This is a genomic window from Heyndrickxia acidicola (genome assembly GCF_001636425.1).
Classification (GTDB): Bacteria; Bacillota; Bacilli; order Bacillales; family Bacillaceae_C; genus Bacillus_AE; species Bacillus_AE acidicola.
This window is the reverse complement of record NZ_KV440953.1, coordinates 3144463-3202133: the sequence shown is the minus strand read 5'-3', so window position 1 is coordinate 3202133 and position 57671 is coordinate 3144463. Positions and strand designations below refer to the sequence as shown.

Here is a 57671-nt window from a genome sequence, read left to right as displayed (position 1 = left end):
AAAAGGACCATTAGCGGGTTTGCTTACAGGTTTAGCTGCTGCAAAAACAGATTCATGTCTGGTTGTCGCATGTGACATGCCCTTTGTTTCAGCAAAAGTGGCTAATTGGCTTGTACACCTTCTTAAGGAAAGAAATTATGATGCGATTATTCCTGTTGATCAGGGCAAACAGCATTTTTTATTCGGGGCTTATTCCGGCAGAGCACAAATTGCAGCAAGAGAAAATTTGCAAGCTGGAAAAAAAGCAATGAAAAGCCTCTTTGATAAAATTAAGGTTCAATTGGTTTACAAGGATGATGCTCCGCCAGAGGTTCAGGAAGAGTGGGAAGCTTGTTTCTGGAATATGAATACGGTGGAAGACTATCACCGAGCAAAAGAAATTGCGAGACAACTATAATGAGTAAGAGGTGAAAGAATTGAGTTTTGAAATCACACGCCAGCCTATTAGTATAGAGTCCGTAGTTCAAAAAGTAATTCAACGAGAAGCTGGTGCGGTTACAACGTTTATTGGTACTGTGAGAGAATTAACCCACGGCAGGAAAACCCTTTATTTAGAGTATGAAGCATATGAGCCCATGGCGTTGAAAATGCTTGAAAGGATTGGAAAAGAAATAGAGGGGAAATGGCCAGGAACCGTAACGGCCATTTCACATAGAATTGGCCGTTTAGAGAGATCGGATATCGCTGTTGTGATTGCGGTCTCTACTCCCCATCGTGCCGAAGCCTATGAAGCAAACCGTTATGCCATCGAACGGATTAAGGAAATCGTTCCTATTTGGAAAAAAGAGCATTGGGAAGACGGAGAAGAGTGGGTAGGAAATCAAAAAGGGACTAAGGAATATCCGAAAGGAAGACCTGAGGAGCTGAACATACATGGTTAAAATTCTTTTATTTGCTGATTTGCGTGATAAATTCGGCAGAGGTGAGCTTGAAATGGAAGCGGAGGGGAAAACCGTTAAAGAATTGAAGGCTGAGCTGGAAACAATGAATAATCGTATTAGCCTGGACTCCGTTATGGTGGCAGTGAATGAAGAGTTTACAGGGGAAGACACGACGATCAAGAACGGTGACATCGTTGCTCTTATCCCTCCTGTCAGTGGAGGTTAAGATTAAGAGGAAGGGAGGCAGTGCAGATGGGCATTGAAAGGTATTCCCGGCAAACATTGTTTGCACCGATTGGAGAAGAGGGGCAAAAAAAGATTCGCAATAAGCATGCGCTCCTGATTGGGGTAGGTGCTCTAGGTACAAGCCTGGCAGAAATGCTGACGAGGGCAGGCATCGGCAGACTTACACTTATTGACCGTGACTATGTAGAAGAAAGCAACCTTCAAAGGCAGCAGCTATTTTCAGAGGAGGATGCCCTGCAGAAATGGCCAAAAGCCGAAGCAGCAAGGCAGCGTCTTTCTTCGATAAATAAAGACGTTGAAATCCAAGCCATTACAGGGGAGGCGGACTTCAGCCTGCTGGAAAAGCTGGCGCCTGGCACAGACCTGATTTTAGATGGGACGGATAACTTTGAGACTCGCTTTTTAATTAATGATATTGCCCACAAATTCAGCATTCCATGGATTTTTGGGGCATGTGTCGGAAGCTTTGGGGCAACCTATACAATCCTTCCTGGAAAAACACCATGCTTGCACTGCCTAATAAAGAAGCTTCCTATGAAGGGGCAAACCTGTGACACGGTGGGGATTATAGCTCCAACGGTTCATATGGTTACGGCCTACCAAGCTGCGGAATCCTTAAAGATATTGAGCGGTAGTATGGAGGATCTCCGAAACACATACGTTACATTTGACTTGTGGTCAAATCAAACGCTCTCTTTAAAAGCGGATTCCATGAAGGATCCTGCTTGTTTAACCTGCGGGGAGAATCCGGTATATCCTTTTTTATCCGATGAAAGTAAACTTAAAACAGCTGTGTTGTGCGGGCGGGACACCGTCCAGATTCGTCCTGCCAGCAAAATGGCTATCTCATTGGAAATGCTTGTTTTAGAGTGGAGAAGTGCAGGCTATGAGGTGAGCGGAAATCCCTATCTTATATCTGTAAAGAAAAACAACAGCAGAATGGTTTTATTTAAAGATGGACGTGCTTTAGTTCATGGAACAAAGGAAATTATGGAGGCAAAAAAACTTTATCATTCATTGATGGGGTAAGGAAGAATTTATAATATAAAAAGCTTCCGGCCCAGGCCGGAAGCTTTTTTAACATAGTTTAATTGTATTACATAATCGTTCTGTCATCATTCGTATGGTCAGCATCCTTTGCAGCCACTAAAACGACTTTTCCTTGATCGAGTGCTTGCTCATACTTCTCCGCTTCTATGTCCGTTAGGCCGAGTGAAGTCATTTTTGAACGGAGCTCATCGCCTCGTTTTTTAAAGACATTTCCGACCTGCGTAAATAAGCCTTGTTCCTTCATGCCTACTGTCCCTGTATCAGTGGCATCCGTTAAATCCTTAGAGCGATCTTCATCATGTGCAAAAAGATAAATATGGTCTTTCTCAAAGCCGTCATTCATTAAATTATTGATAAGTTCAGTTGCCTGCAAACCATTTTCAACTACATTTACTTTATACATGATAATTCCTCCTCTTTGGTTAAACGGGACTTTAAGATGAAACCCCGCGTTTGTACTTTTTATATAGCCCATCCATTCATACATTAAACATTGAAAAATATGCTAAGGAAATTTCAGTAATAACTGTGTTTAGTTTAGAAGATGTCATTCTTATAAGTTATTTACATACAAATATTACTTGAATCTTCGTTTATTCCAAGTTATCAACTTGGTATTGTTTTATTTCCTTTTCTAAGGGAAATAGTCACGCGGTTGGCGAAAAAAGTTTTTTATAGGTTAATCGGTATTCTATAAATGATTACATGAATATGAAAGGTGATGGTGTCAGTGAGCCAGAATATAAAACTGGAATTGAAAAATACAGATTGGTTAAATGTGCTGCAAGATGAATTTAAGAAGCCTTATTACAGAAACCTGATGGAATTTCTTCAAAATGAATATGAAACCAAAACCATATATCCTGAGATGCAGGACATTTTTAATGCTTTTCAATTTACTCCATATCATGACGTTAGGGTTGTTCTGCTTGGACAGGATCCTTATCATGGGCCAAATCAGGCGCATGGCCTAAGCTTTTCGGTTAAGCCTGGTGTTAAGTTTCCTCCTTCACTGAGAAATATTTTTAGAGAGCTTCATTCTGATTTAGGAGTTCCCGTGCCGAATAACGGCTGTCTCGAGAAGTGGGCTAGGCAGGGTGTGATGCTATTGAATACTGTGTTGACAGTAAGGGCAGGAGAGGCACATTCCCATAAAAATAGGGGATGGGAAACTTTTACTGACGAAGTGATAAAGCAAATAAATAAAAAAGATAGTCCTGTTATTTTTATGCTATGGGGAAGGCCTGCTCAGACAAAAATCAATTTAATTGATACGGCCAAACATTATGTGATTGAATCTCCTCATCCGAGCCCATTATCTGCAAGCCGTGGCTTCTTTGGGAGCAGACCTTTCTCACATATCAATAAGATATTAGAGAGTCATGGTTTACCTGTGATTGATTGGGAAATAGAGAGCTGATAATGCTTAAGATGCTATAATTACTTCGACATGTTTCACGTGAAACATGTCGATATCCTCAGAGAGTAAAAGGTTTTATTAGAGTTTATTAACAGATATTTCACCGAGTCTTTAATGATTAGGAATTGTCCATCTTAACTGTTGAATTCGCGATCCTACATGAAGATTTTCGCTGCAGTGGCACTAAAAAGAGAGGGAAACAAAGGGTTCAATATACAGTCATAATAAAAGTACATGGATAGTTGCCTATAAGACCGGAAAATTATAAGTATACCTATTGTACATAAGCAGCCACTTATGAATATCAGCCATGTCACTAAGAGGGTGACTTGTTACAGATTTGCCGGCATCTATGGTAAAATACCTTTATTATATAAGCCTGAGGAGTGGCCTTTATCATGAATATAGATATTCAAACACTGCTGTCTAAGATGGAACAGGAAGTTATAGGAGCAAAAGGAAGGGACATGCAAAAAATCCGCGAGCACGTCTACTCCATAAAAATATTATGCGAACTGATTCTTGATGAAAAATCTATGTATGAAGGTGTTTCAAAATTACAGACAGAAAGACAAAGCATGCCTCAAAATGTGATTCAGTCTCCTGTTGTATCGGTGCCTGCTCAACCATCCAGGTCATTGTCCACTGGTGATGGATCAAATGGAGATTCCATTTTTGATTTTTAATTAGTCTCTTTAAGAGATTTTGCGAAAAACGATAATATATGCGAAAACTGACGCAATTAAGGAAACCATAGAGCAGCTGCGTCTGTATGTAAAGTACATAAAATAGAGGAGGATTATGACATGAAAGTGTTTATATTATTGGGTGCAATTAATGCCTTTTTATCTGTTGCGCTTGGTGCATTTGGTGCACACGGGCTAGAAGGAAAGATGGAACCAAAGTACTTAGAAATATGGAAAACAGGCGTAACCTATCAAATGTTTCATGCATTAGGTCTTTTAGCGATTGGCTTACTGGCTGCAAGGATTACAACAAGTTCTATGGTGACATGGGCAGGATGGCTAATGTTTATTGGGATTGTTTTATTTTCAGGGAGCTTGTATATCCTTGCACTTACAAGAATTAGTGTGTTGGGAGCCATTACACCGCTCGGAGGCTTAGGCTTCTTGGCTGCATGGGTACTGGTTGCCGTAGCAGCCGTAAAATATCTTTAATCGCAGGATTCTCAGCCTTTCGAATGAAGGGCTATTTTTTATTGTACTCGAAGGCTTTGAAGCATAAAACTGGAGCTTAAAAAGCCACGTAAATCGAGTGCATGGGTAAAAATTAAATGCTATTGGTATTCGGAAAAAATGATTAAAGTTCATTATATAACTTGTGAACAGCTTACGAAAAGTGGCCATGAAGAGAGACAACAAAAGTAAGGGTCTATGTAAAACAACATTCTATGTGAAAACAGCCAAATCAAAAAATAAGATTAACAGGCTCCAAGAAAGAATACACCTTAAACCTGACGGCCGTGATGAATTTTGAAAGGTGCAAAAAAAAAACCGGCTTAAAGCCGATTAAATGAATGTGCTATTTAACGCGGAGGATAGGATCTTGGTGCACCAGGTCCTGCTCCATATGGATATTCATACTCTATTGGTTCTGAGAAGGTAATATAATCTACGTAAACCATTGGAATAAGATCGCGCTCGCCTGTTTGAGGGTTACTTAAAATGACATGGTCACGGCCAGCAGCTTCGATAATACCTTCAAATTTTTTAGCGTTCCATTCGCGGTTGTTTTCGAATGTGGCATAAAGTGTAATAAGCTTGCCTTTATTCAGCCTCAAAATATTTTCGATATAGGATTGCTCGAGCGGGAGCTGTCCTGGAAGAAGATCAGCAGGACCGCTTGGTTTAGCTCCTGGTACTGGCGGCTGTCCCCCTTGGTATGGCGGGTAATAGCCTCCTCCTCCATATTGTGTCGATCCTGGGAGCGGCCCCGTTCCTGATCCTGTTGCTCCTTGCTGCTGTCGATATGGATAGGCATATTGAGGTGGATTAAAGTTGTTGGCATTGGATGGGGGCGGATTGTAATTGTTTGAATTAGACAATTGTTTTCCCTCCTTAATATCAATAGAACTACTAATTTTAAATGGGATTTGGTGAGAATTATGTTATGGTATTTCAGCATTGTAACCATGAAGGTTAGTAAGTACATATTCATCTGGAACTAGAAAAATACCGGTAAATAATAAAAAATAGCAGCCTTTTAACTAGTCGATATCTTCTTGCTGTATGGAGTTCAGGCAGGAACTGGTAATCCTTCACCTCTCTTCATAACGCTATATATGATGGCATTGGTGAAATTAACTAGTAGAATCATCTCACTATTTCATATGTATGTACCAGATGTGAAATTATGCACTGTTTCCTGTTTAAGGGATTAAAAGAAAGTGAAAGGTATGTAAAACACGAGATAATAAAGAGGTTAGAAGAAGAATTAAAATATCCCCCAGGAAGATCCAGGGGGATTCATGCATTATACGTGAAGAAACTTTGCGATTTTATCTACTTCTAATATGTTTCCAACGAAGAAAGATCCAAAATCTCCGTAGCGTGCGCTTACTTCATCAAAACGCATTTCATAGACAAGCTTCTTAAATTGAAGGACATCATCCGAAAATAATGTTACGCCCCATTCATAGTCGTCAAAACCAACGGAGCCTGTAATGACCTGCTTTACTTTGCCGGCATAGCTTCGGCCGATCATCCCGTGGCTTTTCATAAATTCACGGCGCTCTTCCATTGAAAGCATGTACCAGTTATCATTTCCCTGGCGGCGCTTATCCATCGGATAAAAGCAGATATACTTTGATTTAGGAAGTTCAGGGTATAAACGGGCTTTTACGTAAGGATTTTCATATGGATCCTCTTTTGAGTCGGAGCCCATATAATTACTTAATTCTACAACGGATACGTAAGAATAAGCAGGAATTGTATAGTCGGCAAGCTTCAATTTGTTAAATTCAGTTTCAATTTCATTGAGTTCTTCCATTGTCGGACGAAGTGTCCATAGAATAAAGTCTGCTTTTTGACCAACAATGGTATAGAGGGAATGGCTGCCTTTTTTATTTTCCTGTGTCTTATTAAGCTTTTCCAAAAACTGCTGAAATTCATAGATAGCGGATTCGCGTTCATCACTGGAAAGGGCTTTCCAGGAAGGCCAGTCGATAGAACGAAGATCATGCAAAGAATACCAGCCGTCAAGGGTTTGTGCCGGTTCACTCATTGAGATCACTCCTTAGTGTAAATTATGTATGAATGGTTAATTAACTGATTGTTTATTGTAGCTGTAACACCCTTACTATAGCATAGTTTGTCCAATAACCCTATTTTCAAAAATCAAATGACATAAAAGAGTCAAGAATGAAAATAAAAAACCTGGCGCGACATTTTGTTTTTAAAAAGCAGACAAGTGGTAGTAGACTAAAAAAGAACAGTTATCATCACAGAAATTTAACAAAGCCTTTATGTGAAATAGCACTAAAGTTTACGAAAAGAGCCTAAATAATGGATGTCTGGAAAAGCAAGTTTTTTGGCATATGGTTAAAAAGAGTTTGGCAAGATGCTAATTATGATTAAAGGAGGAAAAGACATGAGTGATCTTTTTTCTGAGTTAAAACAAAGAATAAAAGGGAAAGAGTTGAAAATTGCATTTCCGGAAGGAAGAGACGAGAGGATATTACATGCGGCAGGACGCCTTGCAGAAGAAGGTTTATTGATACCCATTTTAATTGGGGACAGTCAGGCCATTGAGAAAAAAGCGAATGAATTAAACATATCCATTAAGGGAATTAAGATTTTGGATCCGCGAAGCTATGAAGAGATGAGTGAGGTGGTAGCGGCTTTTACAGAAAGAAGAAATGGGAAAGTAAGTAATGAGGAAGCAGAGAACATTCTCTTAGATGAGAACTATTTTGGGACAATGCTTGTATATATGGGTAAAGCAGATGGACTTGTAAGCGGCGCTGCACATTCTACTGCTGATACTGTCCGACCGGCCCTTCAAATTATTAAGACAAAGGAAGGGGTTAAAAAAACCTCAGGTGTATTTATTATGGTAAAAGACGAGGAGAAATACGTATTTGCAGATTGCGCAATTAATATTTCTCCGGACAGTCAGGATTTAGCAGAAATTGCGTTGGAAAGTACAAGAACGGCAAAGATGTTTAATATCGAACCAAAAATAGCGATGTTAAGTTTTTCAACAAAAGGGTCAGCTGTATCACCGGAAACACAAAGGGTTACGAAGGCTGTTCAAATTGCAAAGGAAAGAGAGCCGGGCCTTATGCTGGATGGAGAATTTCAATTTGATGCCGCTTTTGTTCCTGCTGTCGCTAAAAAGAAGGCGCCTGATTCTGTTATAAAAGGTGATGCAAATGTATTTATCTTCCCAAGCCTCGAGGCTGGAAATATTGGGTACAAAATTGCTCAGAGATTGGGAGGGTTTGAGGCAATAGGTCCGATTCTGCAAGGCTTAAATGCCCCGGTAAATGACCTTTCAAGAGGATGCACTGAGGAGGATGTATATAAGCTTGCACTTATCACAGCTGCGCAAGTCCTGTAAAATAACAAGGTAAGCAGTTACATCAGGCTATGAGTGCCTGGCGCGGCGAGACAAAAGCTGTTTTGAAAAAATCGTGGCGGCATGAATGGATAAAAGGAGCAGAATAATGGAGCAGGCTTTATCAATTTTAGAACAACCAGATTGGCGAATTATTGATCAGTCCAGTCTAGGTCCTTTGTTCCACGGCATGCAGTCCTTTGCTATGGATGATACGTTATGTACCTCGGTTGGAGCGGGATGTTCCGCGGCAACGGCGAGAGCATGGGTCCATCATCAAACTGTGGTGCTTGGGATACAGGATACAAAGCTTCCATTCCTAGAAGAGGGTCTGAAGTTATTAAAAGAAAAACAATTTAACTATATTGTCAGAAATTCGGGGGGACTTGCTGTTGTATTAGATGAGGGTGTGCTCAACCTTACTCTCGTGTTCCCGGATACAGAAAAGGGCATTGATATTAACAGGGGCTATGATGCCATGTACAGGCTTATTCAAAATATGTTTTCTGACTTTAATGCAGTGATTGAAGCAAGGGAAATACAAGGCTCTTATTGTCCGGGCAGCTATGATTTAAGCATTAATGGGAAAAAGTTCGCCGGTATTTCCCAAAGGCGCATCCGAAAAGGGGTAGCGGTACAAATTTATCTTTGTGTTTCGGGCTCGGGCAGGAAAAGGGCAGAATTGATTCAGCAATTCTATGAAAAGGCATTAAATAATGCACAAACTAAGTTTGTGTATCCAGAGGTAAATCCGGACGTGATGGCCTCCCTATCAGAGCTTTTGGATACACCACTGACCATTGGGGACGTAATGCTCCGGTTTTTAAAAGTGCTAAAATCCATAAGCGGCAGAATTTATTCTAACCCGCTGACAGAAGAGGAACTAGAATGGTATGAAATCCATTATCAGCGTATGGTAAACAGGAATGAAAGATTTATTTAGCCCTTTTTAAAAGAGTAATAGGGAGCGGATGAGTCCAGCTCTGCTGTTTGATGCAGCTGAGCTGGAATAGATCGCTTGTAAAAAACGAGCAGTTATCAACATAGACATTTAACAGAGTTAAAAAATAAGATAATTTAAAAAATTAATAATTGACAATGTATTTGATTGGTGTTAACCTATCAAGGTACATATTGGAAAAACAAATCCAATTTTATAAATAATAACTTAAATCATATTAAGCAAAGGAGGGTATTAAAATGTTCTATAACAGCTTCTTAAAAAAAGAAAAAATTGAATACATGCGTACCCTGCCTATTGCTATTGGAATGTAAGTAGCTTTATAATCATTGGAATAAAGCACAGGTGACGTATCGTTACCTGTGCTTTTATTTTTGGCAGCTGCCTAAGCGCAGACTGTCTTTTTTTTACATTCAAAAAAGGAGTGAAGGAATTATGATTGATGCAAACATTCTTCTAATTGAACTGCAGGAGGACTCGGGAGGCTAGGTGTAAGAAAAGGGGAAGGAGAGGTTTTTAAATGTTTGGTGTGCTGGTAAAGTTAAATTGGTTTTTTAAAGAAAATTGGAAACGGTATTCTGTTGCCGTTATCTTTTTAATTATAGTAGGCATTATTGAGGTGATTCCTCCTAAGCTGGTTGGAATGGCGATAGACGATATCCATTATGGTACATTGACCTGGAAAGGGATTGGCTATTACATCTCCCTCTTTTTGCTTATATTGGTTCTTTCCTATGGTATGACATACATTTGGATGTACCAATTGTTCGGCGGGGCAAATTTGTTGGAAAAGAAGCTACGTTCAAAATTAATGGGCCACTTTTTCAAAATGACCCCAGGCTTTTATGAAAGGAATCGGACAGGGGATTTAATGGCTAGGGCTACTAACGATTTAAAAGCAGTGTCCCAGACAGCAGGCTTTGGAATTTTAACGCTGACTGATTCAACTATTTATATGCTGACGATTCTATTTACAATGGGTTTTTTCATCAGTTGGAAGCTTACCATAGCTTCGATTATTCCGCTGCCAATTATGGCGTATCTTATGAAAATATATGGCGGGAGGATTCATAAGAGATTTATGGAGGCTCAGGATGCCTTCGGTGATATGAATGACAAGGTGCTGGAATCAGTAGCTGGTGTCAGGGTTATTCGTGCATACGTCCAGGAGAGGGCGGACGAAGAGCGATTTTTTAATATGACGGAAGATGTTTTTGAAAAAAATATGAAGGTCGCGATCATTGATTCATTATTCGATCCAACCATCAAAGTGTTAACGGGCTTAAGCTACTTGATAGGATTGGGGTACGGTGCCTATCTTGTCTTCCATCAATCTATCAGCCTGGGAGATTTGGTTTCCTTTAATGTTTATCTGGGGATGCTCATATGGCCGATGTTTGCCTTTGGTGAATTGATGAATGTCATGCAAAGAGGAAATGCCTCTTTGGACAGGGTCAATGAAACGTTAGAGGAAAAGGAGGACGTTCCGAATCCTCTTCATGCTATAGAAGTGCAGCAGCCAGCAGCTATCCAGTTTGGGAAGTACACGTTTCAATATCCAACTGGAAAATCGCCGAGCCTAAAGGATTTTTCTCTTCAATTAATGAGAGGACAAACGCTTGGAATTGTAGGGAAGACCGGCAGCGGAAAAACCACCTTGGTTAAGCAGCTGCTGCGGGAATATCAGGCTGGCGACGGTCATTTTTCTGTTTCTGATGTGGAAATAAAAAAGCAGAACAAAGAGCAAATCAGAGACTGGATAGGCTATGTACCCCAGGATCATGTGCTTTTTTCCCGAACAATTAAGGAGAATATCCTGTTTGGTAACCCGGATGCAACGGATGATCAGGTAAAAGAGGCCATCAGACTCGCTTCTTTTCAAAAAGACCTGGAGATGCTTCCTGAAGGTCTGCAAACGTTAGTCGGGGAGAAGGGTGTGGCATTATCAGGGGGGCAAAAACAAAGGATATCCATAGCTCGTGCATTGATTAAAGATCCGGAAATCTTAATTCTGGATGACTCGCTTTCGGCGGTGGATGCCAAAACGGAAACGAGGATTATTGAAAATATACAAAAAGAGAGAAATGGTAAAACGACCATCATTACCACCCATCGGCTATCTGCAGTAGAACATGCAGATTGGATTGTGGTGCTTGAAGATGGTGCAATGATCCAGGAAGGAACTCATGAGCAATTGGCTCAAGCCAAAGGCTGGTACCAGGAGCAATTTTTACGGCAGCAGCTGGAAGAGACCAGTGAAGAGGAGGTGTTATCATGAATAGAGGAAAAGAACTATTTAGATATGCATTAGGCTATAAAAAGATTATTATCCTCGCTATGATGATGCTGGCACTTTCAGTGGGAGCGGAGCTGACAGGACCTTTTATCGCCAAAACGCTTATTGATAAGCATGTGCTTGGAATAGAGTCGAAATGGCTGGAAACAGATAAAGGAAAAGACACGGTTTTGTATAAGGGCCGCTACTACAAAAGAGCAGATTATTTTACCAAAGGGGAACGCAAAGGAAAGCCTGTCCAAATTGTTCAGGTTGGTAAGGAATTTTATTTTTCCAACCAGCTTTTGCATCTTGATGGAAAGAGGAGCTATAAAAACGGAATTGTAACTGTTCAGGAAGGAAAGAAAAAGGAAGAGCTACAAGCTGAAAGGCTTTCTTTGCAGCAAATATTGGCTTTTTATCATCCCGATATCCCAAGGATGGTTGGGCTCTTAACTTTTTACTTAGGACTGCTTCTATTCGCATCCGGATTTCAGTACGGCCAGCACTATTTCCTTCAGAAAGCAGCCAATCGGATTATTCAAAAAATGCGGATGGATATTTTCAAGCATATTCAAAGACTTCCCATTCGCTATTTTGATAACCTTCCTGCAGGAAAGGTTGTTTCACGAATTACCAATGATACTGAAGCGATCCGTGATTTATATGTAACAGTCTTATCCACATTTTTTACAAGTGCCATTTATATTGGCGGTATTTTTATTGCGTTATTTATTTTGAATGTAAAGCTTGCGGCCATTTGTTTGATTCTTCTTCCAATATTATATGTATGGATGCTTATTTATAGGAAATATGCCGCATCGTATAACCATACGATCCGTTCAAAGATAAGCGAAATTAACGCAACGATAAATGAATCGATACAAGGAATGAACATTATCCAGGCCTTCCGCCGGGAGGAACAAATGCAATCAGAATTTGAAGAATCGAACCAGTCGCTGTTCCGTTATCAAAATAAGCTATTGAACTTAAATGCCTTAACCTCCCATAATTTAGTGGGTGTCTTAAGGAACATTACATTTGTGGCGTTTATTTGGTATTTTGGCAGCGGATCTATCGGAATTGGTTCCATCGTTTCCCTGGGGGTATTGTATGCTTGTGTAGATTATATTAACCGCTTATTCCAGCCAGTGACAGGGATTGTAAACCAGTTTGCCAATCTTGAGCAGGCGCTGGTAGCAGGAGAACGCGTCATGAAGCTTCTTCAAGAGGAAGGAACCCTTGTAGAGGATGCCAGAATTCCGCGCTATCAAGGAAATGTGGAATTCAAACAAGTATACTTTGGATATTCAGATGACCACGATGTTCTAAAAGATATAACATTCCAAGCAAAACGAGGGGAAACCGTCGCATTAGTAGGGCATACTGGTTCAGGGAAGAGTTCCATTATGAATCTGTTATTCCGTTTTTATGACAGTAAAAAAGGTGGAATCACCATTGATGGCAGAGATATAAAAGATATTCCTGTCCAATCCTTAAGGGAGCATATGGCAATCGTATTACAGGATCCTTATTTGTTTACTGGAACGATTGAAACTAATGTGACCTTAGAGGATCCAGGCATAACAAGGGAAATAGCAGAGAAAGCATTAAGAGATGTTGGAGCAGACTCAGTCCTTAGAAACCTAGAAAAAGGACTCGATGAACCGGTTATTGAGAAAGGCAGTACGCTGTCTTCCGGCCAGCGGCAGCTCATTTCGTTTGCACGGGCCCTAGCCTTTGATCCAGCCATTCTCATACTGGACGAAGCCACATCGCATATTGATACGGAGACAGAAGCAATCATTCAAAATGCCATGGACGTATTAAAAAAGGGGCGGACTACTTTCATCATTGCCCACAGGTTATCCACAATTCGCAATGCAGATCAAATTATTGTATTGGATAAAGGCAGGATTGTTGAAAAAGGAACTCATGAAGACCTGATGGCGATGCAAGGAAAATACTATCAGATGTATCAGCTTCAGCAGGTAAAAAGAGCAGTTTAAAAGAGGCTGTTTAAGCTATTCACAAGCTTTAATAAAAAAACAGCTTTATGCTGAATAGCAAAAAAGTTTAAAAATAGTATAAAACAAAAAGCTTCCTCCTTTGCAGGGGGGAAGCTTTTCAGGTTAATAGTAACGTGGAAAAGGTCTCGGGTTTTTATTCAGCAAGTTTTTCCAGATTTCCGTTTCGATCCATTTTAAATGAAGAATTTGCTGGTTCATCCTCATTAAATAATACTAGCTTTCTAGCCCGGTTCATAATTTTCATGAGGGTTTCATAATCTTCCTGCATGGTTACTGAGTTTTCCTCCAGCTGGGCAATTCTTTTCTTCAGTTCTTCATTTTGCTTTCTTGTATCGGACAATTCATTTTTCAATCTTGCATTCTCACTTTTTAAAATCGTGGATTGAAATTGAGTAGTATTTAAATATTGTAAATAACTTATTACTTTTGCAAGATTCAATTCCTGCTGATTCACTGCAGCAGGCATTTGTTCCGCTAAGGCTGGAGCAGCTGAAGCAGGTGCTGGCAGTACGTCATCTATATCTTCACTTTCTTCTCTCACTTCTTGAATTAGAGCTGTTAAAGGTACTTCTTCAACATCCTCTAGTGTTGGGACAGGAGGCTGATAAAGCAGCTTCTTCTTGCCGCCCTGTTCTTTTCCTAGTAAACGCTGGCGCTGTTTGCGCTGTTTTTTTGCTAGTTGAAGAGCTTGTTCGTAACTATGGCGAACCACTGCGTTCCACCTGAATCCGCAGGCAGCGGATGTTCTGTTGAGCTTGTCTCCTACTTCTTCAAATGCGTTTAGTTGTGTACTTCCTTCTCGTACATGGCGCAAAACTGTCTCTGCTAATATTAGATCATCTTCATCTGACCAAGCATCTTGGCGTGATTTCATGTTCTCAACTCCCAATTATAAAATTATTCTCCGTTACTAAAAAGGATGGACAAGATAAAAGATTTTTATACCAATATTGTAAAAAGATAATAGTTTCTAAACGTAAGGCTCTTTTCGTAAATTTTTTTGCTAATTAACACAAAAAAATAATGAAATTCACAGGCTCTGTAGTAAACCTGTGAATGGCTTACGAAAAGATGTCACGAAGACGGATAAAATACGGATTTATTTTTTGTGCGTAAAGCAACAATCCCTGCGAAAACAGCCAAACGTATAGCGTTATCTTTTCGAAAGGGGTTTTTATGAGAGGCTCTGTTAAAAATCAATGTTGATTTTATACCCATATTGATTGGAGCGGCAGGAGCATGCGGCGGGGAGACTCCCTTGCAGCAGAAATGAATAGGCAAGATTAACAGAGCCTATTAAAAAAAGAAAAGGAAGATTAGCAGAAGGCTTGACGATATAACGAGGCAGAGTTTGTTAATTTATTACTTTTTCAAGCACCGGCCAAGCTTTAAATGTAAAAGGATACTGGGTATAATAAAGCTATGAAGATGCAGGAAGAGGGTAGATGATGGAATATTCCAAACTGAAATTAAGCGAGGAAAAGGTATTTAAAGATCCTGTCCATCGGTATGTTCATGTTAGGGATAGGGTCATTTGGGATTTAATTGATACAAAGGAATTTCAGCGGCTGCGGCGTATCCGGCAGCTTGGGACAACCTATTTTACATTCCATGGAGCAGAACATAGCAGATTCAACCATTCACTCGGTGTCTATGAAATCGTGCGAAGAATCATAGATGATGATTTCCATGGAAGGCCTGAGTGGAACGAAGATAACCGTCTTCTATCTTTATGTGCAGCATTGCTTCACGATTTGGGGCACGGCCCATTTTCCCATTCTTTTGAGAAGGTCTTTCATTTAGACCATGAGGAATATACACAGAAAATTATTATGGGAAATACAGAGGTCAACAAGGTTCTTGAAAAAGCAGGCAAGGACTTTCCAAAGAGAGTAGCAGAAGTTATTGCGAAAACTTATGAAGATAAACTGGTGGTGAGCTTGATCTCCAGTCAGCTGGATGCCGATCGGATGGACTACCTTTTAAGGGATGCCTATTTCACTGGCGTCAGCTATGGGCATTTTGATATAGAAAGGCTTCTTCGGGTTATTCGTCCCCGTGAGGACCAGGCTGTTTTTAAATACAGCGGAATGCATGCAGTGGAGGATTATATTATGAGCCGCTATCAAATGTATTGGCAGGTTTACTTTCATCCGGTTACGCGAAGTGCTGAAGTAATTCTCACAAAAATTCTGCATCGGGCTAAAGAGCTTCATGCCGATTACTATTCATTCAAACAGCATCCTATCCATTTTTATTCCCTTTTTGAGGATGAAATGACATTAGATGACTATTTAAAGTTGGATGAAAATATCATACTATATTATTTTCAAATGTGGCAGGAAGAGGAAGACCCTATTTTAAGTGATCTATGTTCAAGGTTTATGGACAGGAACCTCTTTCAATATGCTGAGTTCGATCCTGGCCGTCAGTTCAAGATACATAGCCAGCTGGAAAAGCTGTTTCGTGAAGCTGGATTGGATCCGGATTATTATCTGGTAGTGGATTCCTCCTCTGATTTAGGCTACGATTTTTATCGTCCAGGGGAAGAGGAAGAGAGGCTTCCAATCTACCTATTGAAGCAAACTGGTGAGCTCCGCGAACTTTCAAGGGAATCAGACATTGTGGATGCCATTTCAGGAAAGAAGCGGACGGACCATAAGCTCTATTATCCTGAGGATTTAATCTACAGTGATTCAGGAAATCTTGAAGTGAAAAGAGAAATCCGTTCCATCTTAGAAAGCTTATAACGGGCAGAAGCCCATTGCTATTTTTTCCATCAGAGTAGACAACAGAGAATAAACTGGTGGCCGTTTTACTAAAAACAGGAGATGAGATTCTTTGTTAAATGATCATGTTCGATTGATGAGTGCATTAGCGGTTTCAGGGGAGATTGTTGGACGAAAAAAACTGCAAAAAATGATTTATATTTCAAAAAAGCTTGCTTTTCCTTTTCAGGAAAAATTTCAATTTCATTTTTATGGTCCTTATTCAGAGGAACTGACACTCCGGGTAGAAGAGCTTTTTAATCTTGGATTTATTAACGAGGTAAAAGAGAAGAAGGGCGGATATTCACAATATCGATACACTCTAACCGATAATGGAAAAGAGTTTTTAAGCTTATATGAGTCGAAAATGCCCCATCTTGATACATGCTTGCAGGATTTAAATGGACAAACTGCACGCTTTTTAGAGCTGATTTCAACGGTTTTGTTTTTTGATTCTCTATCCAGGGAAGAGGTTACAGAAAAAATCATGACACTAAAGGCAAAGCAGCAATACTCCGAACAGGAAATTGAGGAAGCGTATCTTTATATTGAACAACTAAAACAAAAAGCTAAGCTTCAATGAAAGGCTTAGCTTTTTGTTTTAGGCTCTGTTCATCTTGATTAGTCATTCAGCCTTTTTCCGGCCACTCCATAATGGCTCTTGGACATTTCTTCAATAAAGACAACAATCTTTTCTTTTGGAGCATCTACTGTTTCGCTTACTGCTTCTGTCACTTTTTCGATAAGGGCTTTCTTTTGTTCATCTGTACGCCCTTCTAGCATTTTTACTGTAACATATGGCATATGATCTACTCCTTTATATATAAAATGAATGATTCCAAGAAAAGTGTATGCTTTTTTATATATGGATGCAAGCGTATTTCTAAACTTAAAGCATGAATAAATGGAATGAATTTTGTATACTAATGATTGATAGATTCTAAATTAAAGGGGATAGGCTGTGGGATTTCATTTAGCTTATACATTATCTGAATTGCCGTTTGTTGCTTTGACACTTATTATCGCGTTCACCGTACATGAGTTTGCACACGCATATACAGCTTATAAATTTGGGGATCAAACTGCAAAGAAACAGGGCAGGCTTACTTTAAATCCTATACAGCACTTGGATCCGTTTGGTACGCTGCTGATTTTCTTTGCTGGTATCGGCTGGGCAAGGCCAGTGCCGGTAAACAGATACCATTTTAAAAATCCGAGGGCGGCCGGGATCCTGGTATCCATTATGGGGCCAATCAGTAATTTTCTGCTTGCCTTTATAGGATTTGGGATATTATTTTATCTAGTATTTTCCGGAGCCGCAGCAAATTGGCCCAATGTAACGAAATTTTTTAATTACTTTGTTTCACTTAATCTTATGCTGTTTGCTTTTAACTTGGTTCCGCTTCCTCCGCTTGATGGCTACCGCATTATTGAGGATCTGGTGAGCCCGAACCTAAGAGCAAAGCTGACAGGCTGGGAGCAATACAGTATTCTGGTGTTTTTGGTCCTTATGGTCACACCGCTTAGCAATTACACAATCAGTCCATATATTAATTGGGTATCGCATTGGGCAACTAATAGCTTTAATAGCATATTTTCAATGTTTATGTAGCAGGAGGAGGTTTCACGATGGATAGCAGTAAGAAAAAGCTGGAATTTAATATTATAAAAAATGATCCAACAGATGGCCATCGAGGGTACGGGATAGGCTCTTTAAGCCTTGAGAATGTCTCACCTGTCATTATTGATGTAGAGGAAGGCGAGGCTTTTGTTGATATTGGAGCCATGCATGCGCGCAGTGCTGTCGAAAAAAGGATTAAGTTCCTCCCTGATAAGAATGAAGTACCTGAAGGCGCTAAGCCCTACTGGATTGTTTGGGTGACTATTGACCGTAAGCCGGAAGGGCATTACTATGCTGGAGTAACGGCCTGTGAAATGACGGTGAATCAGGAAGCGAGACGCGGCTACAAGTCTTTGCCTGAGCATGTCAATAAGCTGGATAAATCTTTAAAGCGCCGCATCATGGTAGACGAGATGGATTCAAAATCAAAGCAGGTACTGGCTGAATTTCTAAAAAAACATGATGAGAAAATGTGGGAGTTTTCCAGTCCTGAGCTAAGGGAAAGCCTGGGTGCAGAGTAGTCAAACCTCTGTTGGTTAGTCAGGCTTTCTCTATTGTAAAATAAGCTGAAAAACGAGCCGTTTTCAACATGGAAATAGTAAAAAACGCTTCCTTGAACATTTAAAAAACAATAAAAACTCCAGGGGCATACCATGGAGTTTTTATTGTTGAAGAGAAAGAATACCTGGTTATAAGATTTAAGAGGTTGGTTTCAAGCAGCTGTAGAGTTCGTATGCCGCTAAACGTCGCTTTCTGCTTTTCAATTGTCCAGCTACAGGCACCATCGGCTCGAGGTCATTAGCCAAACGGTCCGAGAGATTGAAGAGCAAACCTCTCAAACCGTCTGTCTAATGCTGGTCGCCGATAGGCAGGTGCCTTCCGCTTTTCTTCCTAAAACCAATGAAAGAGCTTGTTTAGCCAGCTTTTTGTCTTTTTATTCGTATGTTTGCCATCTTTACCGGTTGTTTTTATAGATGAACAGGTTTCGGTCGGTTGAGTACCTTTTACAAAATACATAAGCCTGGAAGATTTGCTGCATTCAGGGGCCGCTAATTTTCCACTTGCCAGGTCTATAGGAAGGCCGATTACTCCCTTTGGAGGATTGAACATTTGTATCGGTTTATCCTGCAAAGCTTTTTCCATAAAACTCACCCAAATCTTTTTGGCATAGAGTTTATCTGCTGTTAAAGTAATTTCTCCTCCATTGTCATAACCGGTCCAAACGCCCGCAGTCAGCTGAGGGGCGAAACCAATCATCCAGCTGTCTGTATTAGTCGATCCCGATTTTCCTGCATATGGCCGTGTTGTCTGTCCTACAATAGAAGCTCCCGTTACCGTCCCATAGCCATTCAGCCTTTTATCAAATATTCCAGTCATCATCTGTGTCATGACAAATGCATTGTCCTTATTTAAAATCTGCTTCTTTTCTGGTTCTGATTCATATAGAACCTTTCCTTTGCTATCTACAACTTTACGAATAAAGGTAGGTTCAATTTCCTTCCCGCCATTGGCAAGAAGACTATAAGCATGGACCATATCCAATACATGAACACCCGAAGTACCTAGTGCAAGAGAGGGAACGGCCTTCATTTTTGTTGTAATACCGAATTGCTTAGCCGTTTTGACAAGGGTGTCCGGGCCTAAGAAAAGGTTTGTTTTTACAGCGTAAATGTTATCGGATAGTGCCAATGCCTGAGCGAGTGTAATATCTCCATCTGCATATTCATTATTAAAGTTATGAGGTGTATATTCAGCCTTGCCGTTATCAAAATGAAAAGTAGTAGGTGCACTTTTCATCATCGTCACAGGTGTAAACCCATTGTTTAGAGCAGCGTAATAAAGCATTGGCTTGATGGTCGATCCCGGCTGACGGAGGGCCTGTACTGCCCTGTTGTAGGGACTGGCTTGATAATTACGCCCGCCTATAAGAGCTGTTACATTTCCTGTAGAGGGATCCATTGCCACAAAGCCTAACTGAATAGCTGATTGGTTTGAAATGGTATCCTTCACTACATTTTCTGCTATTTTTTGCTGATTTATATCCAGGGTCGTATACACCTTGAGTCCTCCCAATGCAATGGTTCTTTCATCTAGACCAAGCTTAGTTTTTAGCTCTTGTTTTACAACATCCTGGAAATAAGGAGCGAACCTCTCTTTTGAAACAGGAAATTGACCTTTTATCGTTATTTTTTGTTGTGCTGCTGCAAGTGCCTCTTTCTTCGTTATAAATCCGTTTACAAACATTGAATGCAGAACGGTTACTTGCCGTTTTTTTGCCTTTTCATATGAATCAAGAGGTGAGTAGATGCTCGGCCCTTTTGGTATGCCTGCCAGCATAGCAGCTTCTCCCAATGTTAAATTGCTGGCGTCTTTTCCAAAATAGAGCTGGCTGGCTGCTTGAATGCCATATGCACCATGGCCATAATTAATGGTATTCAGGTAGCCCTCGAGAATTTGGTTTTTACTGTAGTTCATTTCAAGGCGGATCGTATAAAAAGCCTCGGAAATTTTTCTTGTCCAGGTCTTGTCCATTGTTAAAAATAAATTCCGTGCATATTGCTGTGTAATGGTGCTGGCTCCCTGAACCTTCTTCCTTGCTATCGCGTCTGTAAGAATAGCACCAGCCATTCGTTTAAAATCAAATCCATGGTGATAATAAAAATTTTTATCCTCAATGGACAAAGTTGAGTTGATAGAATTCTGGGAGATGTCTTTTAAAGGAACCCAATAACGTTTCTGGCCATTATCACTTTCTCCGATTAATGTTCCATTGTCTGAGTAATACAGCGTGGACTGTGGAACCGCCAGGGGAGGAGGGCCGAGAATTTTAGCATATATAAGCACGGCAAGCACAAAAATAGCAATGACAGAAAAAAGAAGCAAAATGGCAAGAATCAATAAGCGCGTGTACCGTTTAGGTTTTTGATTTTTAGGATGTGTCATCGTTTCCATGACGATCACCTCTTTCGATAGAAAGAATGTATAACGATTTCATTCAGACACTTATTAATTCAGTATGAAGAATTGGCAGCTGTTTTAAACGTCAAGGAGTTAAAAAAGTATGGCGGGCTCAAATAGCCGCAAAATATAGGGTTTGAGGTGAAAGCTGAGAATAGATAGGTAGAAAAGTGGATAAACAAAAAAAATTTTACTTGCATTTTCAGTGGAATTTACTATACTTTTTCTCATGTTTGTATTTATTGTCTGAGGGAAGAAATAATAAACAAGCAGGTAAAAATATCTTACAATTTTAAGAACTTGATGCCTCTAGCATCTGAAAATGAAAGGATGAATGGAATGGCAGGACTATGGTTTACAGAAAAGCAGACAGATAACTACGGAATCACCATGAAGATTAATAAAACTTTACATACAGAGAAAACAGAATTTCAAGATCTTGAAATGGTTGAAACTGCTGAATGGGGTAACATGCTTTTGCTGGATGGAATGGTAATGACAACAGAAAAAGATGAATTTGTTTACCATGAAATGGTTGCGCATGTACCTTTATTTACTCATCCAAATCCCGAGAAAGTACTTGTAGTTGGAGGAGGAGATGGAGGAGTAATCAGAGAAATCCTTAAGCATCCAAGTGTAAAGAAAGCTGTTTTAGTTGATATTGACGGGAAAGTTATTGAGTATTCGAAAAAATTTCTTCCGTCTATTGCAGGCGAACTTGAAAATGAAAGAGTAGATGTTCAGGTTGATGACGGCTTTATGCACATTGCTCAAAGTGAGAATGAATATGACGTTATTATGGTAGACTCTACAGAGCCGGTTGGACCTGCAGTAAACTTATTCACAAAAGGCTTTTATGCTGGAATTTCAAAGGCGCTCAAAGAGGACGGAATTTTTGTTGCTCAAACCGACAATCCTTGGTTTAAAGCAGATCTAATTCAAACTGTGCAAAAGGATGTAAAGGAAATCTTCCCTATTACACGTCTTTATATTGCTAATGTACCAACCTATCCGAGCGGTATGTGGACATTTACACTCGGTTCAAAGAAGCATGACCCACTAGAAGTAAGTGAAGACCGCTTCCACGATATTGAAACAAAATACTATACAAAGGAATTGCACAAAGCGGCGTTCGTTCTGCCTAAATTTGTACAAGACCTTACGAAGTAATTCAATTAAGGTACCAGTTCTATCATCGCCTGGTACCTTTTAAAATGACTACGCAAATGCAAAAAAAACAGCCAATGAAGAAGAGGTGTAAAAATGAAATTTGATGAAGCTTATTCTGGTAACGTTTTTATTGGGAGCCATCCCCACTATGAGGATAGTAAGGTCGTTTTGTATGGCATGCCAATGGATTGGACCGTCAGCTACCGACCTGGATCCCGTTTTGGCCCTGCCCGTATTAGGGAAGTATCTATCGGGCTGGAAGAATACAGCCCATATTTAGATCGCGAATTAGAAGAAGTAAAGTATTTTGACGCAGGCGACATTCCTTTGCCTTTTGGAAATCCCCAAAGGAGCATAGAATTGATTGAAGAGTACATTTCCGGGCTGCTGAAGGATAATAAGTTCCCTCTTGGCATGGGCGGCGAACACCTTGTATCCTGGCCAGTCATGAAAGCCATGTATAAAAAGTACCCTGACCTTGCTATTATACACATGGATGCCCACACAGACCTCCGTACGCAATATGAAGGAGAGGCGCTTTCTCATTCCACTCCAATTCGGAAAATCGCTGATCTGATTGGCCCTGAAAATGTTTATTCTTTCGGAATTCGCTCTGGCATGAAGGAAGAATTCCAATGGGCAAAAGAAAACGGCATGTACATAGCCAAATTTGAGGTACTGGAACCATTAAAAGAAATTCTTCCTAAGCTTGCCGGACGTGCAGTTTACGTTACAATTGATATTGATGTTTTAGATCCAGCGCATGCTCCGGGAACAGGAACAGTAGATTGCGGAGGCATTACCTCCAAAGAGCTTTTAGCCTCTATACACGAAATTGCGCGATCCAAGGTTAATGTAGTCGGCGGTGATTTAGTCGAAGTAGCTCCTATTTATGATTCATCAGAGCAAACGGCTAATACAGCGAGCAAGCTTATTCGCGAAATGCTTCTTGGATGGGTAAAATAAAAATATTTATTAGACAGGAACAGACTGAGCAGTTTTGAGGCTCAGTCTTTTTTGCGGATTATTTAATAAATTATGTATCCGTATGCCGATGAGCAAGGCGCTTGCGCTTTTCTTTTATCCAATTGATTTTCCCTGTATTTATTTTTATAATTAAAAGGTTATAATGATAAAAAGGATGTGAATGGTTTGACAGTTGGAACAACAAAAGAGCTTCCGGTCAAAGTTCACTTAAAAACAAAAGTGCAGCAGGACGAACAGGCAGACACTTTCGAACTTGCATTATTTGGCCGTTATTATGAAAAAGGAAATGCGGCTTTTTTAAAATATGATGAAGTATTAGAAGATGGAACCATACATACAATTGTGAAGTTATCTGATGATAATGCTTTAATCCTTCGCAGCGGTGCTCTCAAAATGCGGCTACCCTTTAACCGGAATGGTAAAAAGAATGGATCCTATGACAGCCCGTATGGAACTTTGCTATTATCGACAGATACAAAACAATTGGACCATGTGAGGGAACATGCAGGTGAGCTTATTAAAGGAACCCTAACCATTGAATATGACTTATGGATGCAGGATAACATGGCTGGAAATTATCAAATGGTCATTCACTATAAGGAGGTAAAAGAACATTCATGAATATTGTGGAGGAATTGCAAGGAAAGTTAAAAGAAGAAATAAAAGGTGCAGTGGTTAAGGCAGGTTTGGCAGCTGAAGACCAAATTCCTGAGGTTATTTTGGAAACTCCTAAAGATAAGACGCACGGCGATTATGCTACGAACATGGCTATGCAGCTAGCCCGGATTGCCAAAAAGGCACCAAGAGCCATTGCTGAAGAAATGGTGGCAAACCTGGATACAGAGAAGGCTTCTATTCAGAAGGTCGATATTGCAGGTCCCGGCTTTATTAATTTCTATATGGATAACAGTTATTTAATGAATCTGATTCCGACTGTACTACAAGAAGATTTTGATTATGGAAGATCCAATGCCGGAAAAGGCCAAAAAATTCAAGTTGAATTTGTTTCAGCAAATCCGACTGGTGATCTTCATCTTGGACATGCACGCGGCGCGGCAGTGGGTGATTCACTTTGCAATGTGCTTGATAAAGCTGGATATGCTGTCAGCCGGGAGTATTATATCAATGATGCCGGAAATCAAATTCATAATCTTGCCTTGTCTGTTGAAGCACGTTATTTTCAGGCGTTGGGACTGGATAAACAAATGCCTGAGGATGGCTACCACGGGAAAGATATTATAGGAATTGGTGAAAAACTTGCTGCTGAGTATGGCGATAAATTCGTTGAGGCCGATGAAAAGGAAAGATATGAGTTTTTCCGCCAATATGGATTGGATTATGAAATGGAGAAACTGAAAAAGGACCTCGAGCATTTCCGTGTTTCCTTTGATGAGTGGTATTCCGAAACTTCGTTATATAAGAGCGGGAAAATTGACGACATGCTAAAGGTTCTCAGAGAAAAAGGGTATGTATATGAATCAGATGGTGCAACATGGTTCCACTCAACTGAGTTAGGCGATGATAAGGACAGAGTTCTTATTAAAAACGACGGCACATACACCTATCTGACTCCGGATATTGCTTACCATAAGGATAAGTTTGACCGCGGCTTTGAGAAGCTTATCAATATATGGGGGGCTGACCACCACGGGTATATTCCCAGAATGAAAGCCGCTGTAGAGGCATTAGGATACGGGGCTGAAAACCTTGAAGTCGAAGTGATTCAGCTGGTGCACTTGTTTAAAAACGGTGAAAAAATGAAAATGAGTAAGCGGACAGGTAAAGCAGTTACTATGAGAGATTTAATTGAAGAGGTTGGCCTGGATGGTGTCCGCTATTTCTTCGCTATGAGAAGTGCAGATACTCATATGGATTTTGACCTTGACCTTGCCGTGTCCCAATCGAATGAAAACCCTGTTTATTATGCGCAGTATGCCCATGCCCGTATTAGCAGTATCATCAGGCAGGGAAAAGAGCAGGGATTTGAGGTCAGCGGGGATGCAGATCTAAACCTGATTAAAGCGGAGAAAGAAATCGAGTTGTTGAAAAAGATCGGAGAATTCCCTCAAGCAATAGCTGAAGCGGCAGAAAAAAGAATCCCGCATAAAATCACCAATTATATTAACGATCTCGCGTCTGCTTTTCATAGCTTTTATAATGCTGAAAAAGTATTGGATAAAGAAAATCCTTCCCTTTCAAAAGCCAGAATGGGACTGGTGAAATCGGTTCAAATTACACTGAGGAATGCACTTGCATTAATCGGTGTCTCTGCACCTGAAAAAATGTAATCATATAAAACAAGTAGGCAGCAGGACCATAAGGCTCTGCTGCCTTTCTCATGTATGGGTCAAAGGGATGGCGGTCAGTTAGAAGTAGTCTCAGGTGCGGAGAAAGCGCTTACAACGGGTTCGGCATTTAGGATAGGTTCAGCATTCAATAACGTTTCTGCTTTTTGTTTGTGGCTATTATCGAGTAGAAGTAAGACAATCGGAATTCCCATGAAGCTTCCGATTGAAAGCCCTGCTAAGACACCGAAAATCGTGTGTAACAACATCAAAATCACTCCTTCCTCTAATAATTTTATAATACCAAATTGTGTCTTTTTTGTGAATGGTTTTTGTCACAAATTTGACAAATTTATTTTAGTGCTAGTGTACCCTTTATATTTAAAAATAAACACCTTTGTCAAAAACTTCGAAATCCAGCAAATGAAAACACAATGTGAGATAGGGGAGGATCAGTTATGAAAAAGTGAGATTATAACAGATCCTCAATCATTCTGGCACTCCATTCCTTTAACTTGACCGGCAGAGGCGGCGACTTAAGCTTATTATTTGAAAGCAATTTGCTGTTGGCTAGGTCTTCATGAATAACCGAAAGCAGTTTGCCGATAAAATCAGGATTATGAATATAACAATTTAATTCATGATTAAGAAAAAAGCTTCTCCTGTCAAAGTTAGCTGAGCCTATGTCGCAAACTTTTTTATCAATAATTGCCACTTTTGCATGGTAAAAGCCATTCTGGTATTGATAAACTTCTGCACCTGCGGGAATCAGTTTTCGAAAATAGCGATAGGAGGCTTCCTTCACAAGTGCGTGATCCGTTTTTTCAGGAACAATGATCTTTACTTTAATTCCTTTTTCCAAAGCATTTAGAAGCGAATTAACTATTGCCGGAGGAGGGATAAAATAAGGAGTTCCAATAATAATAGAAGTCTCTGCATTTTTAATGAGCTGTTCGGTTGATGATTCCATTCGAACCCCTTCAGTCGGGTAGAATTGGTGGAGCACAGTACCGGATTCAAGCTCAGGAAAATACATTTTATTTTCCGGCAGGGATTGTCTTGTAGACCTTTTCCAATTAAAGATAAATTCCTTTTGAAGATCTTTTACACTTTCTCCTGTAATACGCAGGTGATAATCCCTCCATGGTGAAAGGTTAGGATCTAAATTAATGTATTCACGCCCTACATTATAGCCGCCCATATATCCTATTTGGCCATCTAGAACTGTTATTTTTCTGTGGTTCCTTTGCTGGGAAGAAAAGAATAGGAACGGAAACCTGGGTTTGTGGCAGAAGCTTACGGCGGCACCGGCGTGTTTTAATTTATTCAATCCTTTTTTGGAAACACCGTGCGAACCGACCCAATCCAGCAAAAGTCGTACTTGTACTCCTTCTTTTGCCTTGCGCTCAAGAAGATTCAGGAAATTATTGCTGATCTGGTCCTTTTTCACAATGTAGAAAAGGATATGGATACTGGTGCGGGCTGCTTCAATCTCTGAAAAAAGCCGGGAGAATAATTCTTCTCCATTTGTAATAATTGTGATTTCTCCTTTTCTAAGCGGGTAATCTCTTTTTTTTGTATGCTTTTGATAAAAGTGCTTGCCAACATAAAAATCTGTTAAAATAAGGATGGCTATAATACATAAAATAAATAAAACCAGCCATAACCAAGTCATGTTGAAAATCCTCTCCTAGCAGTCGTCCTGGTATTGTATGAAAGTGAGTGTAATACAAAGTCCTTTATATCATTGTTTCCCTTGTAACTAATATTATGAAAAAACTAGTGACAAATGTCTGATACAGAAAATTTATGCAAAAAGTCAGATCCCGCGAGCGCGATTAGAGCGTCGAAAAGGCCCACTAGTCTGCCCCGCGAAAAGCGAGTGCCGGGAGCAGGAAGCAATAGTCAATTTATAAGAGCACCTTAAATTCAATATATATAGTCAAGAATATATTTTGCTTAATGCAGCGCATTCAATCCTGTGACCTCTATAATCATAAACATTACAAATTTTTAGAGAAATGGCACAGAAAATCATTGACTGAATGCTCATTCATTATATAATGGTAGTATGTAACATTCAGAAAATTTAGGTGTTTATACGGCTTTTTTCGTAAACTTGTTGCAGCTTGTACTATTAGAAAATGCAGAGACCTAAGCTTCCGCTTTGAAATCCATAATAACGGATAAAAAAGAGGCCATCGTGACTCAGTGAATAGGGATTCGGCATCTGTACGAGAAACAACCAAGGAAGCGAAGACACAGCCATTAAGGAGAAGGGGAAAGGTAGAAAACACCTTTGAAGGGAGTGGTAAGAATGGGTTGGTTGCTATGGATTAATTGGATCGCTTTTCTTTTTGTAACCGTTTACGCAATTTCGTTATTTGTTTATGTAGTCAAGACAAGGATTGCATATATTAAGCTTGGGAAAAAAGCAGAGTTTGATAATAATGTGAAAGAGCGTTTGCGAAAAATTTGGGTCAATGTGTTCGGACAAAAGAAATTATTAAAAGACAAGAAGAGCGGTGCCATTCATGTCATGTTTTTCTATGGCTTTATTCTCGTTCAATTTGGTGCCATTGATTTTATATGGAAGGGGCTTGCTCCTGAATCACATTTGCCGCTTGGACCTGTCTATCCTGCGTTTACCTTCTTCCAGGAGATTGTAACGCTTGTTATCCTAGTTGCGGTTGTATGGGCGTTTTACCGCCGGTATATTGAAAAATTGGTCCGTTTAAAAAGAGGGTTTAAAGCAGGGCTGGTCTTGCTGTTTATTGGAGGCCTGATGGTCTCTGTACTGATTGGGTATGGAATGGGACTGATCTGGCACGGTGAAGAACTGACATGGTCTGAGCCTATTGCATCAGCGGTTGCCTTTGTTTTTCATGGTATCGGGACGACCGCTGCAGCAGTTGTCTTTTACGTAGCATGGTGGGTCCACTTATTGTTCCTGCTGTCTTTCCTTGTATACGTCCCGCAATCAAAGCATGCACATTTGCTCGCAGGACCTGCAAATGTATATTTAAACCGTTTGGATGGACCAGGCAAGCTGCGCCCGGTTAACTTTGAGGACGAATCTCAAGAAACCTTTGGGGTAGGGAAGATTGAAGATTTTAACCAGCTTCAGCTTGTAGATCTGTATGCATGTGTAGAGTGCGGCCGCTGTACGAATATGTGCCCTGCAACAGGAACAGGAAAAATGCTTTCACCAATGGATTTGATCATAAAGCTGCGTGATCATCTAACTAATCATGGTGCAGCGGTAACATCCAGACAGCCATGGGTGCCAACATTTGCATTTAATCAAACAAAGGGCAACCAGCTTGCATTGGCAGGCACCGGCCAGGGCGCAGAGGAGTCTGCGGCTGCTTCTGCCTATAGTCCTTCATTGATTGGAGAAGTCATTACGGAAGAGGAAATATGGGCATGTACTACCTGCCGTAACTGTGAGGACCAATGTCCTGTTATGAATGAACACGTAGATAAAATCATTGATTTGCGGCGTTACTTAGTGCTGACGGAAGGAAAGATGAATCCGGATGCACAGCGTGCCATGACAAACATTGAGCGCCAAGGAAACCCTTGGGGATTAAACCGCAAGGAAAGAGAAAACTGGCGCGAAGCCCGTGAAGACGTTGAAGTTCCAACTGTTAAAGAAATGAAAAAATCGGGAGAGGAATTTGAGTATTTATTCTGGGTAGGATCAATGGGCTCTTTTGATAACAGAAGCCAAAAGATCGCCTTATCCTTTGCTAAGCTGTTAAATGAGGCTGGCGTTAAATTTGCAATATTGGGCAATAAAGAAAAGAATTCAGGAGATACACCAAGAAGATTAGGAAACGAGTTTTTATTCCAGGAACTGGCACAGCAAAATATTGATGAGTTTCAGAAAAATGAGGTTAAGAAAATCGTTACAATAGACCCTCATGCTTATAATATCTTTAAAAAAGAATATCCGGATTTTGGATTGGAAGCAGAAGTGTATCATCATACTGAGCTTTTATACAAGCTGGTGAAAGAAGGAAGACTTGTTCCAAAATATGAGGTGAATGAAACAATCACCTTCCATGATTCTTGCTACCTGGGGCGCTATAATGATGTCTTTGATCCGCCTCGTGAAATTCTAAAATCGATTCAGGGAGTCAAGCTGATTGAAATGGAAAGAAATCGTGAGACGGGAATGTGCTGCGGTGCAGGCGGAGGTCTAATGTGGATGGAAGAAGATACAGGAAACCGTATCAATGTAGCCAGAACCGAACAAGCATTGGCCGTTAATCCTACCGTTATTAGTTCAGGTTGTCCGTATTGCTTAACGATGCTTTCGGATGGAACAAAAGCAAAAGAGGTTGAAGATACGGTAAAAACCTATGATGTAGCAGAGCTTCTCGAGAAAGCAATATGCGGAGATCCGAAACAAACAACGATTGCATCCTGATATAAGATAGAGTAAATTAAAGGTGAATTAAGAATTTTTTATAAAATGTTTCAATTTATTCTATTTAGCGTTATGATGAATATAAGAAGATAAAAGGGGATTATTGTAATCCCCTTTTATATAACAAGCAGGTTGAGCGAGCGTTCAGTCACTATAATGAAAGCGCTTGCGTTATGTGGTGTCTGTTGTATTCTCGGGTAGAAGCCCTCTTTAACAGCACAAACTTAATGGAGCAAAGGGGAAGATCGATTATGGCAAAAACGGTAATTTTGAGCGGCGCAAGAACCCCGTTTGGGAAATTTGGCGGTGCACTCAGCTCGTTAAGCGCATCTCAATTAGGCGGAACAGTCATTAAAGAAGCTTTGAAAAGAGCTCAGGTTCAACCGGAGGATGTTCAAGAGGTCATTATGGGTTCCGTTTTGCAGGGAGGACAGGGTCAGATTCCATCCAGGCAGGCTGCACATGAAGCGGGGCTTCCGTGGGAAGTAAAAACAGAAACCATTAATAAAGTATGTGCTTCCGGAATGAGAAGTGTAACCTTGGCAGACCAGATTATACGTGCGGGTGATGAAGACGTTATTGTAGCTGGAGGAATGGAGTCTATGTCAATGGCTCCGTATATTCTGCCGAATGCACGATGGGGACTGCGGATGGGTGATGCTTCTTTAAAGGATTTAATGATTCATGATGGACTTACCTGTTCATTTTCAGGTGTCCATATGGGCACTTACGGAAATAAGCAGGCACTAGAATATGAGATTACGAGAGATGAACAAGATAGTTGGGCGCTTAGAAGCCACGAGAAAGCTTTAAAAGCTATTAAAGAGGGGATATTTGCAGAAGAAATTGTGCCTGTAGAAGTTCCTCAAAGAAAGGGATCCCCTCTTATCATGAAGGATGATGAAGCACCCCGTGCAGATACATCGCTATCTAAGCTGGCAAAGCTGCCATCAGCCTTCGGGAAAGACGGTACTATAACAGCCGGCAATGCGCCCGGTGTAAACGACGGAGCAGCAGCGCTTGTGCTGATGAGCGATGAAAGGGCTATAAAAGAGGGGAGAGAACCGCTTGCTTATATTCTGGGTCATGCAGCTATTGCTGTAGAGGCAGACTGCTTCCCTTTAACGCCTGGTCTGGTGATAAATGAGATATTAAAGAAAACAGGAAAGTCATTGAACGATATTGATTTGTTTGAAATTAATGAGGCATTTGCTGCCGTTTCTCTTGTCAGCGGAAAAATAGCAGGCCTAGACCCAGAAAAGGTGAACGTCAATGGCGGAGCAGTCGCTTTAGGACACCCGATTGGAGCAAGCGGAACACGAATCATACTTACACTGGCTTATGAATTGAAAAGACGCGGAGGCGGTATCGGTATTGCTGCTATATGCTCCGGAGGCGGCCAGGGGGATGCCATTATGATCGAAGTGAAGAAACAAGGATGAGGCCTTGAGAAGGAGGAGAAGTATGGAGATTAAAAAGGTGATGGTGGTAGGAGCAGGACAGATGGGTTCCGGGATTGCTCAGGTATGCGCACAAGCCGGTTATCAAGTGCTCCTGAATGATGTGAAAGAAGAATCACTGGCAAGAGGATTTAGTATCATTGAAAAAAATTTATCCAGACAAGTATCTAAGGAAAAAATAAGAGAAGATGAAAAAGTGCTCATTCTTTCGCGCTTGGAGAAATCAAGCAGCCTTCAGGATGCGGAACAGGTGGATATTGTCATAGAAGCAGCTGTGGAAAATATGGAAATAAAGACAAAAATATTTGGTGAGCTGGATCAGTTTGCTCCATCTCATGCCATACTGGCATCTAATACCTCCTCACTGCCCATTACTGAAATTGCTGCTGCCACCAGCCGCCCGGAAAAAGTGATAGGCATGCATTTTATGAATCCGGTTCCTGTCATGAAACTGGTAGAGATTATTAGAGGGCTTGCTACCGATGATGAAGTGTACCAGGCTGTAGAAGTTATGACGAACACATTGAAAAAGGTTCCGGTTGAAGTAAATGATTTTCCTGGCTTCGTATCAAACCGTATACTCATGCCGATGATTAATGAAGCTATTTACACTCTTTATGAAGGTGTAGCAACCAAGGAAGCCATTGATGAAGTGATGAAGCTGGGGATGAACCATCCGATGGGACCGTTGACTCTTGCTGATTTTATAGGCTTAGACACTTGCTTGTATATCATGGAAACCCTTCATGATGGATTCGGCGACGATAAATATCGCCCCTGCCCGCTTTTAAGAAAATATGTAAAGGCAGGCTGGCTGGGAAAGAAAACAGGACGGGGTTTCTACAATTACCAATAAAGAGCTTTTAATAAAGGAAGCAAGCCTTATTTGTAATAACACCCTATTAAAAAAAGAAAATTGCCCTGATAGCTTTGAAGCAATGCTAATTACGAAAAGCAGTAGTTATATGATTCATTTTGCAGGAGGATCAGCTATGGATCTGCACTTTACAGAAGAACAGCAAATGATACGAAAGCTGGCTCGGGATTTTGCCGCAGCAGAAATAGAGCCTTTTATAGAAAAAATGGAGAACGGAGAATTCCCAAGGGCTATTGTAAATAAAATGGCAGATCTGGGTTTAATGGGGATGATGGTTCCGGAACAATACGGCGGCTCAGAAATGGATTTTACGTCTTATGTAATTGTAATCAATGAAATATCCAAGGTAAGTGCCACTGTAGGAGTAATCTTATCTGTCCATACCTCTGTCGGTACAAACCCAATTTTATATTTTGGAACAGAGGAACAAAAAAAGAAGTACCTTCCTCAGCTTGCGGCAGGGAACTTTTTAGGGGCATTTGCCTTAACGGAACCAAGTGCCGGGTCAGACGCAGGCAGCCTAAAAACAAGAGCCTTAAAACGGGGAGACCATTATATTTTAAATGGCTCAAAAGTCTTTATTACAAACGGCGGAGAAGCAGATACCTATATTGTTTTTGCCAGGACGGAACAAAGTGCCGGAATGAAAGGAATCTCTGCGTTTATTGTGGAAAAGGGGACGGAAGGTTTTATTATCGGGAAAGATGAACATAAAATGGGCCTCCATGGTTCCAGAACGGTTGAGCTCATTTTTGATAATATGCCGGTGCCAGCGGATAATCTCCTTGGAAAAGAAGGAGAGGGATTTAAAGTAGCAATGGCAAACCTTGAAGCAGGCAGGATCGGAATTGCGGCCCAGGCGCTTGGAATTGCTGAAGCGGCCTTGGATAATTCTTTAGCCTATGCAAAAGAGCGGGAGCAATTCGGAAAACCGATTGCCAGCCAGCAGGGAATTGGTTTTAAGCTTGCCGACATGGCCACTAAGGTAGAGGCAGCCAGGCTTCTTGTCTACAGAGCAGCGGAACTCCGTGCCTTAGGTCTTCCTTGCAAAAAAGAGGCCTCGATGGCAAAGCTGTTCGCCTCAAAAACCGCGGTTGAGACGGCTATAGAAGCTGTTCAAATTTTTGGCGGCTATGGCTATACAAAGGACTTTCCGGTTGAGCGGCTTTTCAGAGATGCGAAGATTACAGAAATCTATGAAGGAACAAGTGAAGTCCAACGAATGGTTATCTGCAAAAGTATATGTTGAAAGATTAATAGAGAGATAGATAATAGGAGGAACAACAGATGAATTTCCGTTTAAGCGAAGAACATGAAATGATTAGAAAAATGGTTAGGGACTTTGCATTAAAAGAAGTAGCACCAACTGCAGCCGAGCGGGACGAGGAAGAACGCTTTGACATCAACATTTTTAAAAAAATGGCTGAGCTGGGACTGACGGGCATTCCGTGGGCAGAGGAATATGGCGGGATTGGAAGCGACTTTCTTGCTTATTGTATAGCCGTTGAAGAGCTTTCACGAGTATGTGCCTCAACAGGTGTAACCCTATCTGCCCATACATCATTGGCAGGGTGGCCGATTTATAAATTCGGCTCTGAAGAACAAAAACAAAAATATTTAAAACCTATGGCACAGGGCGAGAAAATTGGGGCATATGGTCTGACGGAGCCTGGGTCTGGCTCCGATGCAGGCGGAATGAGAACGACAGCACGCCGTGATGGAGATGACTACGTAATAAATGGTTCTAAAATCTTTATTACAAACGGCGGTGTAGCTGATACGTATGTAGTATTCGCATTGACAGATCCTACATCAAAACATAAGGGCACTAGTGCTTTCATTATCGAAAAAGATTTTCCAGGTTTCTCGGTAGGCAAGAAAGAGAAAAAGCTGGGTATCCGTTCATCTCCTACTACTGAAATTATTTTTGAAGATTGCAGAGTTCCTAAAGAGAACCTTCTTGGAAGTGAAGGGGACGGATTTAAAATTGCGATGATGACACTGGATGGAGGAAGAAATGGGATAGCAGCACAAGCTGTTGGAATTGCCCAAGGTGCACTTGATGCTGCTGTTGCATATGCAAAAGACCGGGAACAATTCGGTAAGCCTATTGCTGCTAATCAGGGGATTTCCTTTAAGCTAGCGGATATGGCTACTGAAATTGAAGCTGCACGCCTTTTAACCTACCAGGCTGCCTGGCTTGAATCAAACGGCCTTCCATATGGAAAGGAGTCGGCAATGAGCAAACTGTTTGCCGGTGACACGGCCATGAAGGTAACAACAGAAGCTGTTCAAATCTTTGGAGGGTACGGATACACCAAGGATTATCCGGTTGAAAGATATATGCGGGATGCAAAAATTACTCAAATATACGAAGGTACTCAAGAAATTCAAAGACTCGTCATCTCAAGAATGCTGACCAAATAAAACTAGTGACACAAAAAGTAATTCGATAAATTAAAAGTAAGTAAACAGCCTTTGAAAAATGTTTAGATGAAGAAGCCCTGATGTTCCCGGGGCTTCTTCTGGAGAGGGTATTGCCGCCTGCAAAACCTTGAAAAAGATGATGGATAAGCGTCTGTAATGAGCTTTTCAGAAAGGGGGGGGAAATATGAACAAAAAACGCACTGTACATGCCTCCGTAAAGGATGAGCGGCTTGTCAATATGCGCAGGGATCAAATGATTCGGGGGGCAGTGTCACTTTTTAAAGAAAAAGGTTTCCATCGAACCACTACAAGAGAAATAGCGCAGGCTGCGGGTTTTAGTATTGGTACTCTTTATGAGTATATCCGGTCAAAGGAAGATATTTTATATCTTGTCTGTGATCGTATTTACGATCAAGTGAGAGCCAGGCTCGAGGGGATGGATGTTGAAAAAGGCACCTTGAAAAGCCTGAAGCTGGGCATTGCGTATTATTTTAACATTATGAATGAAATGCAGGATGAGGTTCTTGTCATGTACCAGGAAGCAAAGTCCTTATCAAAAGATGCCCTTCCTTATGTACTAAAGAAGGAAGTGGAAATGGTGGGGATGTTTGAAACCATTATTCTAAAATGTGTGGAAAATGGAGAACTGGTAATGGAGGAAAAACAAATCGATCTGTTAGCCCACAATATTTTTGTACAGGGGCAGATGTGGGGATTCCGCCGCTGGGCATTAAAGAATAAATATACAATTGACGAATACATTCAGCTGCAAATTGATTTGCTATTTTCAGGCATAGAGGGTTTTCAGTCTCAGCTGAAAGAGGGAGAGTTGTATGAGCACAGTTGAAATCTATAAACCGGTAAATGCAATTCGTTTTGTCACGGCATCCAGCTTGTTTGACGGGCATGATGCCTCCATTAATATTATGAGACGTATTTTACAATCGACTGGAGCGGAGGTCATTCATTTAGGCCATAATCGCTCGGTGGAGGAAATTGTGAATGCTGCCATTCAGGAGGATGTGCAAGGGATTGCCATTTCTTCTTATCAGGGCGGACACGTAGAGTTCTTTAAATATATGCATGACCTGTTAAAAGAAAAGGGAGCTCCGCATATCCGGATTTATGGAGGAGGCGGAGGGGTTATTATCCCTCGGGAAATTCAAGAGCTTCATGATTATGGAATAGCAAGGATCTTTTCTCCTGAAGATGGGAGGCTGCTTGGTCTTCAAGGAATGATTAATTTGATGCTTCAGGAATGTGACCATCCTACATTGACTGATTCCCTTGATGAAGAAATGAAGAAGCTGAAGACTGGGGACCCAGGAGCAGCTGCAAAGCTTATCACTGTAGCAGAAAACCAGGTTATGTTAAATAAAGAGCTGGCGCCGGCAGTGGAAAGTGCTCTTGCTGAAATAAAGTCATCTGTAAAAAAAGTACCCGTCGTCGGAATCACCGGAACAGGCGGGGCAGGAAAAAGCTCCTTAACGGATGAACTGATTCGTCGTTTTTTAAATGAGCTTTCCGATAAAAAAGTAGCTATTCTTTCAGTCGACCCTACAAAGCAAAAAACAGGAGGGGCATTGCTCGGAGACCGAATACGCATGAATGCTATTTTTAATCAGCGTGTGTTTATGAGGAGCCTTGCTACTAGGGGTTCAAAGAATGAATTATCATTGGCGATAAAAGATGCCATTGATATTGTAAAAGCTGCCGGCTATGACCTTGTAATCGTAGAAACAAGCGGTATCGGCCAGGGGGATGCAGAAATTACGGAAATCAGCGATGTGGCCATGTACGTTATGACCAGTGAGTTTGGGGCTCCTTCACAGCTGGAAAAAATCGATATGATTGATTATGCAGATTTGATTGTCATCAATAAGTTTGAAAGAAAAGGCTCCGAGGATGCTAAAAACCAAGTTCAAAAGCAATATCAGCGCAGTCATGTCCTGTTTGAACAGGAATTAAAGGATATGCCCGTGTATGGAACGATTGCAAGCCAGTTTAATGATCCTGGAACAAATGCCCTGTTTGCAGCATTAATCGAAAAAATTAATGACAAGATGGGCTCAAGCTGGAAGGTGTCTTTTTCCAAAGACGCAAAGGTTGAAAAACAAAATATTATCATTCCAAACAGCCGTAGATATTATTTGAGGGAAATATCTGAGACTGTAAGAAACTATCATAAAAAAGCGGAAGAACAGGTTCGCTTAGCAAGAAGGCTGTTTCAGCTCGAGGGCGCAATAGCAGCTGTTCATGAATCTGAAGAACAAAATGTGGAGATTGACTATTTAACTAAACTGAAAGATGCTGCAAATGAGAAGCTTACGAACGAAACCAAAAGGATTTTAAAGGAATGGAAGGATATTAAGGAAAGCTATTCAGGGGATCAGCTTGTTACAAAGATACGAGATAAGGAAATTGTAACGGAATTAAAAACCACCAGTTTATCGGGTTTAAGCATCCCAAAAGTAGCGTTACCGAAATATGAGGACTATGGTGAAGTCTTGCGCTGGGTGTACAAAGAAAACCTTCCGGGGTACTTCCCATATACAGCGGGGGTATTTCCTTTTAAACGCGAGGGAGAGGATCCGAAAAGACAATTTGCGGGAGAAGGGACACCAGATCGTACAAACCGCCGATTCCATTACTTGTCCAAAGGAGATTCGGCCAAACGCTTAAGTACTGCATTTGACTCTGTAACGCTCTATGGTGAAGATCCGGATTACCGCCCTGATATCTATGGAAAGGTGGGAGAGTCCGGCGTAAGTATCTGTACGCTTGATGATATGAAAAAGCTGTATGCAGGGTTTGACTTATGCCACCCATCCACATCGGTATCGATGACGATAAATGGTCCTGCGCCAATTATTTTGGCTATGTATATGAATACAGCCATTGACCAGCAGATACAAAAAGCAGAAGAAGAGCTGGGAAGAATTTTAACCGTAGAAGAGTTTGCGGATGTAAGGAGTAAAACGCTCAAGGTTGTAAGGGGAACTGTTCAAGCGGATATATTAAAAGAAGACCAGGGACAAAACACTTGTATTTTCTCTACTGAATTCGCCCTGAGAATGATGGGCGATATCCAGCAGTATTTTATTGACCATCAGGTTCGCAACTATTACTCGGTCTCGATTTCCGGCTACCATATAGCAGAAGCAGGAGCGAATCCTATTTCACAGCTTGCTTTTACATTGGCTAATGGATTTACGTATGTAGAATACTATTTGAGCAGGGGAATGAATATTAATGATTTCGCACCAAATCTCTCTTTCTTCTTTTCAAATGGCCTAGATCCGGAATATACGGTTATTGGCCGTGTAGCAAGAAGAATTTGGTCCGTTGCCATGAGAGATAAGTACGGAGCAAATGAAAGAAGCCAGAAGCTTAAGTACCATATTCAAACTTCCGGACGCTCCCTTCACGCACAGGAAATTGATTTCAATGATATTCGGACGACGCTTCAAGCCCTAATGGCACTGCAGGATAATTGCAACTCCCTTCATACAAATGCATATGATGAGGCTATTACCACGCCGACAGAAGAATCTGTCCGCCGTGCTATGGCCATTCAAATGATTATTACTAAGGAGCATGGATTATCTAAAAATGAAAATCCGTTGCAGGGTTCCTTTATTATTGAAGAGCTTACTGATTTAGTAGAATCGGCAGTGCTGGAGGAGTTTGACCGTCTTAATGACCGCGGCGGAGTATTGGGTGCTATGGAAACCCAGTATCAGCGCGGAAAAATACAAGAAGAATCTATGTACTATGAAATGAAAAAACATTCTGGTGAGCTGCCAATCATAGGGGTGAATACCTATTTAAATCCTAACCCTCCAACAGAAGAGGAAATGAACAGCATACAACTGGCACGCGCAACCAAAGAGGAAAAAGAAATGCAAATCAATCATCTTAAACAATTTCAGGAGCTGCACAAATCCAAAGCGGAAGAGGCCTTGGAAAAATTAAAACAGACGGCTGTAACGGGCGGCAATATATTTGAAGAGTTAATGGAAACGGTTAAAACAGCAAGCCTTGGCCAAATTACTCATGCATTATATGAGGTTGGCGGGCAGTATCGTAGAAATATGTAAGCAAGTAAATGGAATAAGACAGCAATAGGAGCGGAAACCTAAGACATTTTAAGATAACCTTAGGGGGAAGCTCCTTTCTTTTATTGAGAAGCGGAACTATAAAATGAACAAAGCTTGCTCCATTAAGCTCGAGGCTCTGTCGTCACGGAGTATACCAGAGCCAAATTTTAAAAAGTGGTTCTGGTATTGATATTAACCAAGAGCAAGCGAGCTCCCTGAGAGGAATCAACCAGCAGGAAGACAAGTGCACTGCCGATGTCTCTCTTAAATCCGATTGTTGAATTAAATCCAAAGTTGATTGGAGTGGAAGGCACGAGACTCCTGCGGGATCAGCTGGCCATAGGGAGACCCCGCAGAAATCGAGTGACTGTAGCGCAAATCAGCCAGCAGGATGACCAGGGCACTGCCGAAGTCTATGTTAAAGCCCAAAGTAGACTTGAATTCCGTGTTGATTGATGCGGATACGCGAAACTCCAGCGAGATTAAAGACGCGAAACGAGAGTGTGAAAATAAAAATTTAATAAATCACTCCATAAATCTAGCATAAATGTTTTGAAATTGTTTATAATGGTAAATATGTATTCTGCCATCATTATGTTTATTGATAACTTTTATGCTCTCAAATGAGAGAGTTGAAATAGAGAAAGGAAGTGTCGATTTGAGTTTAGGCCAACTATCTCAAACAGAATTACGTGAAATGTCACTTATTGAGCTTGCCCATCATTACCTTGAGGAAAAAAAGCAAGCTTTTTCGTTTGCTGAGCTGCTGGATGACTTAGCGAACTTACTTGATTTGAGCCAAGACGAATTGAACTCCAGAATGGTTCAATTTTATACAGACATGAATATCGATGGTCGTTTTCTGAGTTTAGGCGATAACCGCTGGGGACTTCGCGAATGGTATCCATTTGATCAGGTAGATGAAGAAGTTACCACTACTGTTAAGCCGAAGAAGAAGAAGGCTAAAGCGCAGGATGAAGATGAAGAAGATCTTGATTTAATGGATGAAGATCTTGATTACGATGATCTGGATGATTTTGAAGAAGAAGATTTAACAGAAGAAGACGATGATGAAGATGAAGAAGAAGAAGACGATGATTTAGACGATTTCGATGATATCGACGAAAATGATGATGAATCGTTTGATGACGAACTAATTGGCGAGGACGAATATGACCTCGATGATGAGGACGAAGAAGAACTGGAAGAAGAGCTTGAAGAAGAGCTTGAAGAAGAGGAAAAAGAAGAGGAAAAATAATAGCCTTGACTTATCTTAACCAGACAGGTAGTATGTTATTTGGGCTCCTTAAAAAAGGAACGATGATAATAAATAATTACAGCTCCCCTTACTTTTGATAAGTGGGGGCTTTTTATTTTTTTACCCCCTGTAAGTATTTTGGTGTAAGGACAAGCCACCAAAATAAAGTTGAAGATTAATGTTAGAGAAGGCTCATTTAATTGAAAGAATTCTTTAGGCTTTTGACGGCATGAGGTACTCAATCTTCAAAAAACAAAATACGATTCCAGATTAACTATCCAATTATTGTGGCACAATAATTAATATTTATAAGGGGGAATAAATGTGACAAAATATATATTTGTAACTGGAGGAGTGGTTTCCTCACTAGGTAAAGGGATAACGGCTGCTTCTTTAGGCCGTTTGCTGAAAAACAGAGGTTTAAGCGTAACGATCCAAAAATTTGATCCATACATTAATGTGGATCCTGGAACAATGAGCCCTTATCAGCACGGGGAAGTATTTGTGACAGACGACGGTGCTGAAGCGGATTTGGACTTAGGCCATTATGAGCGCTTTATTGATATTAATGTTACGAAGTATAGCAGTGTAACGACTGGTAAGGTATACTCCGAAGTTTTAAGAAAAGAGCGCCGCGGGGAATACCTTGGTGGAACGGTTCAGGTTATTCCGCATATCACAAATGAAATTAAAGACCGCGTCTTCCGTGCAGGGCAGGCTACCAATGCCGATATTGTTATCACTGAAATTGGAGGAACGGTAGGGGATATTGAATCACTTCCATTCCTTGAAGCAATACGCCAAATAAAGAGTGATATTGGCCGTGATAATGTAATGTATATCCACTGTACTCTTGTCCCATACTTAAAGGCTTCCGGCGAGATGAAAACAAAGCCGACACAGCACAGTGTTAAAGAATTGCGCAGTTTAGGAATTCAGCCAAATATTATTGTGGTACGTACAGAAATGCCGATTTCGCAGGATATGAAGGACAAAATTGCTCTGTTTTGCGATATAGATGAAAAAGCAGTTATTGAAGCAAGGGACGCGGATACACTTTACTCTATCCCACTTTCTCTTCAAGAACAGAATCTTGACAAGATTGTATGCGACCACTTGAAGCTTCAATGCCATGAAGCTGATATGAAGGAATGGATTGGGCTGGTTGACAAGGTTAGGAACCTTTCAAAGACTGTGAAAATTGCTCTTGTAGGTAAATATGTAGAACTTCAGGATGCCTATTTATCTGTTGTTGAGGCCTTAAAACATGCAGGTTATTCTTTTGATGCTGATATTAGTATTGACTGGATCAATGCAGAGCATGTAACGAAGGACAATGTAAAAGAACTTTTAGAAAAAGCAGATGGAATCCTCGTTCCGGGAGGATTTGGAGACCGTGGTATTGAAGGTAAAATTCTAGCGATTCAATATGCGCGTGAAAATCAAATTCCTTTCCTTGGAATATGCCTAGGCATGCAGCTGGCATCTATTGAATATGCGCGTAATGTTCTTGGTTTAGAGGGAGCACACTCTTCAGAGATTAACCCTGAAACAAAGTATCCAATTATTGATCTGCTGCCGGAGCAAAAGGATATTGAGGATTTAGGAGGTACTTTGCGCCTTGGATTGTACCCATGTAAAATTTACACAGGCACAAATGCTTTCGGTGTATATCAATCTGAAATGATTGAAGAGCGCCATCGCCATCGTTATGAATTTAACAATGATTTCCGCAGCCAAATGGAAGATGCCGGTTTTGTATTTTCCGGTACAAGCCCTGACGGAAGATTGGTCGAGATTGTAGAAGTAAAAGATCATCCTTGGTTCGTAGCTTCTCAATTCCATCCGGAGTTTACCTCAAGACCAACTCGTCCACAGCCTTTATTTAAAGGGTTTATTGAAGCGTCATTAAAAAATCAGCAATAAAGAATAGATTAAAAAAAGCCTGGATCCTTTGATTCAGGCTTTTTAATGCTTGCCAGGAAATTATAAAGTGCTAAACCTGTGGATATTTTTCTTGTCTAGCTCCAGCGCCTATCGGCTAACTGATTTCTATGTCTCCTCCCTACGATAAGTCAGCATCAGCTCGTGCCTCGCTGTGTTTCCTTTATCTCAGTCGAAGACTACGGAATCCGTACACCGATGAGCAAGGCGCTTCCGCCTTTCTAGTATTCATCCACGATTTCATCTAATGCAAATTTAATTCCGTAGTAAATGAATAAGGCAGCCATGGATGAAGGGAATGCTGTTCTATCTCCTGTTTCAGTAGGAAGCATCCCTTTGATTAGGGAGGTGTTGATATATACGTCGGCCAGATCACTGATAGTCTCTTCATCTTTGACGGTTCCGGCAATAACGGTAAACGGAATCCCTTTTTGGGATAGCTGACGGCCAAGCTGCAGTGCTTCAGGATCATTTGAAAAACGCGTAATAACGAGAACTCTGTCGGTCTCTGTTACCTCATCAAGTGTTAAAAGTCTCTCAGCCCCGTTTAATGGTTCAGCGCCCTCGAGAGCCTCGATAGCGACGGCATCCATTCCTTTAAAGGATTTTATGTATATATTTCCATCGCCGACAATTGCCTGCGCTAAAAGTCTTGCGCCATCTTCAATAGCTGGTTCTTCTTTATCATAAATCCTTTGGAAAAGGCCGTTCAATTGGGTCATAAACATTTTCATCATACGTTAAGTATCCTCCTTTCGCATAGGGTTATTTAAGCCCTGTTAAAATTATAAACAAAATAAAGAAAAATAGCGAAATCGCTAAAAAACTTGTTATTTCTCCATTGAAAGAAGGAAAATAGTTTACAAATAGAGAACTATATACTTATAGTATACATGCAAGTGAAAAGGAGAACAGAAGAACGGTATTTTTATGCCTGCACAAGAAATTGCACTGTTTAATCAGTCAGGGGGGAATTTGATGGATGACACAAAAGAAAAAATACTCATTGTAGATGATCAATTCGGCATCCGTATTTTGTTAAATGAAGTGCTCCAAAAAGAGGGATACAAAACTTTCCAAGCAGCAAATGGTGTACAGGCATTGGAAATTACAAAAAAGCATTCTCCAGATCTTGTATTGTTAGATATGAAAATACCAGGTATGGACGGAATTGAAATCTTGAAAAGAATGAAAGAGATTGATCCGGACATACGCGTTATCATTATGACTGCTTATGGAGAATTGGATATGATTCAAGAAGCAAAGGATCTAGGAGCGATCACCCACTTCGCCAAACCTTTCGATATAGACGATATCCGCAGTGCGGTCAGGGAGAATATGCCGATTAAATGACGGAAGCGGGCTGCTTCCATTTTTTAATGTATGAATAAAAATGATATCTCAACTTCTTGTTCTTTTACAGCCCAACGTTAACAAAACCTAGGTGATCTTTATCTAAACAGCCTGCTAAGCGAATGCCAGGGGAGAAAATTAATTGGCTCAATAACAGAGACGACTTTTTAAAAGCAGGCTTTGAAAAAGGCTCTGTTGTTTTTTAGGTCACAGTAAAGAAAGGAAACAAAAGTAAAAGTGGTTGCTTTTGTTCCTTTCTTTACTGCCAACGAGCTTAAAATGAGCCGTTATTAAAGTTGAAATAATAAAGCCAAAAATATAAAAGAGTTCAATGGCAAAAAAAATAGTAGTTTGATATGATGAAAATATAATATTATTTATTCTCTAAATAATCGTTTAAAAGAATTGGGGCAAAAAAGCCATTTTTCTGCACCTATTCAGTATAAAGGGGGAAATTTAATCATGCCTTTAGTTTCTATGACTGAAATGTTAAACAAAGCAAAAGAAGAACATTATGCAGTGGGACAGTTCAATATTAATAATCTTGAATTTACACAAGCAATTTTACTTGCCGCTGAAGAAGAAAAATCCCCTGTTATTTTGGGAGTTTCAGAGGGTGCCGGCCGTTATATGGGCGGATTTAACACAGTCGTTAAAATGGTTGAAGGATTAATGGAGGATTACCAGATTACAGTGCCTGTTGCGATTCATTTAGACCATGGAACCAGCCTTGAGAACTGCAAGAAAGCAATAGATGCTGGGTTTACTTCAGTCATGATTGATGCTTCCCACCATCCTTTTGAGGAAAACATAGAAATAACAACAAACGTAGTAGAGTATGCACACTCTAAAGGGGTATCGGTTGAGGCTGAGCTTGGAACAGTCGGCGGACAAGAAGATGATGTCATTGGGGAAGGAATCATCTATGCAGATGCGAAGGAATGCCAAGAGCTTGTTCAGCGAACAGGTATTGATTGTCTTGCACCTGCTCTGGGATCCGTACATGGCCCTTATCAGGGGGAGCCTAATCTTGGATTCAAAGAAATGGAGGAAATCGGTAACACAACTGGTGTTCCATTAGTCCTCCATGGGGGGACAGGAATCCCTACACATGATATTAAAAGAGCCATTTCACTTGGTACTGCAAAAATAAATGTAAATACTGAAAATCAGATAGCGTCTGCCAAGAAAGTAAGGGAAATTTTTGCAGCCGATTCCAAAGTGTATGATCCGCGCAAATATCTTGGACCTGCCCGTGAAGCTATCAAAGAAACAGTTATCGGTAAAATGCGTGAATTCGGTTCTTCCGGCAAGGCGTAAATTCCTGAATTAAGATAATAGAAAATGGGAAATGCATAAGGAAGCCGCCGCTTAGAGGCGGTTTCCGTTTTGTGTTTTTGGAACAATAAAGAATGACTCCTGCAAAAGGTGAGCGAAATGACCGGAAATTGGAAATATTTCGAGAGTTATTTTTTTATATAACAGTTGTTTATATTTTTTTATCTAGTATAGAATTTTAATTAAGCGAGTGTTTTAAGGGGTATTAAAAAAGAGACGAAGATTATAGAGAAATAAACCATAGGGAATCTCGCCCAAGGATCAAATATGACTGTCATACTGTCGAAATATACATTCAATGTGGCAACTAATGCTGCTTAGCCAGTATTTATTGCCATAGAAGGGAGTTTAAAATGGAAAAGCTTAAGATTGCAGGAGGCTATCCCCTTAAAGGAACCATTAAAGTAAGTGGTGCGAAAAATAGTGCTGTTGCATTAATTCCGGCTACTATCTTAGCGGAATCTCCAGTGACAATCGAAGGTCTGCCCGATATATCAGATGTCCAAATTTTAAAATCCTTGCTTGAAGAAATAGGTGGAAAAGTTACTTTTAAAAATGATGAAGATATGATTGTGGATCCCCGCAAAATGGTTTCCATGCCGCTCCCGAATGGAAAGGTTAAAAAACTAAGAGCCTCTTATTATTTAATGGGAGCCATGCTCGGGCGCTTCAAAAAAGCGGTTATTGGACTACCTGGAGGGTGCCATCTTGGACCAAGGCCGATTGACCAGCATATTAAGGGCTTTGAAGCCCTTGGTGCAAAGGTTACGAATGAACAAGGGGCCATCTATCTTCGGGCGGATGAACTTCGTGGTGCCAGAATTTATCTCGATGTCGTGAGTGTGGGTGCCACGATTAATATTATGCTTGCTGCTGTTAAGGCAAAAGGGAAAACAATTATAGAAAATGCTGCTAAGGAACCTGAAATTATTGATGTTGCTACGTTACTAACCAATATGGGGGCAAATATCAAGGGTGCGGGAACGGATATTATACGAATTGAAGGTGTAGATGTATTAAATGGATGCCATCACACCATAATTCCTGATCGAATAGAGGCAGGTACCTTTATGATTCTTGGAGCTGCTGTAGGTGACGGCGTTCTTATCGATAATGTCATTCCACACCATTTAGAATCCCTTACAGCCAAGCTCAGGGAAATGGGTGTTCCGATTGAAACGGGGGACGAGCAGATTTTTATTGGCAAGTCCGAGAATCTAAAGGCTGTTGATGTAAAGACCTTGGTATATCCCGGTTTTCCAACGGACCTGCAGCAGCCATTTACTGCTCTTTTAACGAAAGCAGAAGGTTCTGCTGTGGTGACGGATACCATTTATTCAGGCAGATTTAAGCATATCGATGAATTGAGGAGAATGAACGCCAGCGTGAAGGTTGAAGGGCGCTCAGCCATTATCAGCGGTCCAGTCAAGCTTCAAGGAGCCCGTGTGAAAGCGAGTGATCTTAGAGCAGGCGCAGCCCTTGTGATTGCCGGCTTGATGTCAGAAGGCATCACAGAGATAACAGGAGTGGAGCATATTGATCGCGGGTACAGCAACCTGGTGGAGAAGCTTAATGGACTAGGAGCGACTCTTTGGCGTGAAAGGCTTACACAACAAGAAATGGAGCAGTTAAAAAGCTCATAATGATTAATAGAATCCTCTCTTTTGGACAAAACAATTTTAATCCAATTGTGCTATAATAAATTGAAATGTGTTATACAATTAATGAACTTAAAACATTTGAGATACTGAATTTGTTTTTTAGGGGGAGAGAGGATGGAAAGAAGCTTATCAATGGAATTAGTCCGCGTCACAGAAGCAGCTGCATTGGCATCGGCACGGTGGATGGGGCTTGGCTTCAAAGACCAGGCAGATGATGCTGCGACTTCTGCGATGCGGGATGTATTTGATACAATTCCGATGAAGGGTACAGTTGTAATCGGTGAGGGAGAAATGGACGAGGCTCCGATGCTTTATATCGGTGAAAAACTTGGAACAGGATATGGCCCCCGTGTGGATGTGGCCGTAGATCCGCTTGAGGGAACAAATATTGTAGCTTCAGGAGGATGGAATGCTCTTGCCGTTTTGGCCGTTGCAGATCATGGGAATCTTCTTCATGCTCCCGATATGTATATGGATAAAATCGCTGTTGGCCCTGAAGCGGTTGGAAGTGTAGATATTAATGCTCCTATTATCGATAATTTAAAAGCGGTTGCAAAAGCGAAAAATAAAGACGTAGAAGATGTAGTTGCTACTGTGTTAAATCGGCAGAGACATGAGCATATTATCGCTCAGCTTAGGGATGCTGGAGCCCGCATAAAGCTGATAAACGACGGAGATGTGGCTGGAGCGATCAATACTGCTTTTGACCATACAGGTGTGGACATCTTATTTGGAGTCGGAGGCGCACCTGAAGGGGTAATTGCTGCTGTTGCTTTAAAATGTCTTGGCGGCGAGATCCAAGGCAAGCTAATGCCTCAAAATGATGCGGAAATAGAAAGATGTAAAGGGATGGGTATTGATCTTAACAAAATCCTCAGAATGGAAGACCTGGTGCGCGGCGATGATGCCATTTTTTCTGCTACTGGAGTAACAGATGGAGAATTGTTAAAAGGTGTCCAATTTAAGGGCTCATTTGGTTCAACCCACACAGTCGTAATGAGGGCAAAATCAGGAACTGTCAGATTTATAGAAGGAAGGCACAGCCTGAAAAAGAAACCAAATTTAGTAATAAGGTAGGTAGAAAAGCGAAAGGCGCTCGGAAATCGGCGACCAGCATAAGACATTCGCTATAAAGGTTTGTACTTTAACCTTTTAGCCGAATGTCTTATGTCCTCGAGCCGATAGCGCTTGTAGCTGGACATAATAGATAAACAAAAGGCATCCGATGATAGTCGGCCAGCATCAGTTAAGTCGCCCTTAGAGGATTGACTTTTAACTTCTCAGGCGGATTAACTTATGACTTTGAGCTAAAAAATTAAAGAGTGGACCTCCACGAATAAGAAAATGATTCATTTTAAACTACCACATCTGCTTTTCGTGATAGTACTTCCGGGGATGCAGCCGCAAAAATATCTTAAAATAGAATCCTCATAACTGCCAGAGATCTGAAAAGTTTCCCATCTATGAAAAAATTTATCAAACTTCGTCCAAAAAAAGTTTTTTTTAGGAATAACAAAAATTTCTTCCTTACTAATATTGATTCTTTGTAAAAATTGTGGTTAAAATAGATAATGTTTTAATATGAATTATGCACTTTTTTGCACCCCGTTTGTTTCTTAATCTTCTCAATTTTCAAATATATTTTTCCTTTTATAAATGAAAGAAGTAACTTATTTTTTTGCAGTGAAATTTAAAAAGTGTGGTGTAGATATGGAAGGATTATCAATTTCGAGTCTGGATAATATGACATTAAAAGAGCTTTATGCACTAGCTCGTGAATATAAAGTTTCATATTACAGTAAACTCACAAAAAAAGAGCTTATTTTTGCGATATTAAAAGCAAGAGCAGAGCAAGAAGGATACTTTTTTATGGAAGGTGTTCTTGAAATTATTCAATCAGAGGGATTTGGTTTCTTAAGACCGATCAACTACTCTCCAAGTTCAGAGGATATATATATATCTGCCTCACAAATTCGCCGTTTTGATTTGCGCAATGGAGATAAAGTATCAGGAAAAGTTCGTCCGCCTAAAGAAAATGAACGTTACTATGGATTGCTGCATGTGGAAGCAGTAAATGGTGACAATCCTGAATCTGCTAAAGAACGCGTTCATTTCCCTGCCTTAACGCCGTTATACCCTGACAGGCAAATTATCCTTGAAACTACCCCAACCAAATTATCCACAAGGATTATGGACCTTATTACACCTGTTGGATTTGGGCAACGTGGACTTGTCGTAGCCCCTCCAAAAGCAGGTAAAACGATGCTGTTAAAAGAAATTGCTAATTCTATCACAACAAATCATCCGGAAGCGGAGTTAATCGTTCTTCTTATTGACGAACGTCCTGAGGAAGTGACGGATATTGAAAGGTCTGTTGATGCAGAAGTAGTAAGTTCTACATTTGATGAAGTACCGGAAAACCACATAAAAGTAGCTGAGTTGGTACTTGAGAGAGCGATGCGCCTTGTGGAACATAAACGGGATGTCATCATCTTAATGGACAGTATCACAAGACTGGCAAGAGCCTACAATCTAGTAATCCCGCCAAGTGGAAGAACTCTTTCCGGGGGGATTGATCCGGCTGCATTCCACAGGCCTAAAAGATTTTTTGGCGCTGCCCGTAATATAGAAGAGGGCGGAAGCTTAACCATTTTGGCAACTGCACTTGTAGAAACAGGTTCACGTATGGATGATGTTATTTATGAAGAATTTAAGGGTACGGGTAATATGGAACTTCATCTGGACCGCTCATTGTCTGAGAAAAGAATCTTCCCTGCCATTGATATCCGCCGTTCGGGAACAAGGAAAGAAGAATTGTTGGTACCTAAGGAAAAACTCGATAAGCTATGGGCAATTAGGAAGTCCATGTCAGACTCACCTGATTTTGCAGAGAAATTTATCCGCAGGCTTCGTCAGACAAAAACGAATGAAGAGTTTTTTGAAGTGCTTTCAGCAGAACCTAAGGGTGCAGGGGCTGGAAGAAGAATGTAAAAAGCTTCTTTTCCGTTGGTTTCAAAAAAATGGATTTGTAAACTATGCATGTCCTATTGCAATTTATAGTGTAAATGGTTATAATAGTTACAGTATGTTATTGAATACTATAGCGGTTCTATACGCATAGAACTATATATAACTCTGTTTCGAATGATTCAGGGCGTGAAGGAGATGAAAAGAATGAAAGCAGGAATTCATCCAGGTTACAAAAAAATTATGGTTAAATGTGCTTGTGGTAACGAGTTTGAAACTGGTTCTGTAAAAGATAAGTTGACTGTAGAGGTATGTTCAGAATGTCATCCATTCTACACTGGCCGTCAAAAATTCGCTTCTGCAGATGGTCGTGTTGACCGTTTCAACAAAAAATACGGTCTTAAATAATATAAAATTAAACAGCTTGCTAGTGCCACTTAAAAAAGCGGCATGACAGGCTTATGAAACAGGCAAGTTTGCTTGCCTGTTTTTTATTTGTAAATATTATGGTTTTTACCTAGGCTTTGTTGAAGGACGCTGTTGTTTTTTAGCTTATTTGTGTGTGACAACTGTTTCATGTTTCTTTCAGGTTAGCTGAAAAACGAGTAATACCTTTATCTGAATAAGTCTTTTGTATAGTCAATCGGGGAGGGTAACACGAATTATGTATGTTATGAATCATTCAGGCTGGATTGAAGTAATTTGCGGCAGCATGTTTTCGGGAAAGTCAGAAGAACTGATTAGACGTGTTAAGCGTGCTCAATTTGCAAAACAGGAAATTGCTGTTTTTAAGCCGAAGTTGGATGATCGTTATAGTAAAGAAGAAGTAGTTTCACACAACGGAACGTCTGTCATTGCCCATCCGATTGAAAAGGCAAAAGAGATTTTTGATTATATCACTGCAAGTGTGGATGTTATTGCTATAGATGAAGCTCAATTTTTCACAGAGGAAATAGTAGAGGTTGTGCAGAAATTAGCAAACAGCGGACACCGTGTGCTTCTTGCTGGCCTGGACCAGGATTTTAGGGGAGAACCGTTCGGACCTATGCCAAACCTGATGGCTGTTGCAGAGCTGGTGACTAAACTTCAGGCAGTCTGCACTGTTTGCGGATCTCCTGCAAGCCGGACACAAAGACTTATAAATGGACAGCCTGCGGGATATGGCGATCCTGTTATCCTTGTAGGTGCATCAGAAGCATATGAAGCAAGATGCAGGCACCATCACGAAGTCCCTGCAGGTACAAGCCTTCATGTAGAGGGTGCAGCAAAGATCGTTGAATGAAACAGTTCTTTTACAATAAATTCCCGCTTTTCGTGCCGTGTACAAGTTCTTATGTCCATGGTTCAAAAGCTTGCATAGAATTAAGTTTTGGCTTTGTTAAAGGCTCTTTTCATAAACTTTGTTGCTATTTGTATAAATGAATCTAGAAATACACAGGGTTCAGACTTGGAAACAAAATGACTGAAGACGAAAAGATGCCACGGTTCCCCACTTATTACGGAATTAACACTTGTGCGAAAAGCAACAATCTATGCGAAAACAGCTTTGTTAAATAACGAGCAGTTATCAACGTAGAAATTTAACAGAGTCCTTATTTTAAATAGCAATTTTAGTTTACGAAAAAGCGCCTATAAAAAGACAAGTCCTTTTTAACATAAAGCAAGTATTTTGCGGAAAGCTAACCGCAGGAGGTGCTGAAATGTTTAAAGTGGGATTTGTCTTTTTTTGCTTGGCTATGTTTCTTTTGAATGGTTGTGGCATGCAGAACAAGAAGGAAAATGCAGAAAGCCCTTATCGAAATGTAAAGAATACAGTGAGCGGTAAGAAACAGCAGAACCAAGTTGAGCTTGTAGAAAATAGCCCTACAATCGGTACAGACATAATGGAGGCTAAAAAGGTGGTTCGCTCCATTCCTGGATATATTCCTGACTCTGTATGGATTAATGGAAACCAGATGTGGGTAGTGGTTAGAGCCAACAAAGATCTTTCTAATCATGCAAAGCTTAAAGAGGCTGCCAGGATCCATGAAAAACTCGTCCAGGCGATTCCGCAATTTAAAATAAATGTGAAAGTTAATTGAGGTAAATGCAAATGCCGGTTTTCTGATAGAACTGGCATTTTTTATAGGAAGAATAAACTTTTTTATTAACTAAATATAGTCTCTGTCCAGCTCCAGCGCCTATCGGCTAGCGGATTTCTCCGTCTTCTCCCTACGATAAGTCAACAACAGCACGTGAACGGTCTCGCTGTGTTTCCTTTATCTCAGTCTGAGACTCTGAAATCCGTGCGCCGATGAGCAAGGCTCTATCGCTTTTCTTTGTCCAGCTCCAGCGCCTATCGGCTATCGGATTTCTCCGTCTTCTCCCTACGATAAGTCAACATCAGCACGTGAACGGCCTCGCTGTGTTTCCTTTATCTCAGTCTGAGACTCTGAAATCCGTACGCCGATGAGCAAGACGCTTTCGCTTTTCTGTTGCCATTGCTTTACGGTGGGTGTGGTGTATACTATAATGGTACTATTATGGACTAAATATAGATATACTGCTAAAAGTAGCTTTGTCAGTGAGTACTGAAGAGAGTAAGAGAGCGATAGCCTTTTGTTCAAGGATAAGAAAGTATTTAACCAATGCAGCTTTCTAGCGGATTTCTGCGTCTCCTCCCTGCGATAAGTCAACATCTAGTTTCTTTTATCTCAGCTGCAAAATCCGTACTCCTATAAGCAAGACGTTTGCGCTTTTCGTGATTTCTAAGGCTATCTGTAAATCCGAATGCTTTCAACAGCATTGACTAATGCAGCTAAAAAATATAACTAAGATACAGGACGACGAGGTGAAAGATATGTTTGACCGTTTACAAGCGGTTGAAGATCGTTACGATAAGCTGAATGAGTTATTAAGCGATCCTGAAATCGTAAACAATCCAAAAAAGCTGAGAGATTATTCTAAGGAACAGTCTGATATCCAGGAAACTGTACAGGTTTACCGTGAATATAAAGATGTTGAGCAGCAGTACAATGATGCAAAAGCAATGCTTGAAGAAAAACTGGACCCGGATATGAAGGAAATGGTTAAGGAAGAGATCAATGAGCTTGAGGGCCAGATTGAAGAATTAGAGGCCAGGTTGAAAATCCTGCTTATTCCAAAAGATCCGAATGACGATAAGAACGTTATCATGGAAATTCGCGGAGCTGCCGGCGGAGATGAGGCGGCTTTATTTGCCGGTGATCTATATCGCATGTATAGCCGTTATGCAGAGGCACAGGGCTGGAAAACAGAAGTCATTGAATCCAGCGCTACTGGATTGGGCGGCTACAAAGAAATTATCTTTATGATCAACGGTAAGGGAGCCTATTCAAAATTAAAATTTGAAAATGGTGCCCACCGTGTACAGCGTGTGCCTGAAACGGAATCCGGGGGAAGGATTCATACTTCGACTGCAACAGTGGCGGTTCTGCCTGAAGCGGAAGAAGTAGAGGTTGAAATCCACGAAAAGGATATCCGTGTAGATACCTTTGCATCAAGCGGACCAGGAGGACAAAGTGTTAATACGACGATGTCTGCTGTGCGCTTAACACACTTGCCTACGGGAACCGTAGTATCCTGCCAGGATGAAAAGTCGCAGATTAAAAATAAGGAAAAGGCCATGAAAGTACTTCGTGCGCGTGTGTATGATAAGTTCCAGCAGGAAGCACAGGCTGAGTATGATGCCAATCGTAAATCTGCAGTAGGTACCGGGGACCGTTCAGAACGGATTCGCACATATAATTTCCCGCAAAATCGGGTAACGGACCATCGAATTGGTTTAACGATCCAGAAGCTTGACCAAATTCTTACAGGAAAGCTTGATGAAATTATAGATGCCCTCATTATGGAGGATCAATCCAGCAAGCTTGAAAATTTGGAGGACTAATGGAGATGCCGTTGAAAATATATGAAGCCCTAAGGTGGGCTTCTTCTTTTTTAAAAGAGCATCAAAGAGATGAAAATGCCGCAGAAATTCTTCTTTGTCACTATCTTCAGTTTAGTAGAGCCCGTCTGTTAGCCGAAATAAGAATGGAGCTCTCTGAGGATGTTTGGATCCCTTTTAAAGAAGCTATAGAGAACCATGCAAAAGGTATGCCTATTCAATATATGATGGGCTATGAAGAGTTTTTTGGACGGAAATTTAATGTGAATTCAAACGTGTTAATTCCTCGCCCGGAAACAGAGGAGTTAATTGTTGAGGCTATAAAACGCAAAAATAAACTTTGGCCAGACCGAAAGGAATTATCTCTAGTTGATGTTGGAACGGGGAGCGGGGTCATAGCGATTACCATGAAATTAGAATGCCCTGAAATAGTAGCTTCTGCTATCGATATCTCTCCGGCTGCTTTAGAGGTTGCGAAAGAAAATGCTGGAATATTGAGAGCGGATGTAACCTTTATAGAAGGGGATTTGCTATTGCCTCTAATTGATAAAGGAAAAAAAGCGGATATTATCCTTTCCAATCCGCCTTATATACCAGATGGAGAGATAGAAACATTGTCAGAAGTTGTATCAGAACACGAGCCGCACCAAGCGTTGTTTGGCGGTGAGGACGGGCTCAATTTTTATAGAAGGTTTATGGAGCAATTCCCTAAAGCAGTCAAAAGCCGAGCGTTGATTGGATTCGAGATCGGAGCAGGCCAGGGTCTTCCTGTAGCAGCTATGCTTAAGAGAGTATTTCCAGAAAGTATTGTTGAAGTAGTAAATGATATAAACCAAAAGGATCGTATGGTTTTTTGCCAGGTGCTAGAATAGCCTGGTTTTTTCTTATGTTGTAAAAAGGAAAAAGACTGACTCTGCCTGGATGTAAAAGCTTTGAACTGCTCTTGTACTGGTTATGAAAGGCTGATTTCGTATAGATTGTGGCTTTTCGTACAAAACATGATTAAGTGGGTTGTCTGTCTTCGTGGCATCTTTTAGTAAGCTCTTTACAAGTTTTAATACTGAACATACATTTAAAATCATATTTTTGTGTCCCATAGCAACAAAGTTTACGAAAAGAGCCTTATGAAAAAGAGGAAAAGTGGTGAAAAAATTAAGATTGATAGTTTAAGATCCTGCATTTATGTCCACACTGATTGTTGAAGGGATGGTGCAGGAAATGCAAACGAAAACATTAGCGTGGCTTTATATTATAATTTTATCCATTGGTACAATATTGAGTTTATATATACCTAAGCAAGAGGCGGCAGCGAAAGAATCGATTGTGATTCCGCATGATGCCATCCGGTTAAGGATATTGGCCAATTCAGATCAGGATGCCGATCAGGCTGTTAAAGAGAAAATTCGTGATGCGGTTAATTTATCTATTGAAAAATGGGTGAAGGATTTAACTTCAAAAGAAAAGGCAAAAGAAGTAATTGTATCTCATCTTCCGGAGATTGAGAGAATTGCCAAAAGGGTCATGGCTGAACAAAAGATGCACCAAAGTGTTAAGGTAGAATTTGGCCAAGTCCAGTTCCCTACAAAGCTTTATGGTGACTATCTGTATCCGGCTGGAATGTACCAAGCAGTCCTCATTACATTGGGAAAAGGAGAGGGAGCTAATTGGTGGTGTGTTCTGTATCCTCCTTTATGCTTTTTGGATTTTTCAAATGGAGTTGCTGTAAGTAAAGGTTTTGAGGACGATGAACAGTCAAAACAACAAGCAGCGCCTGTTAAGCAGGCAAGCCAAAAACCAAAAGTTAAAAATCCTAATAAATCAGCTGCAAACAATAATCAGAATAAAAAAACAGAGAACGCTTCAATAAATAAAACGCCAGCGGTGCAGCCGCAGTCTGAACCAGATACGAATGCACAGGCTTCACAAGTATATGCAGCAGACAGCAGCGATAGCCAAAAGGTAGAAGTGAGATTTTTTATCGTAGATCTATTTGAAAAGCTATTTTAGAAGAAAAGCGCAAGCGCCTTGCTCATCTGCTAGCCGATAGGCGCTGGAGCTAGACATAGACTACATTACTTAAAAGGTCTATCGCCATTTTTATATAAAGAAAAAATGATGAAAGCATGACGGCAATGAGAAACCCTCTCTTTGACGTCATGCTTTTTTCTTCATGGTAAGAGTTCTATTTATTTCTCGCCTACATAAGATAGAGTAGAAACTTTTACTAGATTGATTGAAAAAGAGGGTGTGAGTATATGTTTATGGTAAGAAGAGCGGAACAGAGCGATCTTGCGAAGCTTTACTTGTTTCTTGATAAAGCTGGCATAAGTACTAAGGGGGTTGGGGAAAACATAGATTACTTTGTGCTGCTGGAGGATCAGGGCGGTAATCTTGCAGGTACGTTGGGGATAGAACCCATTAACAGCTTCGGGCTTTTGCGGTCACTTGTTGTAACAAGTGAGGTGAAGGAAGAGGATGTGTTAATACTTTTTCAACATGTGTATAAGTTTTCGCTGGAAAAAGAGTTATCCACATTATACTTAGTAACGAATAAGGAGAAGTCTATACCTTTGTTAAACTGGGTGGGGTTTCGGCAAATCCCAAGGGGAAAGCTGCCGTCAGAATTTGAGAAATCCGCAGTTGGCAGGGAATTGAAACAATTAGAGCATGCCATTTATATGGAGACCAACTTAAAGGAGCAAGTAAAATAGACTTTTTGAAATGAAAATAATTAGTGGGTTTCCTTAATAAGAAGACGATAAAATTCAAGCTTATCCACATAATCCCGAAAAGTTATCCACTGTTTCGATAGTAATATCCACAATTTGTGGATATTACTTGTTTAGAAGAGATGTTTCCTTTATACTTGCAAAAGAAATTAACTAATATAATTCGACAAAAACTCTTTTTTCTCAACAATTATATAGAAATTATCTCCAAAAAAAGAATAAAGGTGAAAAATGTGAAAACAATTTTATGGTCTGTGGATAAGTATGTGGATACGATAGAATCGGCCTCTCTTCTTGAGGAAGCAGCAAAAGCTTTAAAGAGCGATGAAGTGGTGGCGTTCCCAACAGAAACGGTATACGGGCTGGGGGCAAATGCAAAATCAGATACGGCTGTGGAAAAAATTTATAAAGCCAAGGGAAGGCCTAATGATAATCCGCTTATCGTGCATATATCCGATTACAGTGAGCTGGATGAACTCGTTGAATCGATTCCTGCAAAAGCGAAAAAGTTGATGGATGCCTTTTGGCCAGGACCTTTAACTGTCATTTTGGAAAGAAAGCCCGGTGTTTTATCTGAATATGTTACAGCGGGTTTAAGTACGGTGGGTATCCGGATGCCTGACCATCCTGTTGCTTTAAGGCTTATTAAAAAGTCTGGGTTGCCGATTGCTGCTCCAAGTGCAAATCAATCTGGCAGGCCAAGCCCCACATCTGCAAAGCACGTAATGGATGACTTGTCTGGCAGAATTGCAGGAGTCCTAGACGGTGGTGAAACAGGTGTTGGCGTCGAATCAACAGTGATTGATTGCTCGTTGGAGCCGCCTATGATATTTCGTCCGGGAGGTATATCGAAGGAACAGATTGAAGTTGTCATTGGTTATGTGGATATCGATCCTGCTTTACATGAAAACGAGAAAGAAAAGCCGAAGTCCCCGGGTATGAAATATACCCATTATGCTCCAGATGCCCCTATGTACCTGGTTGAGGGTGATCAAGCCTTCCTTCAGCAACTGATAGAGGAAAAAAGGGAAACTGGTTTGAAGGTGGGGGTGCTAGCGACAGAGGAATCTGCAACGGGTTATGATGCTGATGCTGTCATTCCCTGCGGAAGCAGAGGTGATTTAGAGTCTGTGGCACATTCTCTGTATGATACGTTAAGAGCTTTTAACGAAGAAAACATCGATGTTATTTTTTCTGAAGTATTTCCTTATCAAGGAATTGGCCTTGCTATTATGAATCGCCTGGAAAAGGCAGCTGGAAAACAGTGGATTTATCAGGGGAGCTAATTCAGATGTAATAAACGTGAAGCTTTTTTCATAATATTTTGTAGCAAAGTTCCTTCTAAATTTCTTTAGACATGCATATGTTGTCTCTAGGCATGTCTAAAGGAGGAAGAAGGAATGAACTATTTCATCGCAGAATTGTTTACATTATTGCTGATGGCATTTGCTTTAGGGATGGATGCATTTTCAGTAGGTCTTGGTATGGGGATGTTTCAGCTCCGTCCAAAGCAAATTTTTTATATAGGCATTACAATCGGTTTTTTTCATATTTGGATGCCGTTATTAGGAATCATTGCCGGTCACTTCCTATCCGATACATTTGGTACAATTGCACAATATATTGGAGGCATCCTTTTGATCATTTTAGGACTCCAGATGATTGCTTCTATTTTTAAAAAAGAGGACAAGGCGCTTGTAAAGCCTGTTGGATGGGGATTAATTATTTTTGCACTTAGTGTAAGTCTGGACAGCTTCTCTGTTGGGCTTTCACTTGGTATTTTTGGAGCCCGGACTGCAATTGTACTCATTTTGTTTGGCCTGGCGGCAACCATTTTAGCCTGGCTTGGATTAATTGTTGGAAAGAAGGTACAGGGATTACTGGGTATCTATAGCGAAGCACTGGGTGGAGCAATCCTGCTTGCTTTTGGGTTAAAGCTGCTCTTTTAAAGATGGCATATGCCTAATAGAATAGAATAAACAAGA

At 40.7% G+C, this 57671-nt stretch carries 52 protein-coding genes (1 of these 52 running past the window's edge); 43 read left to right on the top strand and 9 right to left on the bottom strand.

Annotated elements, in window-relative coordinates:
* The 4 genes in view from mobA to A5N88_RS14935 are tightly spaced (at most 26 nt apart) and all read left to right on the top strand, a layout consistent with a single transcriptional unit that may run on beyond the window.
* On the top strand, positions 1-397 hold the 3' portion of the coding sequence (gene mobA / locus A5N88_RS14950; protein WP_083953167.1) for a molybdenum cofactor guanylyltransferase. Its footprint begins 206 nt before the window's first position; only the last 397 of its 603 coding nucleotides appear in the window; its start codon lies beyond the left edge, outside the window; its stop codon occupies positions 395-397.
* Positions 398-416: 19 nt separating this feature from the next.
* Positions 417-881: a molybdenum cofactor biosynthesis protein MoaE gene (locus A5N88_RS14945; RefSeq protein ID WP_066267484.1), complete on the top strand. Its 465-nt coding sequence runs from the start codon at positions 417-419 to the stop codon at positions 879-881.
* Positions 874-1107, top strand: a complete 234-nt coding sequence (gene moaD, locus A5N88_RS14940) for a molybdopterin converting factor subunit 1 (RefSeq protein ID WP_066267482.1) — start codon at positions 874-876, stop codon at positions 1105-1107. Before A5N88_RS14945 ends, moaD begins: the two co-directional genes overlap by 8 nt.
* A 26-nt stretch (positions 1108-1133) precedes the next feature.
* Positions 1134-2156: a ThiF family adenylyltransferase gene (locus A5N88_RS14935; RefSeq protein ID WP_066267477.1), complete on the top strand. Its 1023-nt coding sequence runs from the start codon at positions 1134-1136 to the stop codon at positions 2154-2156.
* 67 nt (positions 2157-2223) lie between these two features.
* On the opposite strand, the gene A5N88_RS14930 is transcribed toward A5N88_RS14935, so the two are convergent.
* The gene (locus A5N88_RS14930) at positions 2224-2580 is read right to left on the bottom strand and encodes a YflT domain-containing protein (RefSeq protein WP_066267476.1); all 357 of its coding nucleotides are present in this window, start codon (positions 2578-2580) and stop codon (positions 2224-2226) included.
* Positions 2581-2919: 339 nt separating this feature from the next.
* On the opposite strand from A5N88_RS14930, the gene A5N88_RS14925 reads away from it, so the two are divergent.
* The 3 genes from A5N88_RS14925 (at position 2920) to A5N88_RS14915 (ending at position 4775) form a co-directional block, all read left to right on the top strand.
* Entirely contained in the window at positions 2920-3597 is a 678-nt protein-coding gene (locus A5N88_RS14925) for a uracil-DNA glycosylase (RefSeq protein WP_232317634.1), read from the top strand.
* Positions 3598-3995: 398 nt separating this feature from the next.
* On the top strand, positions 3996-4283 hold the full coding sequence (locus A5N88_RS14920) for a YwdI family protein (protein WP_066267472.1): 288 nt from the start codon (positions 3996-3998) through the stop codon (positions 4281-4283).
* A gap of 120 nt (positions 4284-4403) precedes the next feature.
* Positions 4404-4775, top strand: a complete 372-nt coding sequence (locus A5N88_RS14915) for a DUF423 domain-containing protein (protein ID WP_066267470.1) — start codon at positions 4404-4406, stop codon at positions 4773-4775.
* A 368-nt stretch (positions 4776-5143) separates the two neighbouring features.
* Here A5N88_RS14915 and gerQ read toward each other — a convergent pair whose 3' ends face one another.
* Both gerQ and hemQ read right to left on the bottom strand, forming a co-directional pair.
* Positions 5144-5662 (bottom strand): spore coat protein GerQ, encoded by a 519-nt coding sequence (gerQ, locus tag A5N88_RS14910; protein WP_083953166.1) that lies wholly within the window; start codon positions 5660-5662, stop codon positions 5144-5146.
* A 428-nt stretch (positions 5663-6090) separates the two neighbouring features.
* The gene (gene hemQ / locus A5N88_RS14905; protein WP_066267469.1) at positions 6091-6840 is read right to left on the bottom strand and encodes a hydrogen peroxide-dependent heme synthase; all 750 of its coding nucleotides are present in this window, start codon (positions 6838-6840) and stop codon (positions 6091-6093) included.
* Between the two features lie 366 nt (positions 6841-7206).
* Between hemQ and pta the strand changes: the two genes are divergently transcribed.
* From pta to A5N88_RS14885, 4 genes are all read left to right on the top strand, one after another.
* Positions 7207-8178 (top strand): phosphate acetyltransferase, encoded by a 972-nt coding sequence (gene pta / locus A5N88_RS14900; protein WP_066267464.1) that lies wholly within the window; start codon positions 7207-7209, stop codon positions 8176-8178.
* A gap of 106 nt (positions 8179-8284) precedes the next feature.
* On the top strand, positions 8285-9118 hold the full coding sequence (gene lipL / locus A5N88_RS14895; protein ID WP_066267462.1) for an octanoyl-[GcvH]:protein N-octanoyltransferase: 834 nt from the start codon (positions 8285-8287) through the stop codon (positions 9116-9118).
* A 538-nt stretch (positions 9119-9656) separates the two neighbouring features.
* Positions 9657-11414 carry an ABC transporter ATP-binding protein gene (locus A5N88_RS14890; protein WP_066267460.1) on the top strand — a complete coding sequence of 586 codons (1758 nt, stop codon included), beginning with the start codon at positions 9657-9659 and terminating at the stop codon, positions 11412-11414.
* The gene (locus A5N88_RS14885) at positions 11411-13420 is read left to right on the top strand and encodes an ABC transporter ATP-binding protein (RefSeq protein WP_066267457.1); all 2010 of its coding nucleotides are present in this window, start codon (positions 11411-11413) and stop codon (positions 13418-13420) included. Before A5N88_RS14890 ends, A5N88_RS14885 begins: the two co-directional genes overlap by 4 nt.
* Positions 13421-13574: 154 nt before the next feature.
* Here A5N88_RS14885 and A5N88_RS14880 read toward each other — a convergent pair whose 3' ends face one another.
* Positions 13575-14315, bottom strand: coding sequence for an RsfA family transcriptional regulator (locus tag A5N88_RS14880; protein ID WP_066267455.1), 741 nt, complete (start codon positions 14313-14315; stop codon positions 13575-13577).
* Between the two features lie 574 nt (positions 14316-14889).
* Here A5N88_RS14880 and A5N88_RS14875 point away from each other — a divergent pair.
* On the top strand, positions 14890-16191 hold the full coding sequence (locus tag A5N88_RS14875; protein ID WP_066270570.1) for an HD domain-containing protein: 1302 nt from the start codon (positions 14890-14892) through the stop codon (positions 16189-16191).
* 91 nt (positions 16192-16282) lie between these two features.
* On the top strand, positions 16283-16792 hold the full coding sequence (locus A5N88_RS14870) for a YwgA family protein (RefSeq protein ID WP_066267453.1): 510 nt from the start codon (positions 16283-16285) through the stop codon (positions 16790-16792).
* Between the two features lie 38 nt (positions 16793-16830).
* On the opposite strand, the gene thmT is transcribed toward A5N88_RS14870, so the two are convergent.
* Positions 16831-17013 carry a 2-hydroxymuconate tautomerase gene (thmT, locus tag A5N88_RS14865; RefSeq protein WP_066267451.1) on the bottom strand — a complete coding sequence of 61 codons (183 nt, stop codon included), beginning with the start codon at positions 17011-17013 and terminating at the stop codon, positions 16831-16833.
* A gap of 157 nt (positions 17014-17170) precedes the next feature.
* On the opposite strand from thmT, the gene A5N88_RS14860 reads away from it, so the two are divergent.
* The gene (locus A5N88_RS14860) at positions 17171-17821 is read left to right on the top strand and encodes a site-2 protease family protein (RefSeq protein WP_066267449.1); all 651 of its coding nucleotides are present in this window, start codon (positions 17171-17173) and stop codon (positions 17819-17821) included.
* 17 nt (positions 17822-17838) lie between these two features.
* Positions 17839-18351, top strand: a complete 513-nt coding sequence (locus A5N88_RS14855) for a YwhD family protein (protein WP_066267447.1) — start codon at positions 17839-17841, stop codon at positions 18349-18351.
* Positions 18352-18721: 370 nt separating this feature from the next.
* Here A5N88_RS14855 and A5N88_RS14850 read toward each other — a convergent pair whose 3' ends face one another.
* The gene (locus tag A5N88_RS14850; RefSeq protein ID WP_066267443.1) at positions 18722-20782 is read right to left on the bottom strand and encodes a transglycosylase domain-containing protein; all 2061 of its coding nucleotides are present in this window, start codon (positions 20780-20782) and stop codon (positions 18722-18724) included.
* Between the two features lie 345 nt (positions 20783-21127).
* Between A5N88_RS14850 and speE the strand changes: the two genes are divergently transcribed.
* From speE to argS, 4 genes are all read left to right on the top strand, one after another.
* A complete protein-coding gene (speE, locus tag A5N88_RS14845; protein WP_083953165.1) occupies positions 21128-21958 on the top strand; it encodes a spermidine synthase in 831 nt (276 codons plus the stop codon).
* 93 nt (positions 21959-22051) lie between these two features.
* Positions 22052-22924: an agmatinase gene (gene speB / locus A5N88_RS14840; protein ID WP_066267441.1), complete on the top strand. Its 873-nt coding sequence runs from the start codon at positions 22052-22054 to the stop codon at positions 22922-22924.
* Positions 22925-23110: 186 nt separating this feature from the next.
* Positions 23111-23566: a YwiB family protein gene (locus tag A5N88_RS14835; protein ID WP_066267439.1), complete on the top strand. Its 456-nt coding sequence runs from the start codon at positions 23111-23113 to the stop codon at positions 23564-23566.
* Entirely contained in the window at positions 23563-25233 is a 1671-nt protein-coding gene (gene argS / locus A5N88_RS14830; RefSeq protein ID WP_066267436.1) for an arginine--tRNA ligase, read from the top strand. Before A5N88_RS14835 ends, argS begins: the two co-directional genes overlap by 4 nt.
* A gap of 74 nt (positions 25234-25307) precedes the next feature.
* On the opposite strand, the gene A5N88_RS24995 is transcribed toward argS, so the two are convergent.
* A complete protein-coding gene (locus A5N88_RS24995) occupies positions 25308-25499 on the bottom strand; it encodes a hypothetical protein (RefSeq protein WP_157090689.1) in 192 nt (63 codons plus the stop codon).
* Between the two features lie 203 nt (positions 25500-25702).
* A complete protein-coding gene (gene cls / locus A5N88_RS14820; protein WP_066267430.1) occupies positions 25703-26905 on the bottom strand; it encodes a cardiolipin synthase in 1203 nt (400 codons plus the stop codon).
* A gap of 642 nt (positions 26906-27547) precedes the next feature.
* Between cls and A5N88_RS14815 the strand changes: the two genes are divergently transcribed.
* From A5N88_RS14815 to pyrG, 10 genes are all read left to right on the top strand, one after another.
* The gene (locus A5N88_RS14815; protein WP_066267429.1) at positions 27548-29665 is read left to right on the top strand and encodes a 4Fe-4S dicluster domain-containing protein; all 2118 of its coding nucleotides are present in this window, start codon (positions 27548-27550) and stop codon (positions 29663-29665) included.
* A 251-nt stretch (positions 29666-29916) separates the two neighbouring features.
* On the top strand, positions 29917-31107 hold the full coding sequence (locus A5N88_RS14810; protein ID WP_066267427.1) for an acetyl-CoA C-acetyltransferase: 1191 nt from the start codon (positions 29917-29919) through the stop codon (positions 31105-31107).
* Between the two features lie 22 nt (positions 31108-31129).
* Entirely contained in the window at positions 31130-31981 is an 852-nt protein-coding gene (locus A5N88_RS14805; RefSeq protein WP_066267425.1) for a 3-hydroxybutyryl-CoA dehydrogenase, read from the top strand.
* 136 nt (positions 31982-32117) lie between these two features.
* Positions 32118-33251 (top strand): acyl-CoA dehydrogenase, encoded by a 1134-nt coding sequence (locus tag A5N88_RS14800; RefSeq protein ID WP_066267423.1) that lies wholly within the window; start codon positions 32118-32120, stop codon positions 33249-33251.
* 38 nt (positions 33252-33289) lie between these two features.
* The gene (locus A5N88_RS14795) at positions 33290-34429 is read left to right on the top strand and encodes an acyl-CoA dehydrogenase (protein ID WP_066267422.1); all 1140 of its coding nucleotides are present in this window, start codon (positions 33290-33292) and stop codon (positions 34427-34429) included.
* A gap of 184 nt (positions 34430-34613) precedes the next feature.
* Positions 34614-35276 (top strand): TetR/AcrR family transcriptional regulator, encoded by a 663-nt coding sequence (locus A5N88_RS14790; protein WP_066267420.1) that lies wholly within the window; start codon positions 34614-34616, stop codon positions 35274-35276.
* Positions 35263-38529 carry a fused isobutyryl-CoA mutase/GTPase IcmF gene (gene icmF / locus A5N88_RS14785; protein WP_066267418.1) on the top strand — a complete coding sequence of 1089 codons (3267 nt, stop codon included), beginning with the start codon at positions 35263-35265 and terminating at the stop codon, positions 38527-38529. The genes A5N88_RS14790 and icmF overlap by 14 nt, the downstream gene beginning before the upstream one ends.
* A gap of 255 nt (positions 38530-38784) precedes the next feature.
* Complete coding sequence (locus A5N88_RS14780; protein ID WP_066267415.1) at positions 38785-38985, top strand: hypothetical protein; 201 nt, start codon at positions 38785-38787, stop codon at positions 38983-38985.
* 202 nt (positions 38986-39187) lie between these two features.
* Positions 39188-39787 (top strand): DNA-directed RNA polymerase subunit delta, encoded by a 600-nt coding sequence (rpoE, locus tag A5N88_RS14775; RefSeq protein ID WP_066267413.1) that lies wholly within the window; start codon positions 39188-39190, stop codon positions 39785-39787.
* Between the two features lie 324 nt (positions 39788-40111).
* Positions 40112-41713 carry a CTP synthase gene (pyrG, locus tag A5N88_RS14770; protein ID WP_066267411.1) on the top strand — a complete coding sequence of 534 codons (1602 nt, stop codon included), beginning with the start codon at positions 40112-40114 and terminating at the stop codon, positions 41711-41713.
* Between the two features lie 239 nt (positions 41714-41952).
* Here pyrG and A5N88_RS14765 read toward each other — a convergent pair whose 3' ends face one another.
* Positions 41953-42468, bottom strand: coding sequence for a DUF2529 domain-containing protein (locus A5N88_RS14765; RefSeq protein WP_066267409.1), 516 nt, complete (start codon positions 42466-42468; stop codon positions 41953-41955).
* Between the two features lie 241 nt (positions 42469-42709).
* Between A5N88_RS14765 and A5N88_RS14760 the strand changes: the two genes are divergently transcribed.
* The 14 genes from A5N88_RS14760 to A5N88_RS14695 all read left to right on the top strand — a co-directional run bounded on the left by A5N88_RS14760 (position 42710) and on the right by A5N88_RS14695 (position 57635).
* Complete coding sequence (locus A5N88_RS14760) at positions 42710-43084, top strand: response regulator (protein WP_066270567.1); 375 nt, start codon at positions 42710-42712, stop codon at positions 43082-43084.
* A gap of 462 nt (positions 43085-43546) precedes the next feature.
* The gene (locus A5N88_RS14755; protein WP_066267408.1) at positions 43547-44404 is read left to right on the top strand and encodes a class II fructose-bisphosphate aldolase; all 858 of its coding nucleotides are present in this window, start codon (positions 43547-43549) and stop codon (positions 44402-44404) included.
* Between the two features lie 371 nt (positions 44405-44775).
* The gene (murA, locus tag A5N88_RS14750; protein WP_066267406.1) at positions 44776-46065 is read left to right on the top strand and encodes a UDP-N-acetylglucosamine 1-carboxyvinyltransferase; all 1290 of its coding nucleotides are present in this window, start codon (positions 44776-44778) and stop codon (positions 46063-46065) included.
* Between the two features lie 132 nt (positions 46066-46197).
* The gene (glpX, locus tag A5N88_RS14745) at positions 46198-47160 is read left to right on the top strand and encodes a class II fructose-bisphosphatase (RefSeq protein WP_066267405.1); all 963 of its coding nucleotides are present in this window, start codon (positions 46198-46200) and stop codon (positions 47158-47160) included.
* 633 nt (positions 47161-47793) lie between these two features.
* Positions 47794-49074 (top strand): transcription termination factor Rho, encoded by a 1281-nt coding sequence (gene rho, locus A5N88_RS14740; RefSeq protein WP_066267404.1) that lies wholly within the window; start codon positions 47794-47796, stop codon positions 49072-49074.
* 183 nt (positions 49075-49257) lie between these two features.
* On the top strand, positions 49258-49458 hold the full coding sequence (gene rpmE / locus A5N88_RS14735) for a 50S ribosomal protein L31 (RefSeq protein WP_066267403.1): 201 nt from the start codon (positions 49258-49260) through the stop codon (positions 49456-49458).
* A 256-nt stretch (positions 49459-49714) separates the two neighbouring features.
* Positions 49715-50332: a thymidine kinase gene (locus tag A5N88_RS14730; RefSeq protein ID WP_066267401.1), complete on the top strand. Its 618-nt coding sequence runs from the start codon at positions 49715-49717 to the stop codon at positions 50330-50332.
* 418 nt (positions 50333-50750) lie between these two features.
* Positions 50751-51131: a hypothetical protein gene (locus A5N88_RS14725; protein WP_066267397.1), complete on the top strand. Its 381-nt coding sequence runs from the start codon at positions 50751-50753 to the stop codon at positions 51129-51131.
* 758 nt (positions 51132-51889) lie between these two features.
* Complete coding sequence (prfA, locus tag A5N88_RS14720) at positions 51890-52960, top strand: peptide chain release factor 1 (RefSeq protein WP_066267396.1); 1071 nt, start codon at positions 51890-51892, stop codon at positions 52958-52960.
* 5 nt (positions 52961-52965) lie between these two features.
* Complete coding sequence (prmC, locus tag A5N88_RS14715; protein WP_302466993.1) at positions 52966-53829, top strand: peptide chain release factor N(5)-glutamine methyltransferase; 864 nt, start codon at positions 52966-52968, stop codon at positions 53827-53829.
* Positions 53830-54175: 346 nt separating this feature from the next.
* Positions 54176-54964: a stage II sporulation protein R gene (gene spoIIR, locus A5N88_RS14710; protein ID WP_066270563.1), complete on the top strand. Its 789-nt coding sequence runs from the start codon at positions 54176-54178 to the stop codon at positions 54962-54964.
* 248 nt (positions 54965-55212) lie between these two features.
* Positions 55213-55668: a hypothetical protein gene (locus A5N88_RS14705; protein WP_066267391.1), complete on the top strand. Its 456-nt coding sequence runs from the start codon at positions 55213-55215 to the stop codon at positions 55666-55668.
* Between the two features lie 251 nt (positions 55669-55919).
* The gene (locus A5N88_RS14700; RefSeq protein ID WP_066267390.1) at positions 55920-56972 is read left to right on the top strand and encodes an L-threonylcarbamoyladenylate synthase; all 1053 of its coding nucleotides are present in this window, start codon (positions 55920-55922) and stop codon (positions 56970-56972) included.
* A 114-nt stretch (positions 56973-57086) separates the two neighbouring features.
* Entirely contained in the window at positions 57087-57635 is a 549-nt protein-coding gene (locus tag A5N88_RS14695; RefSeq protein ID WP_066267389.1) for a manganese efflux pump MntP, read from the top strand.
* Positions 57636-57671: the final 36 nt, after the last annotated feature.

Excerpts from the sequence above, each read along its gene's own strand:
- moaD (WP_066267482.1), top strand. The coding sequence starts at position 874 with ATGGTTAAAATTCTTTTATTTGCTGATTTGCGTGATAAATTCGGCAGA.
- A5N88_RS14935 (WP_066267477.1), top strand. The coding sequence starts at position 1,134 with ATGGGCATTGAAAGGTATTCCCGGCAAACATTGTTTGCACCGATTGGA.
- A5N88_RS14930 (WP_066267476.1), bottom strand. The coding sequence starts at position 2,580 with ATGTATAAAGTAAATGTAGTTGAAAATGGTTTGCAGGCAACTGAACTT.
- A5N88_RS14920 (WP_066267472.1), top strand. The coding sequence starts at position 3,996 with ATGAATATAGATATTCAAACACTGCTGTCTAAGATGGAACAGGAAGTT.
- A5N88_RS14915 (WP_066267470.1), top strand. The coding sequence starts at position 4,404 with ATGAAAGTGTTTATATTATTGGGTGCAATTAATGCCTTTTTATCTGTT.
- hemQ (WP_066267469.1), bottom strand. The coding sequence starts at position 6,840 with ATGAGTGAACCGGCACAAACCCTTGACGGCTGGTATTCTTTGCATGAT.
- pta (WP_066267464.1), top strand. The coding sequence starts at position 7,207 with ATGAGTGATCTTTTTTCTGAGTTAAAACAAAGAATAAAAGGGAAAGAG.
- lipL (WP_066267462.1), top strand. The coding sequence starts at position 8,285 with ATGGAGCAGGCTTTATCAATTTTAGAACAACCAGATTGGCGAATTATT.
- A5N88_RS14890 (WP_066267460.1), top strand. The coding sequence starts at position 9,657 with ATGTTTGGTGTGCTGGTAAAGTTAAATTGGTTTTTTAAAGAAAATTGG.
- A5N88_RS14885 (WP_066267457.1), top strand. The coding sequence starts at position 11,411 with ATGAATAGAGGAAAAGAACTATTTAGATATGCATTAGGCTATAAAAAG.
- A5N88_RS14880 (WP_066267455.1), bottom strand. The coding sequence starts at position 14,315 with ATGAAATCACGCCAAGATGCTTGGTCAGATGAAGATGATCTAATATTA.
- A5N88_RS14875 (WP_066270570.1), top strand. The coding sequence starts at position 14,890 with ATGGAATATTCCAAACTGAAATTAAGCGAGGAAAAGGTATTTAAAGAT.
- thmT (WP_066267451.1), bottom strand. The coding sequence starts at position 17,013 with ATGCCATATGTTACAGTAAAAATGCTAGAAGGGCGTACAGATGAACAA.
- A5N88_RS14855 (WP_066267447.1), top strand. The coding sequence starts at position 17,839 with ATGGATAGCAGTAAGAAAAAGCTGGAATTTAATATTATAAAAAATGAT.
- A5N88_RS14850 (WP_066267443.1), bottom strand. The coding sequence starts at position 20,782 with ATGGAAACGATGACACATCCTAAAAATCAAAAACCTAAACGGTACACG.
- speE (WP_083953165.1), top strand. The coding sequence starts at position 21,128 with ATGGCAGGACTATGGTTTACAGAAAAGCAGACAGATAACTACGGAATC.
- speB (WP_066267441.1), top strand. The coding sequence starts at position 22,052 with ATGAAATTTGATGAAGCTTATTCTGGTAACGTTTTTATTGGGAGCCAT.
- argS (WP_066267436.1), top strand. The coding sequence starts at position 23,563 with ATGAATATTGTGGAGGAATTGCAAGGAAAGTTAAAAGAAGAAATAAAA.
- A5N88_RS24995 (WP_157090689.1), bottom strand. The coding sequence starts at position 25,499 with ATGTTGTTACACACGATTTTCGGTGTCTTAGCAGGGCTTTCAATCGGA.
- cls (WP_066267430.1), bottom strand. The coding sequence starts at position 26,905 with ATGACTTGGTTATGGCTGGTTTTATTTATTTTATGTATTATAGCCATC.
- A5N88_RS14815 (WP_066267429.1), top strand. The coding sequence starts at position 27,548 with ATGGGTTGGTTGCTATGGATTAATTGGATCGCTTTTCTTTTTGTAACC.
- A5N88_RS14810 (WP_066267427.1), top strand. The coding sequence starts at position 29,917 with ATGGCAAAAACGGTAATTTTGAGCGGCGCAAGAACCCCGTTTGGGAAA.
- A5N88_RS14805 (WP_066267425.1), top strand. The coding sequence starts at position 31,130 with ATGGAGATTAAAAAGGTGATGGTGGTAGGAGCAGGACAGATGGGTTCC.
- A5N88_RS14800 (WP_066267423.1), top strand. The coding sequence starts at position 32,118 with ATGGATCTGCACTTTACAGAAGAACAGCAAATGATACGAAAGCTGGCT.
- A5N88_RS14795 (WP_066267422.1), top strand. The coding sequence starts at position 33,290 with ATGAATTTCCGTTTAAGCGAAGAACATGAAATGATTAGAAAAATGGTT.
- A5N88_RS14790 (WP_066267420.1), top strand. The coding sequence starts at position 34,614 with ATGAACAAAAAACGCACTGTACATGCCTCCGTAAAGGATGAGCGGCTT.
- icmF (WP_066267418.1), top strand. The coding sequence starts at position 35,263 with ATGAGCACAGTTGAAATCTATAAACCGGTAAATGCAATTCGTTTTGTC.
- A5N88_RS14780 (WP_066267415.1), top strand. The coding sequence starts at position 38,785 with ATGTCTCTCTTAAATCCGATTGTTGAATTAAATCCAAAGTTGATTGGA.
- A5N88_RS14765 (WP_066267409.1), bottom strand. The coding sequence starts at position 42,468 with ATGATGAAAATGTTTATGACCCAATTGAACGGCCTTTTCCAAAGGATT.
- A5N88_RS14760 (WP_066270567.1), top strand. The coding sequence starts at position 42,710 with ATGGATGACACAAAAGAAAAAATACTCATTGTAGATGATCAATTCGGC.
- A5N88_RS14755 (WP_066267408.1), top strand. The coding sequence starts at position 43,547 with ATGCCTTTAGTTTCTATGACTGAAATGTTAAACAAAGCAAAAGAAGAA.
- murA (WP_066267406.1), top strand. The coding sequence starts at position 44,776 with ATGGAAAAGCTTAAGATTGCAGGAGGCTATCCCCTTAAAGGAACCATT.
- glpX (WP_066267405.1), top strand. The coding sequence starts at position 46,198 with ATGGAAAGAAGCTTATCAATGGAATTAGTCCGCGTCACAGAAGCAGCT.
- rho (WP_066267404.1), top strand. The coding sequence starts at position 47,794 with ATGGAAGGATTATCAATTTCGAGTCTGGATAATATGACATTAAAAGAG.
- rpmE (WP_066267403.1), top strand. The coding sequence starts at position 49,258 with ATGAAAGCAGGAATTCATCCAGGTTACAAAAAAATTATGGTTAAATGT.
- A5N88_RS14730 (WP_066267401.1), top strand. The coding sequence starts at position 49,715 with ATGTATGTTATGAATCATTCAGGCTGGATTGAAGTAATTTGCGGCAGC.
- A5N88_RS14725 (WP_066267397.1), top strand. The coding sequence starts at position 50,751 with ATGTTTAAAGTGGGATTTGTCTTTTTTTGCTTGGCTATGTTTCTTTTG.
- prfA (WP_066267396.1), top strand. The coding sequence starts at position 51,890 with ATGTTTGACCGTTTACAAGCGGTTGAAGATCGTTACGATAAGCTGAAT.
- prmC (WP_302466993.1), top strand. The coding sequence starts at position 52,966 with ATGCCGTTGAAAATATATGAAGCCCTAAGGTGGGCTTCTTCTTTTTTA.
- spoIIR (WP_066270563.1), top strand. The coding sequence starts at position 54,176 with ATGCAAACGAAAACATTAGCGTGGCTTTATATTATAATTTTATCCATT.
- A5N88_RS14705 (WP_066267391.1), top strand. The coding sequence starts at position 55,213 with ATGTTTATGGTAAGAAGAGCGGAACAGAGCGATCTTGCGAAGCTTTAC.
- A5N88_RS14695 (WP_066267389.1), top strand. The coding sequence starts at position 57,087 with ATGAACTATTTCATCGCAGAATTGTTTACATTATTGCTGATGGCATTT.